Here is a 54,839-nt window from a genome sequence, read left to right as displayed (position 1 = left end):
AGGGCCTCCGATTACAACTGCGCAATGCGCGCGAGTTCCGCCTTGAGGTCGGCAGGGCTGAGTTCGCCGAAGGGCAGGACGAAGAACGCCCTGCAGCGTGTGGCGATGGTCTTCAGTGTGGCGTCGAATGCCGCTTGCACACTGGCGTCGTCACCCTGGACGTCCGACGGGTCTTCCAACCCCCAGTGCGCCTTCACGGCCGGCCCGAAGTACACCGGGCAGGCTTCGCCGGCGGCCTTGTCGCACACCGTAATCACCACATCCGGCGGGCTGCCTTCAAAGGCATCGTTGCCCTTGCTGTACAACCCTTCGGTACTGATCCCGGCCGCTTGCAACGTGCTCAAGCTACGTGGCAACACCTGGCCCTTGGGAAAACTGCCGGAGCTGATCGCTTCGAAGCCTTCCGGCGCCAGGTGGTTGAACATGGCTTCGGACAAGATGCTGCGGCAGCTGTTGGCGGTACACATGAACAGGACTTTCATCGGGGTATCTCCGTTAGAAACTCAGGCGCAAGGCGAGGGCGGCAAGGGTGATCAACAGCACCGGCAGGGTCAGCACGATGCCGACCTTGAAGTAGTAGCCCCAGGTGATGGTGATGCCCTTGCGCGCCAGGATGTGCAGCCACAACAAGGTGGCCAGGCTGCCGATGGGGGTGATTTTTGGGCCCAGGTCACTGCCGATCACGTTGGCGTAGATCATCGCGTCCTTGACCACGCCCACGGCATGGCTGGACTCGATCGACAGCGCGCCGATCAACACCGTCGGCAGGTTGTTCATCGCCGAGGACAGCAACGCCGTCAGCACGCCGGTGCCCATGGCCGCGCCCCACACTCCGTAAGTGGCGAAGGTATCGAGCCAGGTCGCCAGGTAGGTGGTGAGGCCGGCGTTACGCAAGCCGTAGACCACCAGGTACATGCCGAGGGAAAAGATCACGATCTGCCACGGTGCTTCCTTCAGCACTTTGCGCGTGGAGATTTTGTGGCCCTTGGCCGCGATCACCAGCAGGAGCACGGCGCACACGGCGGAAATCGCGCTGATCGGAATGCCCAGCGGTTCCAGGGCAAAGCAGCCGAGCAACAGGATGCCCAGCACCCACCAGCCGGCGCGGAAGGTGGCGCGGTCGTGGATGGCGCTGGCGGGGTCTTCGAGGTCCGCGGGGTCGTAGGTCTGCGGGATATCACGACGGAAGAACCACAGCAGCACAGCCAGCGTGGCCGCGACGCTGACGAAATTCACCGGCACCATCACGGCGGCGTATTCGTTAAAGCCGATCTTGAAGTAATCCGCCGAGACGATATTCACCAGGTTCGACACCACCAGCGGCAGGCTCGCCGTGTCGGCGATAAAGCCCGCGCCCATGACGAACGCCAGGGTCGCCGCAGGGGAAAAGCGCAGGGCCAGCAGCATCGACATGACGATCGGTGTAAGGATCAGTGCCGCGCCGTCGTTGGCGAACAGCGCCGACACCAGCGCCCCCAGCAGCACCATATAGGCAAACAATCGCCGGCCGCGTCCGCGCCCCCAGCGCGCCACATGCAGGGCGGTCCAGGCAAAGAAACCGGCCTCGTCCAGCAACAGGCTGATGACGATCAGCGCGACAAAGGTCCCGGTGGCATTCCAGATGATGTGCCACACCACGGGAATGTCAGCCAGGCTGATCACGCCGCAGGCGAGGGCCAGGATCGCGCCCATCGTGGCGCTCCAGCCGACGCCCAAACCTTTGGGCTGCCAGATGACCAGGACGATGGTGAAGATGAAAATGGCAATAGCGACAAGCATGAATAAAGGCTCCGATGGCTCAGCAGCAGGTGCTGGCCCGTTGTGGTCTGTCGCCCATTGCATCCAGACGCTGCGCGTCGTTGTGCAACCATGGCTGGTTGGCTTGTAGGGTGGTATGCAGCACTTCGGTTACCCACTCGGGCAATGCCGGGTTGATGCGGTAGTAGATCCATTGACCTTGACGACGATCCAGCAGCAACCCGCAACTGCGCAGTTGCGCGAGGTGCCGGGAGATCTTGGGCTGGCTGTCATCCAAGGCATGGATCAGTTCGCACACGCAAAGTTCGCCTTCACGCAGGATCAATAGCGTCAGGCGTGCCCGGGTGGCATCGGCCAGGCATTTGAAGAGGGTGGGTGGGGAGATGAGGTCCGACATGGCCAAGGCCTGTGTATATATGTTTATTCGAATATACGGATTTCCATATGTATCAGTCAAACCCCGTTTCAATTGATATGGATCAAATGCCGTGGAATCCGCCACAAGTGTTTGAAATTAAAATGAAACACGAATGTCCTAAAGTGCCTGCCCATTGCTTATGAAGGAAGAACCCGCGTGACCCGTGCCACTCGCAACCTGCGCAAGACCCTGGATTCCGTCGCGGAAAATAACGAAACCGCGGCGTTCGACCTGATGCGCGCCGTTGAAAAACTCGGTGATGAAGTTCTGCGCCAGCGCCTGCTCAATACCATTCACCGGCTCAACCAGGATGCCTATGAGTTGCGCGAAGCGCGTGATTCGGTGGAGCAGGTGTCGGTCCGGCTCGCCTGAGCAAGATCGTTCAAGACAAGCCCCTTGTTGCGCTGGCATGCTTGTCGACTGTTTGTCGATGAGCCGTTTCCATGCCTACCGCCTTACCTCATTACGCCTTCGCTCGCGGCGCTATCGCCGTCATTCCCCTGTCCCTGGCCTGTGCGCCGTGGGGACTGCTGGCCGGGTCCATGGCCATCGATGCGCAGTTCAGCCCGTTGGAAGCCCAGGGGTTGTCCGCCATCGTGTTTGCCGGTGCGGCGCAACTGGTCGCCATTGGTATGGTCAAGAGCGGCGCCAGCCTGATCTCCATCGTACTGACCACCTTGCTGCTGACCTCCCAGCATTTGCTCTACGGCATGCACCTGCGTCCAATTGTGTCGCCGCTCAAAACCCGCTGGCGCATGAGCCTGGGCTTTCTGCTCACCGACGAATTCTTCGCACTGGTCAGCCACTACGACCGTGAGACCTTCAACCGCTGGTATGCGTTGGGTGTGGGGCTGACGTTCTATATCGCCTGGAACCTGTTCACTCTGGCAGGCATCGTGCTCGGCAAGAGCATCCCCGGTCTTGACCAGCTGGGCCTGGAGTTTTCCATCGCCGCCACCTTTATCGCGCTGATCACGCCGGTGGTGCGTGACGTCCCCACTGTGGTCTGCGTGGCGGTGTCACTGGTGTTTTCGGTGTGGCTCAGTTTCCTGCATTGGGAATCGGCGGTGGTGGTGTCCGGCGTGCTGGGCATGAGCGCGGGTTATGCCTGCAAGCGACTGGGAGTGGGGCAGCAATGATCTACATCATGATCGTGGCGATGGGCCTGGTGGTCTTTTTCAACCGTTACCTGTTTATCGAGCCGCGCCTGCCGGTGCGCCTCAACCGCGGGGCGCGGGAATTTCTCGGGTTTGCAGTGCCGGGAATGCTCACGGCGATTTGCGGGCCGATCATTTTCCTGGCGGATCATCATCTGAACCTGAGCCCAGCCAACCCGTACCTGCTGGCAGGCATCAGTGCGGTGGCGTTGATGTTCTGGACGCGCAATGTGCTGATGACTGTGCTGCTGAGCATGGCGTTGTTCTATCTGTTTCGCTGGCTGCTCTAAAACCCAGGCGAAAAAAAGCCCGCGGGAGGGCGGGCAGAAGGCAGGCTTCTAAAAATGAGCGTGGCCACTATAGGCGGCGCCTGCACCCTTTACCGTGAAACAAAGTTCATGCAGCCGTCAGTCCGGCTCGCGGCAATGGTACAGTCGCGTTTTTTTCCAACGGAGCAATGGCATGCACAAGGTGGTAATTGGCGCACTGGTACTGGCGGCCCTGGCCGGTTGCGCGGGTTCGAAGATGAAAGAAGCGCGCACCGGTGTGCCTTACAAAACCCTGGCTTCGGACAAGGCCACCCTGGTCGTTGCCGAATGCGTGCAGTTCGGCTGGCAGGACGAAAGCGTGTTCGGCGTTGACGCCGGCGGCTTCAAGGAGCCGATCGGGGCGGGTGGTTTTACTGTCTACACCACCGCAGGCGATTACTTTGTCGACGTGCAGAGCGCGGGCACCGGCTCCACCATCAAGTACTACGCCGCAGAAGACAACATGCCGGCCAAGCGTCGTTTGGCCGCACTCGCGACCTGCCTGTAGTCTGTTGCCTAAGTCGTTTTAGGAAATGCCTGGCACGACAGCAACGACGCATTAGCTTATGATGCACCCGCTCGCCCGACATGATGGCTCTTTACCAGTACACGGACGTCGAGGCCTAAACGTCGGGCGAGCATCCCCTTTGTTCAGCGCGGCATGTAGCCCAGGTGCCAGCGGCGGGGAATTTTCAGGGATATCAGCCCCAGCAATCCCGCCAATACCCCACTGACCAGCAACGCCTTCAAGCCCATCTGCTGCTCCAACAGCGCGCCGATCACTGCGCCCACAAACATTCCGGCCCACGGGATCAACTGCACGCGCCAGCCACTGCGGCGCTCGCCGAGCAGCCAGCGCCCCAGCCCACGACCAAAACGCGAAAGCGCCCCCGTGACATAAGTCAGCCCCACGGGCAGGCCGTTTACCTCTTCCACCGCCGCGTTCAGCATGCCCATCGCAATGATCGCTGCCAGCAGCGCCGCCAGGGTATCCGCGAAAGGCAGCCACGCCGCACCGCACAACAAAGCAGCGATACACAACAGCAAGGGCAGGGCATGGCGACGGCTGAGTCGGCTGACCACCACGCCCAACGCATTGCCCAGCACAAATGTTGCGACTAGCAACAACAAGCGCCCGGTCAGGCCCAAGTCACCCGCGCTGATCGCCACCGCCAGGCGCGTAGTGTTGCCGCTCATGAACGAAACAAAGTCGCCGCTCGCCATGAAGCCGATGGCATCGGTCATGCCCGCCAGCACCGACAGGCTGGCCACCAGCATCAGCCCGACACGGCCGCGCCAGCGCTGTCGATGGGCCAGTGCAGCATTGGCGTAGGGCTTGCGGGGCGAAGGCAGCATAGGGCCGGGTTCCTCGATGAGATTATCCGGCCACTACGGTAGGACGCTTTCGGCGCGCATGCAATGACCTCAGGCACGCTCCAGGCACCAACCCGCAGGATGCCAGTCCAGGTAGTGCGTGGGCCGGATCGCCTGTACAAATGCCGCGTCATGGGACACCACCAGCATCGCACCGGTAAACCCTTGCAACGCCTGCTCAAAAGCCATCACCGACTCCAGGTCCAGATGGTTGGTTGGCTCGTCCAACAGCAGCAGTTGCGCCGGCACTTCGCGCCACAGGGCGATGGCCATCGCGGCCTTCAAACGCTCACCGCCACTGAGTTGGCCGACGGGTTGGGTCACGCGCAAGGCATCCAGTTGCAACAAGGCCAGGCGTGTGCGCAGTTCGGCTTCGGCCAGTGGTGTGTCGAGCAGGTTGAGCTGTTCGACGAGGGAGCGTTGGTCGTCGAGCAGCGCAAGATGCTGATCGATATAGGCACTGGGCACCTGCACGCTGCATTCGCCGCTGACCAGTCGCCATTCTCCCGCCAATACCTTGAGCAGCGTGGACTTGCCGCAACCGTTCGGCCCACGTACAGCCACCCGCACCGGGCCGGCAAGGTGGACGTTCAGGTGCGTCGACGGTAGCCACGGCAAGTGCGCGTCAACCAGGGACAGCACCTGGCGACCGTTGGGCACGGCCGACGCGGGCAGTGCCAACAGCGTCGGGGTCTCATCCACGACCCGTTCGTAGGCGTCGCGCACCTGGGCATCCAGTTCATGTTTGTGCTGCCAGTGCGCGCTGCGCACGGTGCTGACGATTTCCGTGGCGGCGCCTTTCCAGCGCGCTTTGGTAAAACGGTCGACATTGGCCGTCTCGGCATGTTTGCGCGAACGGGCCGCGTTGCGTTGCAGGCTGTCGTGGTCCTTTTGCAGGCGCCGCCGTTCACGACTGCGCGCCAGGCGTGCGTGTTCCAGCGCGGCATGGGCAGCCTGTTGTTCAGCGTCGCGCTGGTGCCGATAGGTCGCGTAGTTGCCGCCATACACGTGGACGCCAAGCGGCGACAGTTCAATGATGCGCGCCATGGCATTGAGCAATTGCCGGTCATGACTGACCACCACCAGGCCGCCACGCCATTCGCCAAGCATGCGCAGCAGCCACATTCGGCCATCGCTGTCGAGGTGGTTGGTGGGTTCGTCCAACACCAGCAGTTGGGGCGCGGCCAACAGCGCGCCGATAATCACGACACGCGCCAATTGGCCGCCGCTGAGTTGCTCGGCCGGCGTTTGAGCAGTGAGTGTTTCCAGGCCGGCTGTATCCAGGGCGCCGCGCAGTCGCTCAGCCAGGTCCCAGCGGTCGTCGATCAACGCAAGGTCATCGACCTGTGCAACGCCTAGAGCCATGCGTTCAAGGGCTGACAGGATCGGCAGGGTGCCGGTGAGATCAGCCACGGTGTCTCCGGGCGCCACCTCGACGCTCTGCGGTACGTAGGTGACACGGGACGCACCACTGAGCGTGCCGGAGGAAGGCGAGAGCAACCCGGCAATCAGTTTGGCCAGGATACTTTTGCCACATCCGTTGCGCCCGACAATGCCGGTGGGGGTGTGGTCGATGGACAGGGACACATCATCCAGCAGGGTCTCGCCATTGGCGAACTGGAAGGTTACATGTTGCAGGGAAACAAGCACTGGCAGCCGGTTGACGTCAGTCATCAGCACCTCCAAAAAAATGTCGAACAGGCCAACAAGCGCGCCAGGCGGCTCGTTGCAGGTACATTTTGGAAGGCTTAGTTGTTCACGTCGGCGGTCGTCCCGTGCGTCAGAAGGGAGGCAGAGCCTAACCCGTCTTGGCTTTCTTCGGCAAGTTTTCCGCCAGTTGCTCAAGGAACATCGCCAAGGCCACTTCTTCGGCCTTGAGCCCTTTGCGCAGCCTTGGCTTGGGCAGCTTGGACAGTTCACCCAGGCTGAAATGCTCCAGCACGGCCGGGTGGATGTAGCACTTGCGGCATACCGCCGGGGTATTGCCAAGCTGCTTGGCGACGTCCTTGACCATCGCCACGACATGACGCTTGGCATCGGACTCGGGCTGCCACTCCAATTCCCGCAACACGGCCAGTGCCATGGCGGTGCCGGCCCAGGTGCGGTAGTCCTTGGCGGTGAAGTCTGCACCGGTAAGGCTGTGCAGGTATTCATTCACGTCCTGGGAACTGACGGTGTGCCGCTCACCGTCTTCGTCCAGGTACTGGAACAGGTTCTGCCCCGGCAATTCCAGGCAGCGTTTGACCACCGTGGCCAGGCGCCGGTCCTTGACGCTGATCTGGTGCTCGACGCCGCTTTTGCCGCGGAACTGGAACTGGATCTCGCTGCCCTTTACATCCACGTGTCGGGTGCGCAGGGTGGTCAGCCCGTAGGATTTGTTGTCGCGCGCATATTGGGTGTTGCCGACGCGGATCAGCGTGGCATCCAGCAGCATCACCACCGTGGCCAAGACTTTGTCACGGGTGAAGCCGGGTTCGGCGATTTTCGCTTCAAGCTGTTTACGCAATTTCGGCAGGGCGTTGCCGAACTCCTGCAGGCGCGAGTATTTGTCGCTGTCGCGCACCTCGCGCCAACGCGCGTGATAGCGGTACTGCTTGCGCCCACGTGCGTCGCGACCCGTGGCTTGCAAGTGGCCACGCGGGTCGGCGCAGATCCACACGTCGGTGTAGGCGGGAGGGACCGCCAAGGCGTTAAGGCGCTTGATCTCATCGGCGTCGGTGATGCGCACGCCCTTGGGGTCGAAGTACTGAAACTTGCCGCGCACCGTCTTGCGGCGAATGCCGGGCTGGGTGTCGTCAACGTAATGCAGGTCGCGGGGCAGCGCAGAGTCGGACATGAGGCGGGTTCCTTGGCAACAAATCAGGCCGGTATGTCTGATTGACCGCAGCCGTTTGCGGTCGTGCCAAAAGGTTGTTCACGCCAGCACGGCGACCGCCTTGATCTGCGCCCATAGCGTCTGGCCAGGGTGCAATTGCAGTTGGTCGCGGGAGAAACGCGTGATGCGTGCCAGCAACGGCGTGCCACTGGCGTCCAGGCGCACCAGCACATGCGCACTGTTGTCCGCCGAGATCTCCTGGGTGACCGTCACCGGCAGGCGGTTGAGGATGCTGCTGTGCTCCTCGGCTTGCAGACTGAGGCTGACATCACGCGCCTGTACCTTGATGCGCAGGGCCTTGCCGAGTGCCATCGGAGCATGGGCGACGCGCATGTGCAGGGCACTGGCAGGCAATTGCAGGGTGAGCAACTGGTAGTGTTCGTCGTAGGCGCTCACCGTGCCGTTGATGACCACACCCGCGTCGTCGCCCAGGGCCATGGGCAGGTCGAGCCGCGCCAGGGTTTCGCCGATGGGGCCGCTGGCCAGGGCCTTGCCATCGCTGAGCAACACGATGTGATCGGCCAGGCGTGCCACTTCATCCTGGGCATGGCTGACATACAGCACCGGGATGTCCAGCTCATCGTGCAGGCGTTCGAGGTACGGCAGGATCTCGCCCTTGCGCTTGCTGTCGAGGGCTGCCAGGGGTTCGTCCATCAACAACAAGCTCGGGCTGGTGAGCAGTGCGCGGGCGATGCCGATGCGCTGGCGCTCGCCGCCGGAAAGGTGCTGGGGATGGCGGTCGAGCAGGTGGCCAATGCCCAATAATTCGGTGGCTTGTACCATGTCCACACGGCGCTGTTGGCACGCAATGCGCTTGAGGCCGAACTCCAGGTTGGCCCGCACCGACAGATGCGGGAACAGGCTAGCCTCTTGAAACACATACCCCAGCGCACGTTTATGCGCAGGCACAAACACGCCCTGACGGCTGTCTTGCCAGACTTCATCGTTGATCTGGATAAAACCGTCCTCGGCCCGCTCCAGGCCAGCGATACAGCGCAGGCAGGTGGTCTTGCCGGAGCCGGAATGCCCATACAGCGCGGTCACGCCGCGCCCAGGCAGGTGCAGGTCCACATCGAGGGCGAAGCCCGAATAGGTGAGGTGCAGGCGTACATCAATCATCGACATCAGCTCCAGCCCATCTTGGTTTTACGGCTGGAGTAGAGCGCCAGCAACACCAGGAACGCGAACGCCACCATGGCGCCGGCGAGCCAATGGGCCTGGGCATATTCCATGGCTTCCACATGGTCGTAGATCTGTACGGACACCACCCGGGTTTTGTCCGGGATATTGCCGCCGATCATCAGCACCACGCCGAACTCACCGACGGTGTGCGCAAAACCCAGGATGGAAGCGGTGATAAACCCTGGCCGCGCCAGCGGCAGGATTACGCTGAAAAAGGTATCCCACGGGTTGGCGCGCAAGGTCGCGGCCACTTCCAGCGGGCGTGTGCCGATGGCGGAGAAGGCGTTTTGCAACGGCTGCACCACAAACGGCATGGAATAGATCACCGAGCCAATCACCAGCCCGGCGAAGCTGAAGGTGAGGGTGCCCAGGCCCAGCCATTGGGTGAACTGGCCGAAGTAGCCATTGGGGCCCATGGTCAACAGCAGGTAGAAGCCGATCACCGTGGGCGGCAACACCAACGGCAAGGCGACGACCGCGCCGATGGGGCCGCGCCACCAGGAACGGGTGCGCGATAGCCACAGGGCAATCGGAGTACCGATGACCAGCAGGATGACGGTGGTCAGTGAGGCCAGTTTGATGGTCAACCAGATAGCCGAAAAATCGGCACTCGATAACGGCATTTACTGGGCCAGCTCGTAACCGTAGGACTTGATAACAGCCGCGGCTTTAGGACCTTTCAGGTACTCGACCAAGGCTTTGGCAGCCGCGCTGTCCTTGCCCTTGTTGAGGATCACCGCGTCTTGTTTGATCGGGTCGTGCATCGAGGCTGGGACAACCCACGCCGAACCGCTGGTGACCTTGCCATCCTTGTAGATCTGCGACAAGGCGACAAAGCCCAGCTCGGCGTTGCCGGTGGACACGAACTGGTAGGCCTGGGTGATGTTCTGGCCTTCGACGATCTTGTCCTTGACCTTCTCGGTCAGCCCCTCCTTGGCCAACACCTGGGTGGCGGCGAGGCCGTAAGGCGCGGCTTTGGGGTTGGCGATCGACAGGTGCTTGTAGTCGTTTTTCTTCAGCACTTCGCCTTTGGCGTCGACGTAACCTTCTTTGGCCGACCACAGTGCCAGCGTGCCGACGGCGTAGGTGAAGCGCGACCCCTTGACGGTGTCGCCTTCGGTTTCGAGTTTTTGCGGGGTGGTGTCGTCGGCGCTCAGGAACACCTCGAACGGCGCGCCGTTCTTGATCTGGGTGTAGAACTGGCCGGTGGCACCGTAGGCAGCGACCAGTTTATGGCCGGTGTCTTTTTCGAAGTCGGCGGCAATCGCCTGGATCGGTGCGGTGAAGTTGGCGGACACGGCCACCTGGACTTCATCGGCATGCGCCGAACCAAAGGCCAGGGCAGCGATCAGGATGGCCAGGCGTGAGGCGTGAATCGTCATGAAGCAGCTCCTTTGAGGCTATACGGCTCGTTCTAGGTAGAAGGCTCAACCGCTATGTATGGGAATATATAGCGGTTGGCCATTGCCGGTACAGTGCAAAGTTGCCTTGGGTAAGGGTTCTAGTTGAACTTGGCCAGCGCCTGTTCGGCCAGTTCACGTGTCAGTTCATAGGTGCTGATGTCTTTGCCCAGGCGCAGTGCCTGGCCGGCCCACAGGTTGCTGAAGCCCGCTTCGTCCTTGGCTTTGAGCGGGATCAGTGCGCCCCCGGAGGTCGGGAAGGCGGGCGCAGCAGGGTTGATCGCACCCAGTTCACGCATCACCCGGTTGACGATGCCCCGCGCCGGGCGACCGGTGAACAGGTTGGTCAACGCGGTCTCGCTGGCCTGGGCATGCCGCAGCGCGTAGTGGTGGGACGCAGTGACGTTGGCTTCGGGCGTAAACAAGTAAGCCGTACCGATCTGTACCGCCGAGGCCCCCAAGGCAAAGGCCGCGACAATCCCGCGTGCATCCCCGATCCCACCGGCCGCAACCACCGGTACGCTGACGGCATCGACGACTTGCGGCAGCAGGGCGAACAAGCCGATCTGGGTGTTGAGGTCATCGCTAAGAAACAAGCCGCGATGCCCGCCCGCTTCACTGCCCATGGCGATGATTGCATCGCAGCCGTGCTGTTCCAGCCAGACGGCTTCTTCCACCGTAGTGGCCGAAGACAGCACTTTGGCCCCGGTGGCCTTTACCCGGTCCAGCAGGGATTTTTCCGGCAAGCCAAAGTGAAAGCTGACGACCTCGGGGCGGAATGCTTCGACTACCTGGCACGCTGCTTCGTTGAACGGTTCACGGTTGGACACCGGGGTTGGCGCGTCATAGTCGGCACCCAGTTCGCGGTAGTAGGGTTCCAGCAACGCCTTCCAGCGTCGATCGCGCGCGGCATCCGGCGCGGGCGGTTGGTGGCAGAAGAAATTGACGTTGATCGGGCGTGGGCTGGCCTGGCGGATGGTGGTCAGCGCGTCGCGCAGTTGCTCGATGCTCAGCGCCGCGGCCGGCAATGAGCCCAGCGCGCCCGCCTGGTTGGCGGCAATGACCATGGCGGTGGAGGTGCCGACGGCCATGGGGGCCTGGATGATCGGCACGTCTATGCCCAGCAGGTCGAGAAGGCGGGTGTCTGGCCAGGTGCTCATGGGTTGCTTCTCCAGCGTTAATGAGGCTTTTCGCTGTTTTAACAGGGCCCTTGGCACCCGGCCAGTCTGTTTTATTCACTGGACGAAAGCGTGGTTTCGTGGTGTGCCATCAATGGGTGGCGTTACCGAGAACCGCGTGTATCCGCTCGGCGATATGCGCCGCGTGGGTTTCCAGGGCGAAGTGGCCGGTGTCCAGCAGTTCCACGACAGCGTTGGGGTTGTCGGTTTTATAGGCATGGGCACCCGGCGGGATAAAGAACGGATCATTCTGGCCCCAGATCACCAGTGTCGGGACTTGCCTGGCCTTGAAGAAGGCCTGGAACGCCGGGTACAGCGTCAGGTTGTTGCGGTAGTCGAGAAACAGGTCCAACTGGATCTCATCGTTGCCGGGACGCTGCATGAGCAGTACATCGAGCATATAGGATTCCGGGGCCACCCACTCGGGCTGATGCACGCCGTGCAGGTACTGGTAGCGCGTGCCTTCCAGGCTGATCACGGCGTTGCGGATCACCTCTCGGTTGGCCTGGCTCGGCTCGGCCCAATAGGCGCGGATCGGTGCCCAGGCATCCCCCAGGCCTTCCAGGTAGGCATTGCCATTCTGCGACACCAGCGCGCTGACCCGTTCCGGGTGAGCCACGGCCAGGCGCAGACCCACAGGCGCGCCGTAGTCGAAGACATACAGGGCGTAGCGGCTCAGTTCCAGCGCATCGACAAAATGCCCAATCGTGATTGCCAGGTTATCGAAGCTGTAGTGGTAATCGCGCTCGGCCGGCACTTCGGTAAAACCGAAGCCAGGCAAGTCCGGGGCGATCACTCGAAAACGCGTGGCCAGCAGCGGAATCAGGTCACGGTACATATGCGAAGAGCTGGGGAAGCCGTGCAGCAACAACATGACCGGAGCCGACGGATCGCCAGCCTCGCGGTAAAACAGGCGTACGCCGTCCACATCGACGTGGCGGTAATGAACGATGGGAGCTGGAGTGGTCATGATCAGAGCGCCTCTGTAACTGGATTGGATTGATTTAAGGGTTACTGTTTTCAAAAGCTGCGCTTAAAAAAGTAACCTGTCAAATAATTTATTCAGGTTAGCTTGTTGTCGTGTGTAACTACCCAACAAGCGAAATAGGGGTTACGATGCCAGCGCTCACCAGAGGATTGACCATGACTGTTTCCCCGCCGACTACCGCCCCCTCGGAACCCTACGTCCTCGCCGATGACCCGGTGCTGGATATGCTCAATACCCTGGCGAATATCGACGGGGTGCCGTGTGATTTCTGGCAAGCCGATGCTGACGTAGCCGCCTGGTTGACGCGCGTGGAATGGGTTGAACAGGACAGCATTCCAGGATTTGAACCCGGTGCTTTACTCAGCGCTGCGCGAGAACTGCGTGAAGTAATCCGCGACCTTGTTGCTGCCCGTAAAGCCCAACAACCGGGCAACCCTGCGGCGCTTAACGCCTTCTTACGCAAGGCCGTCAGCCATCCGCAGTTGGTCTGGCCGGCCACTGAGGCGCCCCGGCTCGAGCGTCAACGCAAGCAGCAAACAGCGGAGCAGTTCCTGGCGCCGATCGCCGAGGCTGCCGCCACGTTAGTGGTGGAGGGGGATTTCAATCTGATCCGCCGCTGCGAGCACCCGGAATGCATCTTGTGGTTTTATGATCGGACCAAGGCCCACAAGCGTCGCTGGTGCAGCATGGCGCTGTGTGGCAATCGGCATAAGGTCGCTGAGTTTCGTAAACGCAAACTGAAGCTCTAAGCGAGAGGGCTTTGCAGAACACCCAGAAGCAGTACGTCGAGGCAATCCGTACCTGGCGCTGATCCACATCGGTATCCGTTAGGTCTTCGACGCCTGCTCGCGGGCGAGCAACTGCTGCTTGCGTTCCACACCCCAGCGATAGCCCGACAGCTCGCCATTGCTGCGCACCACGCGGTGGCAGGGGATCGCCACTGCCAGGCTGTTGGCGCCACAGGCCTGGGCCACGGCACGGAAAGACGTCGGCGCGCCGATGCGCTTGGCGATCTGTGCGTAGCTGGCCGTGCTCCCCGGTGGAATATCCCGCAAGGCTTGCCAAACGCGTTCCTGAAACGCCGTGCCGCGCAGGTCCAGCGGCAGGTCCAGGCCAAGCGCCGGCGCTTCGATAAACCCCACGACCTGCGCCACCAATTGTTCGAATCGCTGGTCGGCGCCCACCAGTTCGGCCTTGGGAAACTGATCCTGCAGGTCGCGCACCAACTGATCCGGGTCATCCCCCAGCAGAATCGCGCACACGCCACGGGCGCTTTGTGCCACCAGGATCGCACCCAGGGAGCACTGCCCGACGGCGAACAGGATCGCGTTGTTGGTGCCACCGGCTTTGTAGTCGCTGGGCGTCATGCCGAGCAGTTGATTGGCCGACGCATAAAAGCGGCTGTTGGAATTGAAGCCCGCGTCATACAGCGCATCGGTCACCGAGTGCGAAGCCTTGAGGCTATCGCGCACCTTGCGTGAGCGATGGGCGCTGGCGTAGCCCTTGGGGGTCAGGCCGGTAACGGCTTTGAACACGCGATGAAAATGGAAGGGGCTGAGGTTGGCTTGCAGCGCTAGCGCATTCAGGCTGGGCGGAGTGTCGGCCTGCTCGATATGGCGACAGGCGTCGGCCACCAGTTGCGCATGCTGTGCTGCCAGCTGGGTCTGGTCACCGGCCGCGCGTTTGCTGGCGCGGTAACCCGCAGCTTCGGCCTGCGCCGGGGTGTCGAAAAATTCGATATTTTCCGGGCGCGGCAAGCGCGAGGCGCTGCTGGGGCGACAGTACACGCCGGTGGTCTTCACGCCGTAGACGAACAGCGTATCAGCCTTGGGATCACGGGCGAGGATGGCTGCCCAGCGGGGGTCTAGTTCGGTAGTCATGGTCGGCACTCTTGACGGATCATGGCCAGATTAGTCGTGCCGTGAAGACCTGGCACTCTGAAGCTTGCGGTCAAATCAGCCGGCGGTGCGAAAGGTCAGGTTGATGCGTTGCGGGCCCATGATCGGGTGCACGCCTTCCTTGATCGGCATCACGCCGTGAAAGCGCAGGCGATCCACGCCACCCCAGACCACCACGTCGCCATGGAACAGCGAGACTTTGCGCGTCTTGTCACTGCGCGCATGCCCGCCAAACAGGAAAATCGCCGGCAAGCCGAGGGACACCGACACCACCGGTTCGCTGTAGCGACGCTCGTTCTTGTCCTGGTGCAGGGACATTTTTGCGCCTGGCACATATCGGTTGATCAGGCAGGCGTCGGGCGCAAAGTCGACAAAGCCGGCTTCTGCCGCCGCCACGCTAGCCAATTGGCGCAAGACCTCCGGCATGTTCGGCCACGGCTGCTGGGTGCGCGGGTCGAGTGGCGAGTAGCGGTAGCCGGAGGTGTCGGTGGTCCAGCCCAGGTCGCCGCAGCTGCTTAATGCGGCCGACATGGTAAAGCCACCGGGCGTGACCATCTGCCGAAACGGTGATTGAGCCAGCACTTGGCGCAGTTCCGGCAGAAGGCGCTCAATCCAGGGCAGGGCGTAACCCCTTAATACGTAGGACTGTTCGCTGATTTGCTCGCGCCCTGCAGGTTGCTGCAAGGCATCATCGGCGAACAGGTCGGCGGTGGGGCCAGGCATTGGCTTACAGCGCCTTGCTCACGGTGATGTCGGTGATTTCGTCACTGGCATCGTGAATCTTTGCCAGCGCTTGCTTGGCTTCTTCTACGTCATTGGTCTGCAGTTGGGCGAACTCAAAGCGGCGTTCGCCGTTGAGCTTGTACTTGATCACGTATTTGGTGGTAGCGGTCACGATGATTTCCTATGGGGTGTTCGGGTCAGCTCAGCTTGGAACTGGTACGGCGAACAATGCGGATCTTGTGGGACAGCGCGGGTTTGCGGGTCACGCTGATGGCGCGACGTGTAACCACATCCAGGGTAATGTTCCAGAAGCCGGTGCTCGGTGCGGTGATTTTGGCCGGGAATTTGTCAAAGGCGCCGCCATGGTAGGTGTGGCGGCCACCGTTCTTGAAGCTGCGAAAATTCGCATCGCTCATCAGGCGGATATTACAAGTCTGCGAACATTCGATGACGACAATGTCTCCCTCGTTGAGGTGCTCGCGCTGGTGGATAAATTTCATGAGGGTGTCTCCAGAAGGGCTTTTTCTGAAAAATCAGAACGATACGTAGGTTAAGATGGAGTTTATCAGCCCCAGCGCGTTTATTATCGGCCCGTCTTCAACGACGTCGACAATTTAAAACAGTTATTTACCGAGTTATCAGGGATAAATCCTACGTTGGCGGGAGAAAAATACCATTCCTGCTGTCGTAGGGTCTTTATCGGAGGTTTTGTATGAAGTGGAGTGTGTTGGTTCTGGCCCTGGCGATTGGTGGGTGTGCTTCGGTTGCAGATATCAAGCAGACCCCGCCGACCTTGACGGTCATTTCCGGGAAGAAACCACAGGAATACGCTGCGTGCGTCGTACGAAAGTTGTCCGCAACCCGCCGGCCGCCGCAGATCGAACCGCATAAGGAAGGTGGCGTGCAGGTAATCGTACCGCAAAAATTCTCAGCCGATCCTTCGGCGATTTTCGAAATTGATGAACGTTCCAGTGGTAGCAGCATTAAGCTCTACGAGAGCATGTCCAATGTGCCGATCCGTCCGGGTGACGTGAAGAAGGCTGGCGAAGACTGTATTTCCGGCTGACAAGGCCTGTTTGACCCAACGACTTCGAATCCGATAAAAAGTCTGGCTCCGCATGTGTGGAGCCGGGCTTTTTTGTTGGTGTAAAGTGCGCCGGCTTTGCGATCCGATCAGCAGAAGACGTGCCGGTACGGCAGGGCATTCGTTAAACTCTCACCCAATATGTAAAAATGCCGCGCGAACTCTCGGTTTGTGCGGCATTTGTCTTTTTTGGGAAGTCTTTTATGAAGCGTGAACACGTCAGGGCTCGCCAGGCCGAAGGCCAGATATCGGCCACTCACATCATCCAGAACCCCGCTGACCTGAGCGAATGGATCGTCTTCTTCAAGAAAAGCGGCGGTCGCAGTTTTTTCCTGGTCGACGATCAGGACGAAGTCGAGTCGTTCCCGCGCCTGGATGACCTGGTAGAGACCATCCGAGGGCTGGGCATCAAGTTTGCCGATATTCAGCTGTAGGCGTAACGCTTACTTACAGACCACCACCACACTGCGGCTCTTGAAGTTGCCGACGTCCTGGCCCAGGGTCTTTTCACTTTCCTTGAGCGAAGGCGTGCCTTCGGTGCCGACGATTCGGTAGCCAGTGCCCGCACACGAGGCGTCAGCCTTTTCGTAGCAGCTGGCCCAGGAGTTGGCTTCGCCCGAGCAGTCGATGGTCAGGCCTTGTTCACCGTTTTTCAGGTAGACGTCAGAGGTGGTGGTGCAGCCGGCAATCGCCAGTACCGCAGTCAGTGCCAGAATCTTGTTCATGTGTGTTCATCATAAAGGGTGTTGGAGGGGCGCTGACACTGTCGTGGGGCGTTTCGGCGAGATTATAGCGAACTGCCATCTACGTACAGACAAACACAAAAAAGCCCCGTTCATCGGGGCTTTTTGCACAGCGCGCTGAAGCTTACTTGCCCTTGGGCCGCTTGCTCGACGCATGGCCTGCTTCGTCCACGAACACTTCAGCCACGGCGATAGCCTGGCTTTCTGTCGCGAATGCGCCTGCGACGCTGTCGCCGTGGAAATTGATCAAGTGCCAACCGTCCGCTCGCTTGGTGATCAGGTAGCCGTTCACGCCTTTTGGTTCTGACATCTATCAAGTATCTCGTGGTTTGGTTCAAGGCCCTAATGATAGCGCCAAATGTCGCGGGGCCGCGCAAGTTATTCCAGGTCAGTGTTCTGGGCCCGAAAGCGTGTTAAAAAGCTTGCAGACCTTGGAAATACTGAGGTGCAGGCATTTTTTGCCGTGCCATTGATAAACCGCTGTGCAACTTGAGCGGAACTTACGCCGACATTTTTTCTCTATGATGACATCGCAACGCCAGCAGGACCCATTGTAAGGTGACTGCGGCCTGATTAGACTGCGCCGAATTCCGTACGCACAGCCCTTTGTAAGGACCCATATGATCAAGAAATGCTTGTTCCCAGCAGCCGGTTACGGCACTCGCTTCTTGCCAGCGACCAAGGCCATGCCCAAAGAGATGCTGCCGGTGGTGAACAAGCCACTGATTCAGTACGGCGTCGAAGAGGCACTGGATGCCGGTCTGAACGAAATCTCCATCGTGACCGGTCGCGGTAAGCGCGCGCTGGAAGACCACTTCGACATCAGCTACGAGCTGGAAAACCAGATCAAGGGCACCGACAAGGAAAAATACCTGGTCGGTATCCGCAAACTGCTCGACGAGTGCTCGTTTTCCTACACCCGTCAGACCCAGATGAAAGGCCTCGGCCACGCCATCCTGACCGGTCGCCCACTGATCGGCGACGAGCCGTTCGCCGTGGTCCTGGCGGATGACCTGTGTGTCAACCTGGAAGGCGACGGTGTGCTGACCCAGATGGTCAAGCTCTACCAGAAATACCGCTGCACCATCGTTGCTGTGATGGAAGTGAACCCGACCGAAACCAACAAGTACGGCGTTATTGCCGGTGACGACATTGGTGATGGCCTGATCCGCGTACGTGACATGGTTGAAAAACCGGCACCGGAAGACGCACCTTCGAACCTGGCGATCATCGGTCGTTACATCCTGACCCCGGATATCTTCAAGTTGATCGAAGAAACCGAGCCAGGCAAAGGCGGCGAGATCCAGATCACCGACGCCTTGCTCAAGCAAGCCAAAGACGGTTGCGTCATTGCCTACAAGTTCAAGGGCCAGCGTTTCGACTGCGGCGGCGCTGAAGGCTACATCGAGGCGACCAACTTCTGCTACGAGCATTTCTACAAGACCGGCAAGGCTTACTGATCCACGGTGTAAGCAGCCTGTTCCAAAAAAGCCACCTTCGGGTGGCTTTTTCGTTTTTCAGCCCCATGTAAGTCGGTATGCTGATGTCCTGCCGAGGAGAGTGAAATGGCCTACGATTTTGACCTGTATGTAATTGGCGCCGGTTCTGGCGGTGTTCGTGCGGCGCGTTTTGCCGCAGGCTTTGGTGCCAAGGTGGCCGTTGCGGAAAGCCGCTACCTGGGTGGCACCTGCGTCAACGTTGGTTGCGTGCCGAAAAAGCTGCTGGTGTACGGCGCACATTTTGCCGAAGACTTTGAGCAAGCCAGCGGTTTTGGTTGGTCGCTGGGCGAGGCGAATTTTGATTGGCCCACCCTGATCGCCAACAAGGACCGCGAGATCAACCGTCTCAATGGCATCTACCGCAACCTGCTGGTCAACAGCGGTGTGACCCTGCATGAAGGCCATGCGCGCCTGGTTGATCCGCATCAGGTCGAGATCAATGGCGAGCGTTTCACTGCCAAGCACATCCTGATCGCTACGGGTGGCTGGCCACAGATTCCAGAGATTCCAGGGCGTGAACACGCGATTAGTTCCAATGAAGCATTCTTCCTCAAGGAGCTGCCTAAGCGCGTGCTGGTTGTCGGCGGTGGTTATATTGCCGTCGAGTTCGCCGGGATCTTCCACGGCCTGGGTGCACAGACAACCCTGCTGTATCGCGGCGATCTGTTCCTGCGCGGCTTCGACGGCTCGGTGCGCACGCACCTGAAGGAAGAGCTGACCAAGCGTGGCCTGGACCTGCAATTCAATGCCGACATCGAGCGCATCGACAAGCAAGCCGATGGCAGCCTCAAGGCGACGTTGAAAGACGGCCGCGTGCTGGAAGCCGACTGTGTATTCTATGCCACCGGGCGTCGTCCGATGCTGGATAACTTGGGATTGGAGAACACCGGCGTCAAACTCGACAAGCGCGGCTTCGTTGAGGTGGATGACCAGTACCAGACCGCCGATTCATCCATCCTGGCCATCGGTGATGTGATCGGTCGTGTGCAGCTGACACCGGTTGCCCTGGCTGAAGGCATGGCCGTGGCGCGTCGGCTGTTCAAACCCGAACAGTATCGCCCGGTGGACTACGCGATGATCCCGACGGCGGTGTTCAGCCTGCCGAACATCGGCACCGTGGGGTTGACCGAGGAAGACGCGAAAGAGAAGGGCCACCGGGTGCAGATCTTTGAGAGCCGTTTCCGGCCAATGAAGCTGACGCTGACCGAGTGCCAGGAAAAAACCCTGATGAAGCTGGTGGTCGACGCCGACACCGACAAAGTGCTGGGTTGCCACATGGTGGGGCCGGACGCAGGTGAAATCGTGCAAGGCCTGGCGATCGCGCTCAAGGCGGGCGCGACCAAGCAGCATTTCGATGAAACCATCGGCGTGCACCCCACGGCGGCGGAAGAGTTCGTCACCATGCGCACGCCCGTGGCAGGCTGATCAGCCGTTGGGGCTTGCCTCTGGGGCCGTTGCAACGGCGGCCGCCAGACGCAATGCCTCGATACTGGCCTGGGCCTTGATCAACTGCAGTTCCAGGTTCTTGTTGTTGCGCTGGTGTTCGGTCAGTGCTTCCTGGCGTGACTGGCTTTCCAGCACGGCCACCCGTAGGCGTTCCTGAAGCAAGGTGCGCTCGCTGTCTATCAGACCGACCTGTTCGCTCAGCTTGAGTTGCTGGGCCTGATCCTTGCGGGACTGTTCCTGCAAGGCGGCCAACTCCTTCGCTGTCACCCGATGCTCGATCAACAGGCGCTCATTGTCGCGATGCAGTTGGGTGATCTCATCCTGACGCACCATGGCGCTTTGTTGTGCCTGGCGCAATTCGGCCTGGACCTGCTGCAACTGGCCTTCGTGGCGGCGCTGTTCCTGCTCGCGCTGCTCCTTGATCGCTGTACGGTAGTGCTCCAGGGCCTCCCGGGCGTGCAAGTGCTTTTCTTCCAGCGAACGAATCTGTTCGTCCTTGTCGTTGATCCGTAATTCGTAATCGCTGCATGCCTGGCTCAGCCCGGCGTTACGGGTTTGCTCGGCCTGCAGGCTGGTGCTGGCGGTTTGCAGAGCGGCGCTTTCTTCAGCCAGGGCTGCGGCCTGGATATCAAACTGTTGCTTGAGCTGGCCATGAGCGTCTTCAAGCGCCTCTATCTGGGCGAGCAGGGCGGCTTTTTGCTGTTCGAACTGTGCCAGGGCCAGGTCGATTGGCTCTTGGGCCTTGTCTTTCAAGCGCTGTGCCAGGCGTGCGACCAGTTCGCCGAGCTCATCGTCGATGGGCGCCTCAGTGATGGTGGCGCGGGTTTCGCTGTCGTCCAGCTCCTTCAAATAGCGGTGAATCGTGGTTTTTGAACCGGTGTTGCCCATTTCGATGCGTACAGCGTCGATGCTGGGGTTTTCGCCACGGGCGAGGATCGCCAGGCGTGCCGTTTGAACTACTGCTTTATTGATGCCGCCGCGAGCCATGGGGTCTCCGTCGATTTCGTAGTGTGGTACGTGGTATGTATATACGTACTGTAACACGAATAAAAACCTGTTTAAATTCATCATTTAACAGATGGGATATTGGCGTATTATCCCGTGTCATACGCGTTTAATCCGCGAAAGCACCTGCCAGCAGTACGAATAGGCCTCCCATGAGCGATCTGGACCGTTACCTCAATGCCGCCACCCGCGATAACACCCGGCGTAGCTATCGCGCAGCCATCGAGCACTTCGAAGTGAGTTGGGGCGGGTTCCTGCCCGCGACCAGCGACAGCGTGGCGCGGTACCTGGTTGCTCACGCCGGGGTGCTGGCCGTGAACACCTTGAAGCTGCGGCTCTCGGCGTTGGCGCAGTGGCACACGAGCCAGGGGTTTCCCGACCCGACCAAGGCGCCGGTGGTGCGCAAGGTGCTCAAGGGTATTCGTGCTGTGCACCCGGCCCAGGAGAAGCAGGCCGAGCCTTTGCAGCTCAAGCATCTGGAGCAAGTGGTGACGTCTCTTGAGAGAGAGGCGAAAGAGGCGGCGCAGGCACAGGATCAGGCTCGGCTGCTGCGCGCCAAGCGCGACACGGCTTTGATCCTGTTGGGTTTCTGGCGCGGCTTTCGCAGCGATGAGCTGTGCCGCCTCGAGATCGAACAGGTGGAGGCGACGCCCGGTGCCGGTATCAGCCTGTACCTGCCACGCAGCAAAGGCGACCGCGACAACCTCGGCAAGACCTACCACTCCCCGGCATTGCTGCGCCTGTGCCCGGTACAGGCCTACAGCGAATGGCTCAGCGCCTCGGCGCTGGTGCGCGGCCCGGTGTTTCGTGGCGTTGATCGCTGGGGCAATCTGGGGGAGGAGGGCCTGCACCCCAACAGCGTCATCCCGCTGCTGCGCCAGGCGCTGGAGCGCGCCGGCATACCCGCCGAGCAATACACCAGCCACTCACTGCGTCGCGGCTTTGCCACCTGGGCCCATCGCAGCGGCTGGGATATCAAGTCGTTAATGAGTTACGTCGGCTGGAGCGACATGAAATCTGCCATGCGCTATGTTGAAGCGACGCCCTTTCTGGGCATGACCTTGGCAACCCAGCCGCTGCTTTGAGATTTCTTCTATTAATACAGTCACCTGATAGGGAAAACCAATCGTCAGCATGAGGTTTGCCAATGAGCCATCGGCCGAGAGAGTGGGTAGGATTCACCTCATCAACTTCTTCACCCCTTTTACAAACCTGACGGAGAGTCAACGATGCCTATCATCAACAGCCAAGTAAAACCGTTCAAAGCTACCGCCTACAAAAACGGCAACTTCGTAGATGTGTCCGACGCTGACCTGAAAGGCAAGTGGTCCGTTGTGTTCTTCTACCCAGCCGACTTCACCTTCGTTTGCCCAACCGAGCTGGAAGACCTGGCTGACAACTACGCCGAATTCCAGAAACTGGGCGTCGAAATCTACAGCGTTTCCACCGACACTCACTTTGCCCACGCTGCCTGGCACAACACTTCGCCAGCCATCGGCAAGATCCAGTACACCATGATCGGCGACCCAACCCTGACCATCTCCCGCAACTTCGACGTACTGATCGAAGAAGCTGGCCTGGCTGACCGCGGTACTTTCGTGATCAACCCAGAAGGTCAGATCAAGATCGTTGAACTGAACGACGGCGGTGTTGGCCGTGACGCTTCCGAGCTGCTGCGCAAAATCAAGGCCGCTCAATACGTCGCTGCCCACCCAGGCGAAGTGTGCCCAGCCAAGTGGAAAGAAGGCGAAGCCACCCTGGCTCCGTCCCTGGACCTGGTCGGCAAGATCTAAGTCTGTGAAGTCTCAAGGGCGGAAATCCGCACTTAAGTAAGCTGCATCCGCCCCCAAAAACGCCCGGGCGAGATTCGCTCGGGCGTTTTTTTGTCTGCAATAAACCGAATTAATAGGAAATCGCCCGTATGTTGGACGCCAATCTTAAAGCTCAGTTGAAGTCATACCTGGAACGGGTCACCCAGCCGATCGAGATCGTCGCCTCCCTCGACGACGGTGCGAAATCCCAGGAAATGCTTGCCCTTTTGCAGGACGTTGTCAGCCTCACTACGCTGATTACCCTGAAAACCGATGGCGATGATGCGCGCAAGCCTTCGTTCTCCATCAATCGCCCGGGTGCCGATATAAGCCTGCGTTTTGCCGGCATCCCGATGGGCCATGAATTCACTTCGCTGGTGCTGGCCCTCCTGCAAGTCGGTGGCCACCCGTCGAAGGCCAGTGTCGAAGTGATTGAACAGATTCGCGCCCTCAAAGGCGAGTTCAGCTTCGAGACCTACTTCTCGCTGTCCTGCCAGAACTGCCCGGACGTGGTCCAGGCGCTGAACCTGATGGCCGTGCTCAACCCGAACATCCGCCACGTCGCCATCGACGGCGCGCTGTTCCAGGCTGAAGTCGACGAACGCCAGATCATGGCGGTGCCAAGCGTGTACCTCAATGGTGTGAACTTCGGCCAGGGCCGCATGGGCCTGGAAGAAATCCTCGCCAAGCTCGACACCAGCGGTATCGAAAAAGCCGCCGAGAAAATCAGCGCCAAGGACGCCTTTGATGTCCTCGTCGTCGGCGGTGGCCCAGCCGGTTCGGCGGCGGCGATCTACGCGGCACGTAAAGGTATCCGTACCGGTGTCGCTGCCGAGCGTTTCGGTGGGCAAGTGCTGGACACCATGTCCATTGAGAACTTTATCTCGGTTCAGGAAACCGAAGGCCCGAAACTGGCCAGCGCCCTGGAAGCCCACGTACGCCAGTACGACGTGGACATCATGAACCTGCAGCGCGCCAGCAGCCTGATCCCGGCGAAAAACACCGGTGACCTGCACGAAATTCGCTTCGAAAGCGGTGCGACCCTCAAGTCCAAGACTGTGATCCTGGCTACCGGCGCCCGCTGGAGAGAAATGGGTGTGCCGGGCGAGCAGGAATACAAGGCCAAGGGCGTGTGCTTCTGCCCGCACTGCGACGGTCCGTTGTTCAAAGGCAAGCGTGTCGCGGTGATCGGCGGCGGTAACTCCGGCGTTGAGGCGGCCATCGACCTGGCTGGTATCGTCAGCCACGTTACCTTGCTCGAGTTCGACAGCAAATTGCGCGCCGACGCCGTGTTGCAGCGCAAGCTCTACAGCCTGCCGAACGTTGACGTGATCACCAGCGCGCTGACCAGCGAAGTGAAAGGCGATGGCCAGAAAGTCACTGGCCTGGCGTACAAGGACCGCGACAGTGGCGAGTTCAAGACCCTCGACCTGGAAGGCATCTTTGTGCAGATCGGCTTGCTGCCTAACACCGACTGGCTAAAAGGTACCGTGGAGCTGACACCGCGCGGCGAGATCATTGTCGATGCGCGTGGCGAGACATCACTGCCAGGCGTGTTTGCCGCCGGTGACGTCACGACAGTGCCGTACAAGCAGATCGTGATCGCGGTGGGCGAGGGCGCCAAGGCCTCCCTGAGTGCTTTCGATCACTTGATCCGTACCTCCGCCCCGGCCTAAACCCAGGGCCCCGGAAATGAAAAAGCCCCATGAGTGATCATGGGGCTTTTTTCGTTACAGCGGTGCGGGCTGGATTATCTCGACCCAGTACGCATCCGGGTCCTTGATGAAGGCCAGGCTCTTCATGCGGCCGTCGGTCAGGCGCTTCTGGAAATCACAGCCCAAGGCTTCGAAACGTTCACAGGCTGCGACGACATCCGGCACGGAGATGCAGATGTGGCCAAAGCCACGCGGGTCGGTATTGCCGTTGTGGTAGGCAAAGTCGGCGTCGTTTTCGGTGCCGTGGTTGTGGGTCAGTTCCAGGATGCCTGGGATCGACTTCATCCATTGGGTCCGTTCGGCGGCGTCAGCGGGAATCTGGGATTTGTCCACCAGGGCCAGGAAGTACAGGCTGAATTCAGCTTCTGGGAAATCACGTTTTTCGACCAGCGAAAAGCCCAGGACGCGCGTGTAGAAGTCCAGCGATTTGGTGATGTCCTTGACCCGCAGCATGGTGTGGTTGAACACGAAGTTGGCGGTGGCGGTGTCAGGTTGGGCAGTGACGCCCGGGAAAGTGTTCAGTTCGTGCAGGCTCATGGGCCCTCCAGAAAAAATGGGGCAAACGCGGCTCTAAGATGTGAGCGGTTCCTTGGCTTGCGGCTGGCATCCGTGCAGCCGGACCATGATACGCAAGGCTCGCCCCATGCGCCAAATGAAAAAGCCCACGCAGGCCTTGCGACACAGGGCGACCGGGGGCCAAACTTTAATGCTTGGACCTTGGGTGTTTTTCGTGATGATTGAACTTCGCAAACGGCTGTTGAGTAAGGTGTGTCTGTTGTTGGCCAGCCCCTTGTTGATGGCGGCCGACCCCGAAATCCATTGGCCCAGCGGTTGGCAAGTCGAGGAAGTCGTGCCCGACGACAAGGCGCCGGTAACACCACAGCCGGTGTCTCGGCAGCGGGCGATCAAGAATGATGAAAACGGCGCGACCTTGATGGTTATCGAATTGACCGGCACACCGATTGAAGCGGGGCATAAGGTTAATCTGCAGGGGGTATTGCTGGAGATGCGCAAGTCGATCCAGAAAGATTTTGCCCAGGGCGGTTATCAAAGTGTGTGCAGCAAGATGCACCCTACAACACTGAGCCGTCTTGACGCGCTGGAAACTACTTGCGTGATTACCGAAAACGGGCGCCACGTAATTTCGCAAACATTGGTGGGCGCGGTGGATGCCGATAAGGCTTATGTTTTTTCATACGCAGGCCAGGCTGATGCTTACGAAGCCAGCAAGGACGAAGTCAGTTCAGTGCGCGACAGCCTGAAACTTTAAGTGTGGCGTGCGCGTCGGTTTTGAACATAATGAAACGTTATTTTAGTTCGATTTCGAACCCTTGAATAAAAAAGCCCCGCATAAGCGGGGCTCTTTATTAGTGCGATGCAATCAGCCGCGAAGCCAGGAGTCTACAGTGGCGGCGCCGTACTGTTCTTTCCAGGCCTTGAGGCCGCGATGGTTGCCGCCTTTGGTTTCGATCAGCTCGCCGGTGTGCGGGTTCTGGTAAACCTTGACCACGCGTGCACGGCGCTGTTTTGGTGCGGTAGCGGCAGCGGCGCTGGACTTGCCCGGGTTGGGGTCAAGAATGGAAATGATGTCGCGCAGGCCTTTGCCATAGGTCTTCATCAGGGCTTGAAGCTTTTCTTCGAATTCGATTTCTTTCTTCAGGCCGGCGTCGTTCTTCAGGGATTCCAGCTGGGCAAGCTGCTCTTGAAGGGCTTTTTCTGCTGCGCGAAATTCGGCGAGTCTGGACAAAATCTGTACTCCAATAGTGTATTTGGCTGATATCAACTGCAGACAAAGCTATAAGCCAAGCGCTTTAAGGCGACCCAGAAAAGAAGTCGTCTCGCGAGTTCTGCACAGGCAGGAAAAATTGTAGTAGTTAATGCGCTACGAGTAAATCATGTCTTTTGTCTAAATAACATTCTTTCCACACAGGTAGTGCGTGGCTATTCAATGGCTGGCCAGTGATTTAATAAATTCATCACAGGGTAGAGGCTTTCCGAAGAGGTAGCCCTGGAGAAAATCCACGCCTTGTGCGGCCAGGTATTCACACTGTTCAGCGGTTTCCACACCTTCGGCAACGATGCCCAAGTCGAGCTTGCCGGACAGTTCTATGATGCTGTCCAGAATATGCCGTGATAGTGCGTCGGCACCGATCATGGCGACAAAACTCTGGTCGATCTTCAAATAGTCCACATTGAAGTTACGCAAGTAGCCCAGGCTGGAATGGCCAGTACCAAAGTCATCAATGGCAATCATCACCCCCAGCTGATGCAAGGCGTCGAACAGGCGGCGGGTGATATCCGTAGGCTCGATCAGCTCGCGTTCGGTCAACTCCAGCACCAGGGTCACCTGGCCCACGGCAAAGGCGGCAAGAAACTCCCGGCAGTCATCTACCAACGCCAGATCCTGGCAGTGCCGTGCGGTGATGTTCACGCCGATGTGGAAGCCAGGGCTGAAACGCGCCGCATGCGGCGCCAGTTGCGCAGCGGTCTGGCGCAGCAGCGCCCGGGTCATCGGCACAATAAGGCCGGAATGTTCGGCCAGGGGGATAAACAAGTCGGGGCGCACCAGGCCCTCCTTGGGATGTTGCCAGCGCATCAGTACTTCGCATCCCGCCCACTCGCGGGTGTCACCTCGCACGACTGGCTGGAAATACGGAATAAATTCATTGGCGCCAAGCGCGCGCTGAAGCTCATGGGTCGGTGCCGAAGAGCGCTTCTGCAGCCAATGCGCAAGCACGCCTGCCAGCACGCCAAAGAACAGCACCAGGCTGAACAGCGCCGGGTATCGGGCCTGCATGTAGCGCCACACCTCGCCGGCCGGCATGCCGGCCTCGACACTGTAGTGATAGCGTTCGGAGGCTAGCTGGTGATGGGCCACGGCAAACACCGGCACGGCGGTGTCACGCACCTTGCCGTCGCCGCTTAGCCAGTTCGGACCCACTTGCAATACCAGGTGGGCATAACGGCTGATCAGGCGCAGGGCGTTGGTCAGGTGGTAACCATCAATCGACGCAAAGGCGGCCTTGTCACCGTCCACCAGCCGGTAAACCAGCAGCGCGGTATCGGGCGTTACCGGGTTGCCGTTCATCAACCATAAGCGACCATCCACGTAGTCGTCCGGGTTGACCGGTGATTCGTAGTTGCTGCCAAACAGTGAGCTGCAGTAGATGTTTTTCTGCCAGGACAAGGTGGTCGCACGCACGAACGGCCGCCGCGTGACTTGTTCGCGCAGGGCCAATTGTGCACCGTTATCACAGGGCTGCCCCGCCAGCGGCAGCAAGGCCTGGGCGGCGAGGGCGGTGTTGTCGAGCATCAGGTCGAATTGGCGCACCGCCTCCTGGGCGGTCTGCGCCGTGCTTTGTTCCAGTGTGCGTTCAGCCTGCCAATGCAGAATGACCACCCCGAGCGCGATCGGCAACAACGCGCTGAGCGACGTAATCAAGTAACGAGTGGCGCGTTTACGCGGGCCGTTGACGGTCAGGGGCATGAAGGGCACGGCCTGTTGCAGGGATCAGATTCAGTCGATGATAGTTGGCTGGGACAAAATAAGCTCGCCGAGCCTGCACGGTTACCACTCAAGCCCTTGTGCAATACGGATAAAAGCCAGCGCCGCCGGCGAAGATTGACGCCGATCCAGTACCGCCAGGCCGACCCGACGCGGCACACGGGGCGACAGCGCGCGCTGCACGTACCGCGAATCGGCCGCGGTCGGCAATGAAGCCTGTGCCACCACGCTGACGGCCTCTGCGCGGCTTACGGTTTCCAGGGTACTGAGCAATTGTGAGCAGCGATATCGCACATTCGGCGTCAGCCGCGCCTCGTTGAACAGGCGCACCACCAGCTCAGTGGAGCCCGCCTCTGTCAACGCGAAAGGGTCGCTGCACAGGTCCTTGAGGCTCACCTGTTCCTGGGCTGCCAGCCGGTGATTGACCGGCAGCAGCGCCACCATCTGGTCTTCGAACAACGCAAAGGTGTCGAAGCGCTCCTGGTCCAGCACTACAAAACCAATATCAATCCGGCGTTCATCAAGCCATTGGATCACTTGTCTGTCGGGCCCTTCGTCGACGTGCACTTCGATGCCTGGGTACTCCAGGCGAAACCGGTTGAGGATCTTTGGCAGCAGGTAGGTCGAAGAGGTTGGGCCGAACGAACCGATGCGCAGGGTCCCGCGTTTCATGCCGCGCGCATCCGCCGCTTCCTGTTGCAGGGTATTGGCCAACCCCAGCATTGCCCGGGCGCGTCCCAGCAACTGCTTGCCAATATCACTGAGCTCCACCTGGGCCTGGTGGCGGCGGAACAGTGCCACCCCCAGTTCCTGCTCGAGGCCTTTGATCGCATGGGAGACCGCCGATTGGCTGATCCCGAGGCGGTGGGCGGCGCTGGTAAAGCCTTGCAGTTCGGCAACCAGTGAGAATATTTCCAATTGGGTCAGGGTCATGAGTAATCACTCATTTTACGATGACGCTGTATTACCAGAAGAATGCCAAAGCCCTCAAGCCACTAGAGCCTCTGCCCGTGCATTCTTCGTCGGATCGCATCACTTACATAAAGTTGGCCACTGTCACCATGATCTGGGGCGGCACGTTCGTAGCCGGTCGCTTTTTGAGCGGGGCACTCGACCCGTTGCTGGCGGCCAGCCTGCGGTTTGGGCTGGCGAGCCTGGCCTTGCTGGGGTTCATGGGACTTGCGCGCATACCCTTGTCGCGTCCAAACCTGCGGCAGATGGGGCAGTTGGCGGTGCTGGGTTTTTTCGGCATCTTTTTCTACAACCTGTGTTTCTTCTATGGGTTGCATTACATCAACGCGTCGCGGGCCTCATTGATTGTGGCGTTGAACCCGGCAGTGATCGGCCTGGCGTCCTGGTGGCTGTTCAAGGAGCGCCTGGGAGCCAGCAAAATCATGGGCATTGCAGTGTGCTTGGCGGGCGCAGCCACGGTGATCGTCAGCCGTAACCCACAGGTATTGAACGCACAAGCCAACGCTTGGCGTGGGGACGTGCTGATCTTCGGGTGCGTAGCAGGGTGGGGCGTCTACTCGCTGTTTTCCCGAGGTTTGAACCAGAGCCTTGGCCCGCTGCAGACGGTCACCTGGTCCATACTACTGGGCACCCTGATGCTCTTCCTCACCACGCTGGGCATGGGCCGGTTCAGCCTGGAGGCTATCGGCAGCCTGCATTGGCCCCAGGCACTGAGCCTTATGTACCTGGGCGTACTGGGTTCGGCACTGGCCTATATCGGCTATTACGATGGCATCCGGCGTATCGGCGCGACGCGCTCCGGGGTCTTTATCGCGCTCAACCCGCTCACGGCGGTGATCTGTGGCGCCTTGCTGCTGGGCGAGCAATTGACCCTGCCCATGCTGATTGGCGGGGCGGTGATCCTGCTGGGCATCTACCTGTGCAACAAACCTCTTGCGCCTGCCAGGGCAATGGGGATTTGATAAGACTACGGACAAACACTGTTACGCTGTGTAGAATCGATTTACGCATACAAGAATATGGACTTGTGCTCACGCAAGCCTAAGCCGTCAGAGACTGATGCCCCCATGAAGCTACTCGGCTCCCCCCTCATCTTTGGTGACTTCCTCGCCCGCAGCGTGCGAGGCCTTTCCTGTGCGCCGCCCTCCAACCTCATCCTTGCTCGCAATTAATTCAGTATTTATTACAAGAATGATGAGGTGCCACCATGGCAGATCTATACGAAAACCCAATGGGCCTGATGGGCTTTGAATTTATCGAATTCGCGTCGCCGACCCCGGGCACCCTGGAGCCGATCTTCGAGATCATGGGCTTCACCAAGGTCGCGACCCACCGCTCCAAGAATGTGCACCTGTACCGCCAGGGCGAGATCAACCTGATCCTCAACAACGAACCCAACAGCATCGCCTCCTACTTTGCGGCGGAACATGGCCCGTCGGTGTGCGGCATGGCGTTCCGCGTCAAGGACTCGCAAAAAGCCTACAACCGCGCCCTGGAACTGGGTGCCCAGCCGATCCACATCGAAACCGGCCCGATGGAGCTGAACCTGCCGGCGATCAAAGGCATTGGTGGCGCGCCGCTGTACCTGATCGACCGTTTCGGCGAAGGCAGCTCGATCTACGATATCGACTTCGTGTACCTCGAAGGCGTCGAGCGCAACCCGCAGGGTGCGGGCCTTAAGGTCATCGACCACCTGACCCACAACGTCTATCGCGGCCGCATGGTCTACTGGGCCAACTTCTACGAGAAGCTGTTCAACTTCCGTGAAGCGCGTTACTTCGACATCAAGGGCGAGTACACCGGCCTGACCTCCAAGGCCATGAGTGCACCGGATGGCATGATCCGCATCCCGCTGAACGAAGAATCGTCAAAGGGCGCTGGGCAGATCGAAGAGTTCCTGATGCAGTTCAACGGCGAGGGCATCCAACACGTGGCCTTCCTCACTGACGACCTGGTCAAGACCTGGGATGCGTTGAAGAAGATCGGCATGCGCTTCATGACCGCGCCGCCGGACACCTACTATGAAATGCTCGAAGGCCGCCTGCCGAACCACGGCGAGCCGGTGGATCAGCTGCAGGCACGCGGTATTCTGCTGGACGGCTCGTCTATCGAAGGCGACAAGCGCCTGCTGCTGCAAATCTTCTCGGAAACCCTGATGGGCCCGGTGTTCTTCGAATTCATCCAGCGCAAGGGCGATGATGGGTTTGGTGAGGGCAACTTCAAGGCGTTGTTCGAGTCCATCGAACGTGACCAGGTGCGTCGTGGTGTATTGACCGCCGACTAAACGTAAAAAAGCCCGGCCGAGGGTGACCCCGGCCGGGCTTTTTATCGCCTGCGCATCAGGCTTTGCGTTGGCGGACCAAGTGCTTGAAACCTTCAAACACCAGCACCATCACCGCCAGCCAAATCGGGATATAGGTCAACCATTCGCCGCCCTTGATCCCTTCACCCAGGATCAATGCCACGCCCAGCAACAACACAGGCTCCACATAACTGAGCAAGCCAAACAGACTGAACGCCAGTAAACGGCTGGCGATGATATAGCTCACCAGCGCTGATGCACTGATCAGGCCCAGCATCGGTATCAATGCATACAGTTTCGGGTGCGCATCCATCACCGAAAAGCCTTGCTCGCCACTTTGCACAAACCACCACGCCACCGGCAGCATCAGCGCCATGTCCAGCCAGAGCCCGCCCAGGTGGTCGGTCTTGAGGTATTTGCGCACGATGAAATAAACCGGGTACCCAATGATCACCACCAGCGTTGCCCAGGAGAATCCACCCGCCTGGTACAACTCGTTGAGTACACCGAGGGCGGCAAAAAACACGGCGATCCGTTGCAGATAGGACAGTTGTTCACCCCACACCAGACGCCCGGTCAGCACCATGGTCAGTGGCAACAGGAAGTAACCCACCGACACATCCAGGCTGCGCCCATTCAGTGGCGCCCACATGAACAGCCACAACTGTACGCCGAGCAACGCGGATGAAAGCAACACGCCGGCAATCAGGCGCGGGCTGTCCGCCAGCATGCGCACCAGTTCCCACACACGCCGCCATTCGCCACTGACGATCATGAAGACGGTCATGCACGGCACCGTAAGCAACATGCGCCAGCCGAAAATTTCCAGGCCGCTCAAGGGCGCGAGCAATGATGTGAAGTAATACATCACGGCAAACAACACCGAGGCCAAGACCGATAACACAACACCTTTAGACACACTGTCCTCGCGAAAACCGTTGATACAAAAGATGAGGGGATTATGGAGCTTTTGGCGGGAGAGGGTTGCGCTGTTTTGGGGCGTTTTTCAGGAGAATTTCTCGCAACCTTTTGTAGGAGCGAGCAAGCTCGCTCCTACAAAGTGGAGGGGTTATGCGCGTGGTATGCGACCGGAGACGAAATGCCCCACATCATTGAACCCCGGCGTGGATGAATGCCCCGGCGTCACCAACGAATCGATAAACGCCTCATCTTCGGCGCTGATCTTCACCTCCAGTGCACCCATATAGGCATCCCACTGCGCCTCGGTACGCGGCCCGACAATCGCCGAACTGACCGCCGAGTTGTTCAGTACCCAGGCAATCGCAAACTCGACGATCCCGACGCCACGACCTTGGGTGTACTGCTGGATCTGCTGGGCAATGCGCAACGATTCCACGCGCCATTCGGTTTCCAGGATGCGTTTGTCCTGGCGCGCCGCGCGGCTGCCGGCTTCAGGGGTAACGTCCGGGGCGTATTTACCACTGAGCACGCCGCGGGCCAGTGGGCTGTAAGGCACCACACCCAGGCCGTAGGCGGCTGCCGCGGTGATCTGTTCCACTTCGGCCTGGCGGTTGACGATGTTGTACAACGGCTGGCTGATCACCGGTTTGTCGACGCCCAGGCGCTCGGCCACGCGAATCACCTCGGCGATGCGCCAACCGCGATAGTTGGACAGGCCCCAGTAGCGGATCTTGCCCTGGCGGATCAGGTCGCCAATCGCCGATACCGTTACTTCCAGCGGCGTGTTGTGGTCTTCACGGTGCAGGTAATAGATGTCCAGGTAGTCGGTATCGAGGCGGGTCAGGCTGGCCTCCAGCGCGTTAAAAATGCGCTTGCGGCTCAAGCCGCTGCGGTTGGGCAAACCGTCCACCGGGCCGATGCCGACCTTGGACGCCACCACCCAATCCTGGCGATTGCGCACAATGGCTTCGCCGACTATTTCCTCGGAGCGACCGCCGGTGTAGACGTCCGCCGTGTCGATGAAATTGATGCCCTGGTCCCAGGCCTTGTCGATGATGCGCAGCGAGTCCTCGGTGTTGGTCTGTTCGCCAAACATCATGGTGCCCAGGGTCAAGGCACTCACCTTCAACCCGGACTGGCCCAATGTGCGGTAAATCATGGATAACTCCTCAAGGCGGGAAATGTACCCATGCAATACCAGACTCAGCCGCTCTGGGACAAGCCCTGCGCGCGTTTCTTCATGGGCTCAGTAATGTCTGGCAACGCTGCTGTAAAAAGCGATGCAGCACCTTCACGCGTTCCGACACTTGCAGGCGGTGAGGGCACATCAGGTTGAAGGGCGTGGGTTCGCCTTGCCAATCCGGCAGCAAGGGCACCAGTCGACCGGCCTTGATGTCTTGGGCAATGTCCAGATTGGCCTTATAGGCGATTCCGTGACCGGCCAACGCCCAGCGCCGCACGATTTCACCGTCATCGCTCAGGTAATCGCCCGACACCTCGACCTCCTGCAGCACCGTGCCCTGGCGGAAATACCAGGTGTTGTTGGCCCGGCCCTGGCGCATGTAGCGCAGGGTGTTGTGCTGCGCCAGGTCAGCCGGAGCGAGGGGGGTGCCATGGCGCGCCAGGTAAGCCGGGCTGGCACAAGGGATGCGGTGGTGATCGGGCACCACCGGCAGCGCCACCAGGCTGGAATCCCTTGGCACGCCAAACCGCAGGGCGATGTCGACGGTGTCGCGGAACAGGTCGGCATTGCTGTCGTTGAGCAGCAATTGCAGGCGGATATTCGGGTGTTCGAGCTTGAATTCATCCAGCCAGCCCAGCAACACATTGCGCCCGAAATCCGAGGGCGCCGCCAGTTGCAGCAAGCCGCTGAGGCTCTGGCCCTGTTGCCTGATCGCCTGTTCGCCCTCGGACAGGGCTTCCAGCGCGACGCGCACGCTCTCGAGGTAGCGCCGACCTTCCTCGGTCAGGCGCATGCTGCGGGTGGAGCGTGCCAGCAGGCGAATGCCAAGGCGGGTTTCCAGGCGCTTGAGGGCGATACTGGCGGCAGCAGTGGTATCGGCGCCGCCGTGGCCAAGGCTGCGGCCGCGCGGGGCGCGCAGGTGGTATTGGCCGGGCGGCGCTTGGTGTCTGGCGTGGAAAATGGCCTTCGCAGCGAACCGGTGGATGTCACTGATTCGGGTTCTCTGCAGCGCCTGTTCGAGACCGTGGGGCGCTTTGACCATCTGGTCTACACCTCCGGCCCCAGCGTGCGTGCCAAGCCGCTGGTCGAGACCGACCTGAACGAGGCCCAGGAAAATTTCAATGTGAAGCTCTGGGGCTCGCTGCGGGCGATTCAACTGGCACTGCCATTTTTGGACGAACACGGCAGCATCAGCCTGACCTCTGGGCAACTGGGACGTAAATTGGCGCCGGGCCAGTTCATCAAGACGGGTATCAACGCGGCGACTGAAGCGTTGGGCAAGCAGTTAGCGAAGGAGCTGGCACCGCGTCGGGTCAACGTGATCAGCCCGGGGGTCATCGATACGCCGGCGTATGCAGGCTTGGCGCAAGAACAGCGCCTGGCGATGTTCGCCAAGGCGGGCGGCGCATTGCCGGTCGGGCGCGTGGGTCAGGCGCATGAGGTCGCGGCGGGGTATGTGCTGGCCATGGAGAATGGCTTCATGACTGGTGCCGTGATTGACATCGACGGCGGCGGTTTGCTCTGACGTAATTTTCGGTGCCGGCTGAGGGGTAGGCCTTCAGGGCATAGGTATCTATACAGTTCTGAGTACGGCGCTGGACCTGTGGCGAGGGAGCTTGCTCCCGCCAGCGCTCGTATGGACGACCACAATCTAACTGTCACCCCGCAATCCAAATGTGGGAGCTGGCTTGCCTGCGAAGGCGGCCTGACAGCCGACCACGCTCTAACTGTAGCCCCGCGATCTAAAAATGTGGGAGCTAGCTTGCCTGCGAAGGCGGCCCGACTGCCGACCACAATCTAACTATCACCCCGCAATCCAAATGTGGGAGCTGGCTTGCCTGCGAAGGCGGCCTAACAGCCGACCACAAACTAACTGTCGCCCCGCGATCCAAATGTGGGAGCTGGCTTGCCTGCGAAGGCGGCCTGACAGCCGACCTGGATGCTGGATCTGATCGGGTACATATCCGTTATTTAGGTAAAGGCTTCTATTGGTTCCGCCCTTACGGCGGCTCACTTTTGAAAAGCCCAAAAGTAAGCAAAAGGCTCTTGCCCCAACACTCGGCACCTCGCCTAGGCTCGGTGTGCCCGTAATCCGCCAGGTATTTGGGGGCCGCCGCCACGCGCCATCCATGGCGCGGGGCGGCTAAACCGGCATCCCTGCCGGTTTACCCCCCAAATCCCTGTCGAATTCCGGCCAGCGTGTTTGACGGGGCGCCTAAGATCAAAGGCAACATCAAGATCAAGAGCGACTCGCTTCGCATCGTGGTTACCACGGTTACCACGGTTACCATGGCTACTGTGGCTACCGTGTTTGCCACAGTGCTGTGTAGACGCCTCTACTCATCGCCGGCAAGCCGGCGCCTACAGGACAAGGTTACGCCTTGAGGGTACGGGTCATTCGCAGCGCCAATACGCTACCGGCGACGATCACCGCTGCCAGCAGGTATAGCGCCACATCCGTGGACCCGGTGGCATCCTTCACAAAGCCGACGATGTACGGGCTGAGGAAGCCGGCCATTTGGCCCATGGAGTTGATCAACGCCAGGCCACCTGCTGCCGCGCCGGCACTGAGCATGGCGGTGGGCACCGGCCAGAACATTGGCAGGCCGGTCAGTGCGCCCATGGTGGCGATGGTCAGGCCGAGGATTGCAATCGCCGGGGTGGTGGCGAAGTTCACCGCAATCACCAGGCCGATAGCGCCCATCAACATCGGCACCACCAAGTGCCAGCGACGCTCTTTGCGCAAGTCGGCGGAACGCCCCACCAGCAACATGAACACCGCCGCCAGCAGATAGGGGATCGCACTGAGCCAGCCAATCACCAGGTTATCGCTGAACCCCAGGTTCTTGATGATCGACGGCAGCCAGAAGTTGATCGCGTACACGCCGCTCTGGATGCAGAAGTAGATCAGGCCGAACGCCCAGATCGCCGGGTTCTTGAACACTTCGGCGAGCGAATCGGTGGTGGTTTTCGGCTTGTTGGCCAGGTCGGTCGCCTGGTCGGCTTCCAGGACCGCACGCTCGTGGGGCTTGAGCCACTTGGCATTGGCAAAGCTGTCACTGAGCAGGAAGTAGGCGAGGGCGCCCAGGATCACGGTCGGGATACCTTGCAGCAGGAACATCCACTGCCAACCGGCCAGGCCGCCTTGGCCGGCCGCGAAGTGGTTGAGGATCCAGCCGGAAAACGGGCTGCCCAGCAGGCCGGACACCGGGATGGCCGACATGAACAACGCCATGATCCGCCCACGGCGGAACGTCGGGAACCACTGCGAGAGGTACAGCACCACGCCAGGGAAGAAGCCGGCTTCGGCGGCACCGGTAAACAGGCGCAGGGTGTAGAAATGCGTCGGCGTGGTGACGAACAGCAGGCAGGTGGACAGCGTGCCCCAGACGATCATCATCAACGCAATCCAGCGCCGTGGACCGAACTTGGTCAGCGCCAGGTTGCTCGGCACGCCGCACAGCACGTAGCCGATAAAGAAGATCCCGGCACCAAGGCCGTACACGGTTTCGCTGAATTTGAGTGCATCGAGCATCTGTAACTTGGCAAAGCCAACGTTTACCCGGTCGAGGTAGTTGAACAGATAGCAGATGAAAATGAAGGGGATCAGGCGCAGGGTAATGCGCTTGTAGATGGCGTTTTTATCGTCATCGGTGGCCAGTGTGGCTGCGGCGCTCTGTGACATGGGAGTCTCTCTTTATTATGATTTTTTGCGATGCGAAGGTAACGTTGATCGCCCAAAGAGTCTCGACCACCTGGCACGCCGCTGTCTTTGTGCTTGCGCACAGTGAAGCAGCTATTGCGCTGTGCTGATGAACAACCCATCGCTTTCTAGGAAATTAGCCCCATGTTCGAGCTGGATCATGACTTGGCGCAGAATATCGTCGATCGCACCATGGCGATCCTGCCCTACAACGTCAACGTCATGGACAGCCAGGGCCTGATACTCGGCAGCGGCGAGCCTGAGCGTATCAACACCCGCCATGAAGGCGCGCAACTGGTGCTCGCCAATGGCCGCGTAGTGGAAATCGATGGCCAGACCGCCAAGCACCTCAAGGGCGTGCAGCCAGGCATCAACCTGCCATTGCTGCATGACGGCCGCCTGATCGGCGTGCTTGGCATTACCGGCGAGCCGGAAGGCCTGCGCACCTACGCCGAACTCGTGCGCATGACCGCCGAAATGCTGGTGAGTCACCGCCACCAACAGGCCGAGCAGCAATGGCGACGCCAGCGCTGTGATGACCTGCTGGCCCTGCTGCTGGCCGAAACCGGCGATTCGCCGCGCCTGGTGGACGAGGCTCAGCAACTGGGGCTAAAGCCGCAGATGGCGCGTACGCCGTACCTGTTCGAACTGGGCGCGGGGCAATCGGCGGAAGCCTTGAGCGCTTGGCTGACCTCGCGTTATCCGGACAGCTGGTGCGTCAGCTCGGCGCAATATTCCTTGCTGTGGTGCCGGCCGGCGGCGGTGCAGGTCGACAACCCACGGCTGCTGGAAAAACTGGAAGGCCACGGTTGGAATATCCTGCGCGTTGCCGTCGGTGGCCAGGCGGATGGGCTGGCGGGGCTGCGTCGTTGCTATCGCCGCGTGGGCGATCTGCTTGCTTATGGCCGCGATGTGTTGCCGCAGTCACGGCTGTTGACCCTGAACCGCTATCGCCTGCCAGTGATGCTCTGGCGCCATCGCAACGACGATGCCCTCGACGAGCTGCTCAACCCCCTGCGTAAAGTACTGGCCAAAGACGGCAACGGCCAACTGCTGGCAACGCTGCGCAGTTGGTGCGATCACGACGGGCAAAGCCAGGCCTGCGCCGATGCCCTGGGCATTCACCGCAACAGCCTGCGCTACCGCATGGAGCGCATTGCCGAACTCAGCGGTGTCGACCCATTGACCCTGGATGGGATGCTGGCGTTGTACCTCGGCGTGCAGTTGTTGCCCCAATCTTTGTCGGAATGAACAACAAAGCTCATCCGGACTTGTGCATCGGACCGGCGTCAGCGGCGGTGCCAACTGGCAGCATGGGCGTTATAAAAACCGGAGAAAGCCCATGAAAATCATCATCGCCCCCGACTCGTTCAAGGACAGCCTGAGCGCCGAAGGCGTCGCCCAGGCCATTGCCGCCGGGCTGGCCCAGGTCTGGCCGGATGCACAATTGATCCAGTGCCCGATGGCGGATGGCGGTGAAGGTACGGTGGAGTCGGTGCTTGCGGCGTGCAATGGCCAGTTGCGTCACCAGACGGTGCGCGGCCCGCTCGGTGCAGCGGTCGAAGCGCATTGGGGCTGGTTGGCCGACAGCCACACCGCAATCATCGAAATGGCTGAGGCGAGCGGCCTGCAGTTGGTACCGCCAGGGCAGCGCGATGCGTGCAAGACCAGCACCTATGGCACCGGCGAACTGATCCGCGCGGCTCTGGATGCTGGCGCTGAACGCATCATCCTGGCGATTGGCGGCAGTGCCACCAACGATGGCGGCGCAGGCGCGATGCAAGCGCTCGGCGTACAGCTGTTCGACGCCGAAGGCCAGCCGCTGCCACCTGGCGGCCTGGCCCTGGCGCGCCTGGCCGATATCAACCTTGATCAACTCGACCCACGCCTGAGCCAGGTGCGCTTCGACATCGCCGCGGACGTCAACAACCCGCTGTGCGGCCCCCACGGTGCCTCGCCGATTTTCGGCCCGCAAAAAGGCGCGAGTCCCGAGCAAGTCCAGCAACTGGACGCCGCCCTCGGCCACTTCGCCGATCACTGCGCTAACGTCTTGCCCAAAGATGTACGCGACGAACCCGGCAGCGGCGCCGCCGGCGGCCTGGGCTTCGCCGCCAAGGCTTTCCTGGGCGCGCAGTTCCGTGCCGGCGTTGACGTGGTAGCCGAACTGGTCGGCCTGGACGAAGCCGTCCGTGGCGCCGACCTGGTAATCACCGGCGAAGGCCGCTTCGACGCCCAGACCCTGCGCGGCAAAACCCCGTTCGGCGTGGCGCGTATCGCCCAGCAACACCAGGTGCCCGTCATTGTGATTGCCGGCACATTGGGCGAGGGTTACGAGCAGATGTACGCCCATGCTGTAGACGCGGCTTTCGCGTTGCCATCCGGGCCGATGAGCCTGGAGCAAGCGTGCAGCGAAGCACCGCGTTTGCTCAGCGAACGCGCAGCCGATATTGCGCGGCTGTGGCGCATCGCCAGTAAGCGCTGACGCGCAAGCGCGAACATGGGACAATCCGCGCCTTTTTGACACGGAGAGTCCCGATGCTTCGCCCTGCATTCCTGGCCCTGTTACTCACCAGCGCCGCTGCCCCAACCTTCGCCCAAACGCCCGCTGAAACCGTGCCGCTGCTGCGCGAGATCAAGCAGTGGGTGGTCGGTTGCGACAACCTGCGCAATTGTCATGCGCTCAGCGCACCCAGTGGCGTGGATGAAGAGGACTACAGCTCGCTGACATTGCACCTCTGGCATCAGGCTGGGCCAGAGGGCTATTTGCGTCTGCGCTTTGATCATCGAGGTCAGGACGTCGACCTTTCCACCTTGCTGCTGGACGGTAAGCCCCTTGGTCTGGAATTGACCCGGGATCTGCACGTCGAGCTGGACGACCAGGGCGGTGATCCCGAGGTGCAGTCTTACGGTGTGATCGAGGACGCTGCGGCGCGTCGCTGGTTGCAGCGTCTGCGCAACGGGCAGCGTTTGCAGTTGCCGGGTGATGAGCAGGCGCACGTGTCGCTGAGCGGGCTGAGTGCTTCGCTGCTGTTGATGGACGCGGTACAGGGGCGGGTGGATAACGTGACGGCCCTGGCCCGAACAGGCAAGGGCGCGGCCAGTGACGTGCCGCCGCGTATGTCGACGCCGGTACTGCGCAAGTTTGTTGCACCCCCCGCCCTGACCACCCAAGAGCAGGCGAGCCTGATGGCCGCTGCGTTGCAGGCGGTTAGGCCGGTGGAGGGAGAACCCGAGGCAACGGCTGGGGCGCTGACGGCGCAACAGGCAATAACGGTGGTGCGTTATGACTGTGCAGCCTACAACTGTGAGTACGACGTCAACAGCCGTAAACGGCAGGCGCCCTACGACGAAACCAGCCTTGCCATACAGCCGCTGCCCTTGGATGGCGCCGCGCTGCAGGGCTCAGTGTGGTATGACGAAGCCACCGGCACCCTGAGCTATTTCTATAAGCTGCGTGGGATCGGTGACTGCGGCGGCACAGGGTCCTGGGTATTTGACGGCGAGCGCTTGCGGCTCAGCGAGTTCCGCATGATGCCGCGCTGCACCGGAGTAGCTTCGGGTGATTGGCCGGCGCTGTGGTCGACCCATACAGCCCCCTAGCCATCGGGCGACAACGCCCCCTACACTGGCCGGCCACTTGTCTTTCAAAGGATGAAACACAATGCACGCACCTGAACCCGCTATCGTGATCCAGCGCTTTACCGAGGCCCACCTTGAAGGGGTCGCGGCGCTCTATAACGAACCGGCCGTGTGCCGTCAGGTGCTGCAAATGCCTTTCCAGTCGGTGGAGGCGTGGCGTAACAGGCTGGTCCAGGACAACGAACGGCGGCTACAGCTGGTGGCTGTGCACGGTGGTGAGGTGATCGGCCAGCTGGGCCTGGAACAGTACCTGCGTGTGCGTCAGGCCCACGTCGGTTCGTTCGGTATGGGCGTGGCGACCGCGTGGCAGGGCAAGGGCGTCGGCTCGCGGCTGTTGTCGGCCGCGCTGGACGTGGCCGACAACTGGATGAACCTGCGCCGCGTAGAACTCACGGTATACGCCGACAACGAGGCAGCGCAGGCGCTGTACCGTAAATTCGGCTTCGAGGTCGAAGGCGTATTGCGCGATTACGCCCTGCGCGACGGCCGGTTTGTCGACACCGTGAGCATGGCCCGCCTGCGCAAGTCCGCTTAGTCCTGCAAGGCAAACGCCACCGCAGCCTGCGCATGCAGCTCGGTGGTGTCCAGCAGCGGCAGGTCGCTGTGTTCGGGCTTGATCAGCAGGCTGATTTCCGTGCAACCCAGGATGATCGCCTGGGCCCCGCGTGCGGCCAGGGATTCGATCACCCCTTGGTACACCTTGCGTGACGCATCGCTGATCACGCCGACACACAATTCCTCATAGATGATCCGGTGCACGGCCTGGCGTTCGTCCACCTCGGGCACCAGCACGGTCAGGCCCTGGGCGGCCAGGCGCGATTTGAGGAAATCCTGCTCCATCGTGAACGCGGTGCCGAGCAGGCCAACCGTGAGCGTGCCGGCTTCCACGGCCGCCGCACCGGCTGCATCCGCGATGTGCAGGAACGGAATCGACACCGCCGCTTCTATACGCGGCGCCACAAGGTGCATGGTGTTGGTACACAGCACCACGCACTCGGCGCCCCCCGCCTGCAGGCGGCGCGCGGCATCTTCGAGGATCAGCGCGGTGTCGTCCCAGCGACCGGCATGCTGGGCCTGCTCCACTGGGCCAAAATCCACGCTGTACATCAACAGTTGCGCCGAGCGCAGCGACCCAAGCTGGTCGCGCACGCGCTGGTTGATGATGCGGTAGTACTCGGCGCTGGATTCCCAGCTCATGCCGCCGATAAGGCCGATGGTGCGCATGCGAAACTCCTGACAAGGAAAGTCGCCTCACCTTACGCACCAGCCGTGGATTAGTCATACGCAGTTAGCGGCGAAATGACCGGTGCAGTTCACATGTCCTGGTTGACCCAGCCTGGCCTCGGCGCTTGCGGCGCCACCGCGTTGACCTGCTTGCCAGTCGCCAACTCCACGCGCCGCGCCACTTCCGGGTCATCGGCAAAGGGGATCAGGCTGGCATCCTCCAGGCTCTTGTCGCACTGGCCATGCAGGCAGTACTCCACTGCGCCATACAGGCACACCACCATCAGCAGGCTCCACATCTCAGGCGATCCTGGCGTCAAGCTGGGCCATGTTCAGGTCTGCGACCCGCACCGTACGCCAAGTGTTGTAGGTCATCAGCAGCATCCCGGTGAGAAAGAACACACCCCCGGCAAAGCGCACTACAAACCCGGGGTGGCTGGCCTGCAAGGCCTCGACAAACGAGTAGGTGAGGGTGCCGTCATCGTTGACTGCCCGCCACATCAGGCCCTGGGTAATGCCGTTGACCCACATCGAGGCGATGTACAGCACCGTGCCGATGGTCGCCAGCCAGAAGTGCAGGTTGATCAGCGGCACGCTGTGCATTTGCTCGCGGCCGAATACTTTGGGGATCATGTGGTACAGCGAACCAAAAGTGATCATCGCCACCCAGCCCAGTGCGCCGGCGTGGACGTGGCCGATGGTCCAGTCGGTGTAGTGGGAGAGGGCATTGACCGTCTTGATTGCCATCATCGGGCCCTCGAACGTCGACATGCCGTAGAACGCCAGCGACAACACCAGGAAACGCAGGATCGGGTCAGTGCGCAATTTATGCCAGGCGCCGGACAAGGTCATCATGCCGTTGATCATCCCGCCCCAGCTGGGCGCCAGCAGGATCAGCGACATCGCCATGCCCAGGGACTGCGCCCAGTCCGGCAGCGCGGTGTAGTGCAAATGGTGCGGCCCAGCCCAGATGTACAGGGTGATCAGCGCCCAGAAGTGCACGATGGACAGGCGATAGGAGTACACCGGGCGTCCGACTTGTTTGGGCACGAAGTAGTACATCATCCCCAAAAAGCCTGTGGTCAGGAAAAACCCTACCGCGTTATGCCCGTACCACCACTGCACCATGGCATCTGTCGCGCCGGAATACACCGGGTAGGACTTGAACCAGTCCACCGGAATCGCCAGGTGATTGACCACATGCAGCATGGCGATCACCAGAATGAACGCGCCGAAAAACCAGTTGCCCACGTAGATATGCCGGGTCTTGCGCCGCACCACGGTGGTGAAAAACACGATGGCATACGCCACCCACACTACCGCCATCCACACGGCGCCGGAGAACTCGATCTCGGCGTACTCCTTGGTGGTGGTGTAGCCCAGCGGCAAGCTGATCAACATGATCAGGATGACTGACTGCCAGCCCCAGAAGGTAAATGCAGCCAGGCGGTCGGAAAACAACCGCACCTGGCAAGTGCGCTGTACCGCGTAATAGCTGGCGGCAAACTGTGCGCTGCCGGCAAAACCGAAGATCACCAGGCTGGTGTGCAAGGGCCGCAGGCGGCCAAAGGTGGTCCAGGGCAGGTCCAGGTTCATCTCGGGCCAGACCAGTTGCGAGGCGATCCACACGCCCATGGCCATGCCCACCACGCCCCAGACAATGGTAGCGATCACGAATTGGCGCACGACCTTGTAGTTGTAGGCCTGCCCGGTTGTTGCGGTGCTCATGCTCAGTCCTCCCACGGTTCCAAGTGACGGCACTGTAGGAAGCGTGGGTAAAACAAAACAGGCTCAGAAAAACTTCATTGTTGCGGATCAGTTTATTAGGCCTGAAATCGCTGCTTCTGGCCCATCTGATCCGGTTTATATCTACCCACCTGAATCTTCAATGCACTGCACTGCGCTGCAAGCGCAGAGTCGCCCCATAGAAGCTGCGCCCTGGCGCGCGGCCAACCCTATCGGCATCTTGGGTGTCGATAAAAATGGCAGCGAGTGGTACCAGGTCACCCTCGGCGGTGCCCAGGGCAACCACAGCGCACTGGGCTGTACGCGGGGCAACCGGCATGAGGCGTGCGGGCGTTAATCATACGCAGAGGCAGCGCATCTGCCATGATCAGGCTTCGCAACCTGGCTCACCCAAGGAACTCCGCAATGGACGATGTACAGCAATTGGGCGAGATGCTTCGTCATTACGCCGACAGCGAAGCGCATAAAAAGCAGCAATTCGATGTGCAGTCTGCCCGCTGGGCGCAAAAGCTCGATGAGTTGTTCGGGCAGATCGAGCAATGGCTTGAGCCGGTGAAGACGGTGGGGTTGCTGGAGGTGCGCCGCGAGGCCTATGTCGCCAGTGGCCCGAGCGTGCCGGTGGAAGCGTCGACCTTCAAGACCGAAAAACTGACCGTGCAGATCACCGGCAAACCGGTTGAATTCGTACCGGATGTGATGGGGGCGGGCGGGTTGATCTCCGTGTCGGTCATAGGCTTGACTGCTGCACGGCATGGCAGCGTGTCATTGGTGTTGCCCGCAGACAAAAACGACTGGCTGTGGAAGAAAACAAACGGCCTGAAAGACCCGGACACCTTTGGCTTCGACGCCAACTTCCTCGCCTCGCAGTTGCAGAGCCTGATTCCACGCGAACGTGGCTGATAGTACGCGTTATCGTTGACGATCATCCCCGGCAAGCCGGCGCCTACAGGGTCGGCAGGTCTGTCATACAGACGCTGGAAATAAGGCGAGTTGGCCAGGATTGGCTATACCTACAGCTCCATGTCTCGATGATGATCGCCAGGGAGTTCAATGATGAAACGAAGGCTAATGATCAGTACGCTGTGCGTGGCGTCGATCGCCATGACCGGTTGTGCCAGCAAGGTCACACAACCGGATGAGTACTCCGGCTTTCTCTCGGACTACAGCCAGCTCAGGGAAGCCAAGTCCCCCTCGGGTGCCGAGGTGATGCGCTGGGTCGATCCCAAGCTGGACCTGAGCCGCTACACGGCGGTGTACATCGAGCCGACCCAGTTCTACCCCAAGCCCCAGGCCACCACGAAAATCCCCGACAGTACCCTCAACGGCATCAACACTTACTACAACCAGGCGCTCAAGCGGGAACTGGAAAAATCCCTGCCCCTGGCCAACGGCCCTGGCCCCGGCGTGATCGTGGTGCGTGCGGCGATCACCGCCGTGAGCAGCAAGACCGAAGGCCTCAAGCCCTATGAATTCGTCCCGGTGGCGCTGGTCGCGGCGGCGGTGAGCACTGGCACCGGCATCCGGGATCAGGAAACCACCCTGGGCACCGAGGCGCAGTTTCTCGACGGTTCAAGTGGCAAGGTGATTGCCCAGGTGGTGCGCAAAGGCACCGGCAAGCCACTGGCCAATGACTCGCAGGTGATGAAGGCCGACGACGTGAAAGGCGTGATCGATGGCTGGGCGTCGGACCTGCATCAGTCGTTCCTGAAGCTGAAAAAGCACTAGCGGCTAATACACGTTCCTCGCCGGCCGGTTGTAGAAGCTGAGCAGGATGTCGTAGCGACGGGTGACAAGGGAGTAATCGTCACTCAGTCGCTGCGGCGTGGCGTGGTCCAGCCAGTCCTGGTGCAGGGTGCGCAATGCCTTGAGGTAGTCGTCGGCGGAGGCGCGGGTGGCGTACCAGAGGTGGATGGCCTCTTCCTCGCGCTTGTCGCGCGGCATTTTTACCAGGAAGGCCTGGCTGGCGTCGCTGGCCTGTTGCAGCGTATCGATCAGGCTGAGCAGTTGTTGCGGCGTCAGGCTGGCGTCGCGCACGCCCTTGTCGATCTGGTTCACTGCCTGGCGGGCCGCGATCATATGGTTGAGCAGGTGCCAATGCAGGTCCCGGCCAAACCGTGATTCCAGCAGTGCCAGTTGGGCGGGGCGCACACGGATGTCTTCCTCTTCCAAGAGGTTGCGCAACGCGGCGGATGCCTTCAGGTAGTCTTCGCCCCGCTGGTCCAATTGCCCTTTCAGGCTATTGTTCATGGCTTGCGCTACCATTTGCCGCACGTTCGGCGGCATGCCATTGGTCTGTACTGGCTCGACCATGTCCGCCAGGGATGTGAATGAATTCAGCTTGTCGGCATAGGTCGTGGCGAGCTCAAGCAAATGGCTGCCGGGCTGCTGGCGCTGCAGTTTGAGCGTGTACAGCTGCGAGCAGACGGCCGCCTGGATATGCCTCGGTTCAGGTTCGTCACGGTCGCCGAACTTATCCTGGTTGGGCGTTTCAGGCTGTGGCGATTGCATGCGGTAGTAGGCCAGGCGCGTATTCCGGTCGATACGGTTCACGCAGTCAATAATCGGTGCCAGCGCACTGGCCGTGGCGGTGTAGGGACTGTCGCGCTGGTCCAGCCACAACTGCACGCGTTGCAGCGGCTTGGTGGCGCCGGCAACCCCGAGCAATCCCAGGCCCAGCACCAGGCCGATGGGTAACAACAATTTCGGATTCATTGCTTGGCCTCCTGGCCATACCACTGCGCGTGGGTCGCAGGGGCCTGGCATTCCGGCGCCGAGCGTGGCATGCGGCTGCACAAGCGTTCGGTCCACTGTTGCAGGCCCTGGTTACGGGTGACGAGGTGCTGGTTGTCGAGCAGCACCAAGCCGACGTACAGCCCAACCCCGCAGACGAAGAACAGCACCATGCCCAGCGCGCTCCAGCGGGGATGGCGGGTGGTCCACGGAGTGTGATGATCCATGAACGGTCGCTTGGCCACGCCGATGGCGGCCAAGGCCACCACCAGAGTCAGGCTGGCAAAGAGCCCGAACGCATAACCCAGCGCGGCGGCGAGGATCAGCCCAGGCACCAGGTCGCGTATCGGCAGCAACGGTAAGTGAGTCGGGCTGAGCGCGCGTGGCAGGCGGGCACTGAGCTGCTCATCCAGCACCCGATACTGGTGGGCCAGGGGCCGCCAGACCTGCCAGGCCAACCCGGCGCCGATCACCGCGCCGACTGCCCAAAGGATGCCGTAGCCCAGGGTCGGCACTACTTGGCCAACCAGAGGGTCGGCGTTTACCAGCACGCCCACCAGGCAACTCAGGAACAGTGCGACGATCCACGGCCAGGTGTCCATGGCCGTGTCCCAGCCTTGCCAGAAATACACGGTACCGCCGGGCATGGCTTCGGCTTCGGCCACGTGCTCGGCGTAGATATCGGCACTGAGCGTCTGGCAGGCTTTCCAGTCGTGCTCGTCCAGGCGCTGGGCGAATGCGCGGCGCTGGCCCAGGCTCATGGGTGCCAGCAGCAACCGCGCGGCCCGTTGTTGTGGGCTGAAGGGCGGCTCGCTGGCCATGACACGCTGGCGCGCGATGAAGGCCGGTGCTTGTTGGCGCCGCAACAGCACCGCCCAGTCGCCGGCAGGGCATTCATGATCTGCACCGCCGTGCCAGTTCTGGCCGGTACACACCGCCTCGAAGACGGCGCTCGACCAGTAATGACTGTGCACCAGCAGCCGCGCCAACCATTGGTTGAACCACTCGGCATGCGGGTGATTGTTCACCCAGGGGCACTCCGTGCGTGCCGCGTAGGCGGCCAGGAAGGCGGCTTCGTCTTTTTGCTCCAGGGCCTGGCGCAAGGGTTGCTGCAATGCCGCGCGGTGTTTGCGCTCAAGCTTTTCGATCAACTCGCCGGGCAGTTCCAGGCGCTGCCAGGCCGTCAGCCAGTTGAAGGTTGCAAACGCCCAGCGGGTTTCGTCGGGGCTGAGATCGTTCTCGATATCGCGCAACAACAGGTGGATTTCAAAGTGCAGGGCGCTGCCATTGGCCATTGCCGCCTGATACTGCTCGCCCAGGGTGTTGCCCCGGGTTTCAATGACCACCTCGTCGGCTTCCTGCAACCCCTGGTGCCACTCCAGCGCGGCCTCATAGGCTTCGCGCAGGCGTTGAAACCCTTCGGGGTCTTCATCCGGCCGGGTTTGCTTCAGCAGCGCGGCGTAGGTGCGCTTGATCGTGCGGCTATCGGCATCCGGCGGCAGGCCAAGGACATTCCAGCAAGTCATGTGCGGTGCAACTCCCTAAACAATCGCGCGCACATTACCGGTTTGGCACAGGTTGAGGAAGCTGCGCATCAGGGCGCGTGAGTCGTCGATGCCCGGTCAATCCCTGTCGCGACCGGGCACGCGGTGTTACTTGAGTGGGGTCAGGGGCGGCAGCTTCCATTGACCGTTGCCCACCTCAGGCTTGGGCAGGTAAATGCGCAACACGGCATAAAACGGTCCCGGTGGGGCCGGCAACCAGTTGCTTTGTTCGGCTTTGGGTGGCTCGTGGTGCTGCAGCGCCAGGGTCAGGCCGCCATCGGCGTCGCGCTTGAGGCTGGAGAGCATCCGCGAGTTGATCAGGTAGCGTTTCTTGTGGTTGGGCACCAGCAGCTTGGTCTTGGCGTCATACATGGTCAGTGACCAGAACGCGTCGGCGGCTGGCAACTGGTCCTTGGCGAAATGCACGGTGTAGCTGTGGCGCGCGCCGTTGGCGGGCTTGCCTTCGCTGTCGACGAAGTAGCCGAGATAAGCCGCTTCGTCGGTGGAGTTGCCGAAAATACCCATGTCGGCGCCGGCGTAGCGGTACAGGTAGTTGTTTTTCAGGCGGTCGCGGCTGCCGAACAGCTCACCGCTGGAGACCTGGTGGGTGTCAATCTTGTCCTTCTTGAATGCGGCGAACTCGGCGCGGGCATCCGAGATACCGTCTTCCAGGGCCTTGCGTTGTTCGGCGGTCAATTCCTTGACCTTGAACGGTGCGCCCGGGGCGATCCCGATCTTGGCAAACCGCGCCAGCAGGTCTTTTTCACTGTCCTGCGGTGCGGCAAAGGCCAGCATAAAGTTCAGGTAGCGAAACAGTTGCGGGCCCTCGGTCATGGTTGCCATAGGCTTGGGCCATTCAATCTTCGGCGGCTTGGCGGGGGCGGGTTGCTTCACGTAGCTGCTCAACGGCTGCACTTTGTAGCCGCTCTGGATCTGCTTGACCTTGTTCAGGTCTTTTTCATCAAACAGCTGCGTGCGGTACAGGGCATAGGCGATATTGCTTTCGCTGTACACCACACGGTCGATGTCCACCGGCTGCTGACCCTTCCAGTCGGGACCGGCGATCATGTAGTGGCCGCCGTTGTTGCCGGTGCTCCGGGTGCCCAGGTAGGCGAAGTTCTGGGTATAGAGGTCGATCAACTGCACCGAGTAGTAGCGGTTGTCTTCGATCTTGGGCAAGGTCAGCACCTGGGGCTCGCTGCGCAGGTCCAGCCACACGAAGGAGTAAGGCGTGTCTGAGTTCGGGGTGACGAAGGCGGTGTCCTTGGGCGTGAACACCTGGGCAGTGTTGCCGATGTGATTGAACGGCGCCTTGAAGTTGGCCCCGCCCTTGTCGACGGCTTGGGTGTAGAGCGTCTTGTACATCTCCACCACCGGGTAGCCATACAAATAGGCTTCCTTGGCGATAGCCCGGGCTTCACTGGGGGTTGCGGTGAAATCGGCCCAGGCGCCGGTACTCATGAGAATCGAGAGGCTCGCCAACAGCAGGCGCGTCGGTTTTCCAATCATGTTGTAGCGTCCTTCCAGAGATCTTTTTTAAGGGCGTGGGATTAAACCGCCGAGTAAACCGGTTTATTTGTCGAACGTCACGTTAATCCCTGCGAGCAGCGTGAACTCGGGCGAGCCGTCACCCTGGCTCGCCACTGTCCACTGTAGCTCGACAGAGGCATTGAACAGGTTACTGCCGGCTTTCCAGGCGTTGCCCGCACCAAAACCGATGAGAATCCAGTGAGTGTCGTTCTTCGAATCGAAGGTTCAGGTGCCTGTGGAGCGCAGGTATCAGCCCCTCGGCAGGCTATGCTCGCAAGTGGCCGCCCTGATTGGGCGGCAGCGGGGCTCAGGCGTCGGGCAGCATCGATTTGACTTTGTCGCGCAATTGATCGATGGAGAACGGCTTGGCAATCACCTGCATGCCGGCAGGCACGTCGATTTCCGCGTAGCCACTGGCAAACAGGATGGGCAGGGCGGGGCGCAGTTTGCGCACATGCTCTGCCAGTTCCTTGCCATCCATGCCTGGCAGGCCATTGTCGGTCATCATCAGGTCGATGACCTGCTCGGTGCTATTCACCACTGCCAGCGCTTCTTCTGCGTCGGCAGCCTCCAGCACACTGAATTCCAACTCCTCCAGGACATCGACGATCAGCATGCGCACGATGGCGTCGTCTTCAACAACAAGGATGGTGGAGGTGACTGCGGACATAGTATGGAATTCCCAAAAAAGGCGAGGATTTACACGCGGCCGTTCTGTCAGGCCTCTTCCTTGAGTAAGCGCGCACTCGTGACAAGTTCCCGCTGGCCGTAAAAACAATGCGATAGAAAAGACCAGAGAGAATAGCCTGTTCCTTTGTAGGAATCTGTACAAAACCGTTCTAGAAAAATGGTTTTGCCTGTCACTTTGGGGCAAACTCCCGGTTTTTCCGTATTTGGCCAAGGCATGCCCATGACTCCCGCGTCGTCCGTCGATGAAAAGAGCTTTCGTAACCTCCTAAGCCGAAACGTGGCATTGCCCTTGGGTGTGGGCGTGCTCAGCGCGGTGTTTTTCGTCGTTTTGATCACCTATCTGCTGTCGGTGATCCAGTGGGTGGAGCACACCGACCGGGTCATTAACAACCTCAATGAGTCGTCCAAGCTGACGGTCGACCTGGAGACCGGCATGCGCGGTTTCCTTATTACCGGCGACGAGCATTTCCTTGACCCGTATGAGGTTGCCAAGCCGCGCATCATTGCCGACCTGCGCAACCTGCAAGATTTGGTAGCCGACAATCCGCAGCAGGTGGACCGCCTCAAGCGCCTGGAAGGCTTGCAGGCCGAGTGGAACAAGTACGCCCAGTCGATGATTGACATGCAGCGCACCAGCGGTGACTACCGCAGCGCGGTCAAGGCCGGCCGCGGCAAACGCTTGACCGATGAGATCCGCAAGGAATACGACGATGCGGTGGCGATGGAGCAGCAGTTCCGCATCACCCGTAATGAGGAAGTTACCCGCACGACGGTGATCAGCGTCACCCTGTACTTGGCCTTCGTGCTCGGCTTGAGTGGCTTCCTGGCCTATATCGGTCGCAAGAATTTGCTAGCTTTATCGGAGAGTTACAGCGCAAACCTCGCGTCGCAACAGAAGATTGCGCGACGGCTCGAGCAGCAAGCCTGGCTGCGCAATGGCCAGACCGAACTGGCTGAACAAGTGCTTGGCCAGCTCACCCTTAATATGCTCGGCCGCAATATCCTGCAATTTTTTGCCCAGTACATGGGCTCGGCTGTTGCCGCGCTGTACGTGCGAGAAGAACACGGCGGCCTTAAGCGCGTGGCCACCTATGGCTTCTCCCGCGAGCAGGAACAGCGTGAGCAAGCGATTTACAGTGACGAAGGCATCGTCGGCCAAGCCGCCCAACTGGATCGGCTGATTCGCCTGGATGATGTGCCGGTGGATTACTTCAAGGTCAGCTCCGGCCTGGGCGAAGGCCCGACCCGCAGCGTTCTGGTCATGCCCACCAGCGATGATGACCGTGTCAATGGTGTGATCGAGCTGGGCTTCCTGCGTCCGCTGGAAGAGCGCGACGAAGAGCTGCTGGAACTGATCGCCGGCAATATCGGCACTTCGATCGAAGCCGCCCGCTACCGCCAGCGTCTGCAAGAAGTGCTGGCCGAGACCCAGCAGCTCAACGAAGAGCTGCAAGTTCAGCAGGAAGAGCTCAAGACCGCCAACGAAGAGTTGGAAGAACAGTCGCGCATCCTCAAGGAGTCCCAGGCCCACCTGGAAACCCAGCAGGCCGAGCTGGAGCAGACCAACGAACAATTGGCCGAGCAGACCGAGACCCTGGCCGAGCAACGCGACGCCATGGACCGCAAGAACATTGAGCTGAACCAGGCCCAGCTTGAGCTGGTAGACCGCGCCGAAGAGTTGCAGCGCTCCAGCAAGTACAAGTCCGAATTCCTCGCCAACATGTCTCACGAGCTGCGCACACCGCTGAACAGCTCGCTGATCCTGGCCAAGTTGCTGGCCGAGAACCCCCAGGAAAACCTCAGCGCCGAGCAGGTCAAGTTTGCCGAGTCGATCTATTCCGCTGGCAATGACCTGCTCAACCTGATCAACGACATCCTGGATATTTCCAAGGTCGAGGCCGGCAAGCTCGAAGTGCGTCCGGAAAATTCCAGCGTGGCACGCCTGGTAGACGGCCTGCGCGGGATGTTCGAGCCGCTGGCGGCCGACCGCAAGCTGGGGTTCCGGGTGGACGTGCAGGCTGGCTCACCGACCATGCTGTTCACCGACCGCCAGCGCCTGGAACAGATCCTCAAGAACTTGCTGTCCAACGCGGTCAAATTCACCGAGCAGGGTGAGGTCAGCTTGTCGGTGTCCCGCGCGTCAGGGGAGGGCATTGCCTTCACGGTTCGCGACTCCGGCATCGGCATTGCCCCGGACCAGCAGGAAAGCATTTTCGAAGCCTTCCGCCAGGCCGACGGCACCACCAACCGCCGCTATGGCGGCACCGGCCTGGGCCTGTCGATCTCCCGCGACCTGGCGACCCTGCTGGGTGGCTATATCAGTGTGACCAGCGAGCCAGGCAAGGGCAGTGTCTTCACCCTGGTATTGCCGGAGCAGTATGTAGAACGCGAAGAAGACGCGGCGCCGATCGAGCAGCCCCGCCAAGTGGTGGTGGCGCCCGCACCGGTTCCGGTCGCCGTCAAGGTGTCGCCGCTGCCGGTGGCCGATGCCAGCCAGATCCCACGCTTTGCCGACGACCGCGACAAGGCCCCGTTCACCACGCGCTGCATCCTGGTGGTGGAGGATGAGCCGAACTTTGCGCGTATCCTCTTCGACCTGGCCCACGAGCTGGGCTACAACTGCCTGGTGGCCCATGGCGCCGACGAAGGCTACAGCCTGGCCGAGGAGTACATTCCCGACGCGATCCTGCTGGACATGCGCCTGCCGGACCACTCCGGGCTGACCGTACTGCAACGCCTGAAGGAACACGCCAACACCCGGCATATCCCGGTGCACGTGATTTCCGTGGAAGATCGCGTGGAAGCCGCCATGCACATGGGCGCCATCGGTTATGCCGTAAAGCCAACCACCCGCGAAGAGCTCAAGGACGTGTTCGCGCGCCTGGAAGCCAAGCTGACCCAGAAGGTCAAGCGCGTGCTGCTGGTGGAGGACGATGACCTGCAACGTGACAGCATCGCCCGCCTGATCGGTGACGATGACATCGAGATCACCGACGTCGGTTACGCCCAGGCCGCCCTGGACCTGCTGCGCACCAATATCTACGACTGCATGATCATTGACCTCAAGCTGCCGGACATGCTCGGCAACGAGCTGCTCAAGCGCATGGCCACCGAGGACATTTGCTCGTTCCCGCCGGTGATCGTCTACACCGGTCGCAACCTGACCCGTGATGAAGAGGCCGAACTGCGCAAGTATTCGCGCTCGATCATCATCAAGGGCGCCCGCTCGCCCGAGCGCCTGCTGGACGAAGTCACACTCTTTCTGCACAAAGTCGAATCCCAGCTGTCCCATGATCGCCAAAAGATGCTCAAGACCGCCCGCAGCCGCGATAAAGTCTTCGAGGGGCGCAAGATCCTGCTGGTGGACGACGATGTGCGTAACATCTTCGCCCTGACCAGTGCCCTGGAGCACAAAGGCGCGGTGGTGGTGATCGGGCGTAACGGCCGTGAAGCCATCGACAAACTCAATGAAGTCGACGATATCGACCTGGTGCTGATGGACGTGATGATGCCGGAAATGGACGGGTACGAGGCCACTGCCTTGATCCGCCAGGACCCGCGCTGGAAGAAACTGCCGATCATCGCGGTAACGGCCAAGGCCATGAAGGACGATCAGGAGCGCTGCCTGGCAGCCGGCTCCAACGATTACCTGGCCAAACCGATCGACCTGGATCGTCTGTTCTCACTGATTCGCGTATGGCTACCGAAGATGGAACGCATTTAAGTGGAGCGAAGTTTTTTGGAAAAAAGCAGCGACATTGAGCTGCGCCTGTTGATCGAGGCGATTTACCTCAAGTACAGCTACGACTTCCGGGATTACTCCGGCGCGTCGGTCAAGCGCCGCGTGGCCCACGCCCTGCGCCAGTTTGATTGCGCGACCATTTCCGCCTTGCAGGAGCGCGTGCTGCACGACCCGGCCGCGTTCATGCAGTTGCTGCAGTTCCTGACGATCCCGGTGAGCGAGATGTTTCGCGACCCGTCGCACTTCCTGGCGATCCGCCAGGAGGTGGTGCCGCTGCTCAAGACCTACCCGTCGATCAAGATCTGGATCGCCGGTTGCAGCACGGGCGAGGAGGTGTACTCCATGGCCATCCTGCTGCGCGAAGAGGGGTTGCTGGAGCGAACGATCATCTATGCCACCGACATCAACCCGGCGTCGCTGGACAAAGCCAAGCAGGGCATCTTTTCCCTGGAGAACGTGCGCGCCTACACCGCCAATTATCAGCAGGCTGGTGGGCAACGTTCATTTGCCGACTACTACACGGCGGCATACGATTACGCCATCTTCGATAAGACGCTGCGCGAGAATGTCACCTTTGCCGACCACAGCTTGGCGACCGATAGTGTATTCTCAGAAACTCAGTTAATTTCATGTCGCAACGTATTGATTTACTTCAATAAAAAATTGCAGGATCGTGCATTTGGGTTGTTCCACGAGTCGCTGTGTCATCGCGGCTTCCTGGTGCTGGGCAGCAAGGAGACGTTGGATTTCTCCGCGTTCGGCAAACAGTTCGAACCCTTGGTCAAACAGGAACGGATCTACCGGAAGCTATGAGCCAAGCGTCTGCCAGCCCGGCATTGGTCCGGG

Annotated in this window: 58 protein-coding genes and 1 pseudogene (1 of these 59 only partly in view); 26 read left to right on the top strand and 33 right to left on the bottom strand. The window is 60.5% G+C overall.

All coding sequences use genetic code 11. The features are described 5' to 3' along the window. Positions 1-11: 11 nt before the first annotated feature. Genes KUA23_RS15780 through KUA23_RS15770 form a run of 3 tightly spaced genes read right to left on the bottom strand, consistent with a single transcriptional unit; the run spans position 12 to position 2,155 of the window. A complete protein-coding gene (locus tag KUA23_RS15780; RefSeq protein ID WP_071488222.1) occupies positions 12-482 on the bottom strand; it encodes an arsenate reductase ArsC in 471 nt (156 codons plus the stop codon). 13 nt (positions 483-495) lie between these two features. After that, positions 496-1,779: an arsenic transporter gene (locus KUA23_RS15775; RefSeq protein WP_252992364.1), complete on the bottom strand. Its 1,284-nt coding sequence runs from the start codon at positions 1,777-1,779 to the stop codon at positions 496-498. Between the two features lie 19 nt (positions 1,780-1,798). Then, positions 1,799-2,155, bottom strand: coding sequence for a metalloregulator ArsR/SmtB family transcription factor (locus KUA23_RS15770; protein WP_099492110.1), 357 nt, complete (start codon positions 2,153-2,155; stop codon positions 1,799-1,801). 177 nt (positions 2,156-2,332) lie between these two features. Here KUA23_RS15770 and KUA23_RS15765 point away from each other — a divergent pair, with 177 nt between their 5' ends. The 4 genes from KUA23_RS15765 (at position 2,333) to KUA23_RS15750 (ending at position 4,149) form a co-directional block, all read left to right on the top strand. Further along, positions 2,333-2,548, top strand: a complete 216-nt coding sequence (locus KUA23_RS15765; RefSeq protein WP_005788169.1) for a hypothetical protein — start codon at positions 2,333-2,335, stop codon at positions 2,546-2,548. A 71-nt stretch (positions 2,549-2,619) separates the two neighbouring features. After that, the gene (locus KUA23_RS15760) at positions 2,620-3,315 is read left to right on the top strand and encodes an AzlC family ABC transporter permease (protein ID WP_078048548.1); all 696 of its coding nucleotides are present in this window, start codon (positions 2,620-2,622) and stop codon (positions 3,313-3,315) included. Continuing rightward, the gene (locus KUA23_RS15755; protein ID WP_034105135.1) at positions 3,312-3,623 is read left to right on the top strand and encodes an AzlD domain-containing protein; all 312 of its coding nucleotides are present in this window, start codon (positions 3,312-3,314) and stop codon (positions 3,621-3,623) included. The genes KUA23_RS15760 and KUA23_RS15755 overlap by 4 nt, the downstream gene beginning before the upstream one ends. A gap of 172 nt (positions 3,624-3,795) precedes the next feature. After that, a complete protein-coding gene (locus tag KUA23_RS15750) occupies positions 3,796-4,149 on the top strand; it encodes a hypothetical protein (protein WP_078048547.1) in 354 nt (117 codons plus the stop codon). Between the two features lie 143 nt (positions 4,150-4,292). Here the strand turns inward: KUA23_RS15750 and KUA23_RS15745 are convergent, their stop codons facing one another. From KUA23_RS15745 to KUA23_RS15710, 8 genes are all read right to left on the bottom strand, one after another. Next, complete coding sequence (locus tag KUA23_RS15745; RefSeq protein ID WP_078048546.1) at positions 4,293-4,997, bottom strand: YoaK family protein; 705 nt, start codon at positions 4,995-4,997, stop codon at positions 4,293-4,295. Positions 4,998-5,066: 69 nt separating this feature from the next. Continuing rightward, positions 5,067-6,689: an ABC-F family ATP-binding cassette domain-containing protein gene (locus tag KUA23_RS15740; RefSeq protein ID WP_252992363.1), complete on the bottom strand. Its 1,623-nt coding sequence runs from the start codon at positions 6,687-6,689 to the stop codon at positions 5,067-5,069. Between the two features lie 124 nt (positions 6,690-6,813). After that, a complete protein-coding gene (locus KUA23_RS15735) occupies positions 6,814-7,851 on the bottom strand; it encodes a DNA topoisomerase IB (protein ID WP_252992362.1) in 1,038 nt (345 codons plus the stop codon). Between the two features lie 78 nt (positions 7,852-7,929). Further along, positions 7,930-9,009, bottom strand: coding sequence for a molybdenum ABC transporter ATP-binding protein (modC, locus tag KUA23_RS15730; protein WP_252992361.1), 1,080 nt, complete (start codon positions 9,007-9,009; stop codon positions 7,930-7,932). Between the two features lie 5 nt (positions 9,010-9,014). After that, entirely contained in the window at positions 9,015-9,695 is a 681-nt protein-coding gene (modB, locus tag KUA23_RS15725; RefSeq protein WP_252992360.1) for a molybdate ABC transporter permease subunit, read from the bottom strand. Next, positions 9,696-10,454, bottom strand: coding sequence for a molybdate ABC transporter substrate-binding protein (gene modA / locus KUA23_RS15720; RefSeq protein WP_252992359.1), 759 nt, complete (start codon positions 10,452-10,454; stop codon positions 9,696-9,698). A 119-nt stretch (positions 10,455-10,573) separates the two neighbouring features. Continuing rightward, the gene (locus KUA23_RS15715) at positions 10,574-11,632 is read right to left on the bottom strand and encodes an NAD(P)H-dependent flavin oxidoreductase (RefSeq protein WP_252992358.1); all 1,059 of its coding nucleotides are present in this window, start codon (positions 11,630-11,632) and stop codon (positions 10,574-10,576) included. 109 nt (positions 11,633-11,741) lie between these two features. Further along, positions 11,742-12,620 carry an alpha/beta fold hydrolase gene (locus KUA23_RS15710; RefSeq protein WP_252992357.1) on the bottom strand — a complete coding sequence of 293 codons (879 nt, stop codon included), beginning with the start codon at positions 12,618-12,620 and terminating at the stop codon, positions 11,742-11,744. Positions 12,621-12,793: 173 nt separating this feature from the next. On the opposite strand from KUA23_RS15710, the gene KUA23_RS15705 reads away from it, so the two are divergent. Then, positions 12,794-13,387 (top strand): CGNR zinc finger domain-containing protein, encoded by a 594-nt coding sequence (locus KUA23_RS15705; protein ID WP_252992356.1) that lies wholly within the window; start codon positions 12,794-12,796, stop codon positions 13,385-13,387. Positions 13,388-13,465: 78 nt separating this feature from the next. On the opposite strand, the gene ada is transcribed toward KUA23_RS15705, so the two are convergent. The 4 genes from ada to KUA23_RS15685 form a co-directional block, all read right to left on the bottom strand. Beyond that, complete coding sequence (gene ada / locus KUA23_RS15700; protein ID WP_078048539.1) at positions 13,466-14,518, bottom strand: bifunctional DNA-binding transcriptional regulator/O6-methylguanine-DNA methyltransferase Ada; 1,053 nt, start codon at positions 14,516-14,518, stop codon at positions 13,466-13,468. A 75-nt stretch (positions 14,519-14,593) separates the two neighbouring features. Continuing rightward, a complete protein-coding gene (gene alkB / locus KUA23_RS15695) occupies positions 14,594-15,259 on the bottom strand; it encodes a DNA oxidative demethylase AlkB (RefSeq protein ID WP_252992355.1) in 666 nt (221 codons plus the stop codon). 4 nt (positions 15,260-15,263) lie between these two features. Beyond that, positions 15,264-15,431, bottom strand: a complete 168-nt coding sequence (locus KUA23_RS15690) for a hypothetical protein (RefSeq protein WP_099492102.1) — start codon at positions 15,429-15,431, stop codon at positions 15,264-15,266. Between the two features lie 25 nt (positions 15,432-15,456). Beyond that, positions 15,457-15,759 (bottom strand): DUF1883 domain-containing protein, encoded by a 303-nt coding sequence (locus KUA23_RS15685; protein ID WP_003191319.1) that lies wholly within the window; start codon positions 15,757-15,759, stop codon positions 15,457-15,459. A gap of 212 nt (positions 15,760-15,971) precedes the next feature. On the opposite strand from KUA23_RS15685, the gene KUA23_RS15680 reads away from it, so the two are divergent. Further along, complete coding sequence (locus tag KUA23_RS15680; protein WP_078048537.1) at positions 15,972-16,325, top strand: hypothetical protein; 354 nt, start codon at positions 15,972-15,974, stop codon at positions 16,323-16,325. A 221-nt stretch (positions 16,326-16,546) separates the two neighbouring features. Beyond that, positions 16,547-16,777: a hypothetical protein gene (locus KUA23_RS15675; RefSeq protein ID WP_078048536.1), complete on the top strand. Its 231-nt coding sequence runs from the start codon at positions 16,547-16,549 to the stop codon at positions 16,775-16,777. Between the two features lie 9 nt (positions 16,778-16,786). Here KUA23_RS15675 and KUA23_RS15670 read toward each other — a convergent pair whose 3' ends face one another. Then, positions 16,787-17,068, bottom strand: a complete 282-nt coding sequence (locus tag KUA23_RS15670; protein ID WP_078048535.1) for a hypothetical protein — start codon at positions 17,066-17,068, stop codon at positions 16,787-16,789. Between the two features lie 142 nt (positions 17,069-17,210). Continuing rightward, the gene (locus KUA23_RS15665; protein WP_029294643.1) at positions 17,211-17,396 is read right to left on the bottom strand and encodes a hypothetical protein; all 186 of its coding nucleotides are present in this window, start codon (positions 17,394-17,396) and stop codon (positions 17,211-17,213) included. 310 nt (positions 17,397-17,706) lie between these two features. Here KUA23_RS15665 and galU point away from each other — a divergent pair, with 310 nt between their 5' ends. Continuing rightward, complete coding sequence (gene galU / locus KUA23_RS15660; protein ID WP_003173830.1) at positions 17,707-18,546, top strand: UTP--glucose-1-phosphate uridylyltransferase GalU; 840 nt, start codon at positions 17,707-17,709, stop codon at positions 18,544-18,546. A gap of 105 nt (positions 18,547-18,651) precedes the next feature. Next, entirely contained in the window at positions 18,652-20,010 is a 1,359-nt protein-coding gene (gene gorA, locus KUA23_RS15655; RefSeq protein ID WP_252992354.1) for a glutathione-disulfide reductase, read from the top strand. Here the strand turns inward: gorA and KUA23_RS15650 are convergent, their stop codons facing one another. Continuing rightward, positions 20,011-21,018, bottom strand: coding sequence for a DNA-binding protein (locus tag KUA23_RS15650; RefSeq protein ID WP_078048533.1), 1,008 nt, complete (start codon positions 21,016-21,018; stop codon positions 20,011-20,013). Positions 21,019-21,188: 170 nt separating this feature from the next. Between KUA23_RS15650 and KUA23_RS15645 the strand changes: the two genes are divergently transcribed. From KUA23_RS15645 to ahpF, 3 genes are all read left to right on the top strand, one after another. Continuing rightward, positions 21,189-22,121, top strand: coding sequence for a site-specific integrase (locus tag KUA23_RS15645; RefSeq protein ID WP_252992353.1), 933 nt, complete (start codon positions 21,189-21,191; stop codon positions 22,119-22,121). A 144-nt stretch (positions 22,122-22,265) separates the two neighbouring features. Further along, positions 22,266-22,829, top strand: a complete 564-nt coding sequence (ahpC, locus tag KUA23_RS15640) for an alkyl hydroperoxide reductase subunit C (protein WP_010210361.1) — start codon at positions 22,266-22,268, stop codon at positions 22,827-22,829. 128 nt (positions 22,830-22,957) lie between these two features. Next, complete coding sequence (gene ahpF, locus KUA23_RS15635) at positions 22,958-24,523, top strand: alkyl hydroperoxide reductase subunit F (protein WP_078048531.1); 1,566 nt, start codon at positions 22,958-22,960, stop codon at positions 24,521-24,523. A 54-nt stretch (positions 24,524-24,577) separates the two neighbouring features. Here ahpF and gloA read toward each other — a convergent pair whose 3' ends face one another. Further along, positions 24,578-25,099, bottom strand: coding sequence for a lactoylglutathione lyase (gene gloA, locus KUA23_RS15630; protein ID WP_252992352.1), 522 nt, complete (start codon positions 25,097-25,099; stop codon positions 24,578-24,580). Between the two features lie 196 nt (positions 25,100-25,295). On the opposite strand from gloA, the gene KUA23_RS15625 reads away from it, so the two are divergent. Next, on the top strand, positions 25,296-25,832 hold the full coding sequence (locus tag KUA23_RS15625) for a DUF4946 domain-containing protein (protein ID WP_252994286.1): 537 nt from the start codon (positions 25,296-25,298) through the stop codon (positions 25,830-25,832). Positions 25,833-25,943: 111 nt separating this feature from the next. Here the strand turns inward: KUA23_RS15625 and KUA23_RS15620 are convergent, their stop codons facing one another. The 3 genes from KUA23_RS15620 to KUA23_RS15610 all read right to left on the bottom strand — a co-directional run bounded on the left by KUA23_RS15620 (position 25,944) and on the right by KUA23_RS15610 (position 29,000). Continuing rightward, positions 25,944-26,309, bottom strand: a complete 366-nt coding sequence (locus tag KUA23_RS15620; RefSeq protein WP_049713271.1) for a histone-like nucleoid-structuring protein, MvaT/MvaU family — start codon at positions 26,307-26,309, stop codon at positions 25,944-25,946. 198 nt (positions 26,310-26,507) lie between these two features. Continuing rightward, a complete protein-coding gene (locus tag KUA23_RS15615) occupies positions 26,508-28,049 on the bottom strand; it encodes an EAL domain-containing protein (protein WP_078048529.1) in 1,542 nt (513 codons plus the stop codon). An 81-nt stretch (positions 28,050-28,130) separates the two neighbouring features. Beyond that, positions 28,131-29,000: a LysR family transcriptional regulator gene (locus tag KUA23_RS15610; protein ID WP_078048528.1), complete on the bottom strand. Its 870-nt coding sequence runs from the start codon at positions 28,998-29,000 to the stop codon at positions 28,131-28,133. A gap of 77 nt (positions 29,001-29,077) precedes the next feature. Here KUA23_RS15610 and KUA23_RS15605 point away from each other — a divergent pair, with 77 nt between their 5' ends. Together KUA23_RS15605 and hppD are read left to right on the top strand one after the other, a co-directional pair. Continuing rightward, positions 29,078-30,001 (top strand): DMT family transporter, encoded by a 924-nt coding sequence (locus tag KUA23_RS15605; protein ID WP_100492461.1) that lies wholly within the window; start codon positions 29,078-29,080, stop codon positions 29,999-30,001. Positions 30,002-30,246: 245 nt separating this feature from the next. Further along, on the top strand, positions 30,247-31,323 hold the full coding sequence (gene hppD, locus KUA23_RS15600; RefSeq protein WP_078048526.1) for a 4-hydroxyphenylpyruvate dioxygenase: 1,077 nt from the start codon (positions 30,247-30,249) through the stop codon (positions 31,321-31,323). A gap of 55 nt (positions 31,324-31,378) precedes the next feature. Here hppD and rarD read toward each other — a convergent pair whose 3' ends face one another. From rarD to KUA23_RS15585, 3 genes are all read right to left on the bottom strand, one after another. Beyond that, complete coding sequence (gene rarD, locus KUA23_RS15595) at positions 31,379-32,260, bottom strand: EamA family transporter RarD (RefSeq protein ID WP_252992351.1); 882 nt, start codon at positions 32,258-32,260, stop codon at positions 31,379-31,381. Positions 32,261-32,410: 150 nt separating this feature from the next. Continuing rightward, a complete protein-coding gene (locus tag KUA23_RS15590) occupies positions 32,411-33,421 on the bottom strand; it encodes an aldo/keto reductase (protein ID WP_100490614.1) in 1,011 nt (336 codons plus the stop codon). Positions 33,422-33,500: 79 nt separating this feature from the next. Next, a complete protein-coding gene (locus KUA23_RS15585) occupies positions 33,501-34,364 on the bottom strand; it encodes a LysR family transcriptional regulator (RefSeq protein WP_252994285.1) in 864 nt (287 codons plus the stop codon). On the opposite strand from KUA23_RS15585, the gene KUA23_RS15580 reads away from it, so the two are divergent. Then, the gene (locus tag KUA23_RS15580; protein ID WP_252994284.1) at positions 34,320-34,970 is read left to right on the top strand and encodes an SDR family oxidoreductase; all 651 of its coding nucleotides are present in this window, start codon (positions 34,320-34,322) and stop codon (positions 34,968-34,970) included. The genes KUA23_RS15585 and KUA23_RS15580 overlap by 45 nt on opposite strands. 849 nt (positions 34,971-35,819) lie before the next feature. On the opposite strand, the gene KUA23_RS15575 is transcribed toward KUA23_RS15580, so the two are convergent. Further along, positions 35,820-37,130, bottom strand: coding sequence for an MFS transporter (locus tag KUA23_RS15575; protein WP_078048521.1), 1,311 nt, complete (start codon positions 37,128-37,130; stop codon positions 35,820-35,822). A gap of 162 nt (positions 37,131-37,292) precedes the next feature. On the opposite strand from KUA23_RS15575, the gene KUA23_RS15570 reads away from it, so the two are divergent. The 4 genes from KUA23_RS15570 to KUA23_RS15555 all read left to right on the top strand — a co-directional run bounded on the left by KUA23_RS15570 (position 37,293) and on the right by KUA23_RS15555 (position 41,322). Beyond that, positions 37,293-38,399: a sugar diacid recognition domain-containing protein gene (locus KUA23_RS15570; RefSeq protein ID WP_099492093.1), complete on the top strand. Its 1,107-nt coding sequence runs from the start codon at positions 37,293-37,295 to the stop codon at positions 38,397-38,399. Between the two features lie 91 nt (positions 38,400-38,490). Continuing rightward, entirely contained in the window at positions 38,491-39,630 is a 1,140-nt protein-coding gene (locus tag KUA23_RS15565) for a glycerate kinase (protein WP_252992350.1), read from the top strand. Positions 39,631-39,683: 53 nt separating this feature from the next. Beyond that, complete coding sequence (locus tag KUA23_RS15560) at positions 39,684-40,748, top strand: DUF1176 domain-containing protein (RefSeq protein ID WP_252992349.1); 1,065 nt, start codon at positions 39,684-39,686, stop codon at positions 40,746-40,748. Positions 40,749-40,809: 61 nt separating this feature from the next. Next, a complete protein-coding gene (locus tag KUA23_RS15555; protein ID WP_099492091.1) occupies positions 40,810-41,322 on the top strand; it encodes a GNAT family N-acetyltransferase in 513 nt (170 codons plus the stop codon). Here the strand turns inward: KUA23_RS15555 and KUA23_RS15550 are convergent. The 3 genes from KUA23_RS15550 to ccoN all read right to left on the bottom strand — a co-directional run bounded on the left by KUA23_RS15550 (position 41,319) and on the right by ccoN (position 43,739). Continuing rightward, positions 41,319-42,011, bottom strand: a complete 693-nt coding sequence (locus KUA23_RS15550) for an aspartate/glutamate racemase family protein (protein ID WP_252992348.1) — start codon at positions 42,009-42,011, stop codon at positions 41,319-41,321. The genes KUA23_RS15555 and KUA23_RS15550 overlap by 4 nt on opposite strands. Before the next feature lie 89 nt (positions 42,012-42,100). Further along, positions 42,101-42,310, bottom strand: a complete 210-nt coding sequence (locus KUA23_RS15545; RefSeq protein ID WP_099492090.1) for a CcoQ/FixQ family Cbb3-type cytochrome c oxidase assembly chaperone — start codon at positions 42,308-42,310, stop codon at positions 42,101-42,103. A gap of 1 nt (position 42,311) precedes the next feature. After that, positions 42,312-43,739, bottom strand: a complete 1,428-nt coding sequence (gene ccoN, locus KUA23_RS15540) for a cytochrome-c oxidase, cbb3-type subunit I (RefSeq protein ID WP_252992347.1) — start codon at positions 43,737-43,739, stop codon at positions 42,312-42,314. A gap of 229 nt (positions 43,740-43,968) precedes the next feature. Here ccoN and KUA23_RS15535 point away from each other — a divergent pair. The 3 genes and pseudogenes from KUA23_RS15535 to KUA23_RS15525 form a co-directional block, all read left to right on the top strand. Continuing rightward, positions 43,969-44,055 (top strand): annotated as a pseudogene (locus KUA23_RS15535) (hypothetical protein); the annotation flags it as partial. A gap of 107 nt (positions 44,056-44,162) precedes the next feature. After that, on the top strand, positions 44,163-44,657 hold the full coding sequence (locus tag KUA23_RS15530; protein WP_078048512.1) for a hypothetical protein: 495 nt from the start codon (positions 44,163-44,165) through the stop codon (positions 44,655-44,657). Between the two features lie 153 nt (positions 44,658-44,810). Next, positions 44,811-45,482 carry a DUF3313 domain-containing protein gene (locus KUA23_RS15525; protein ID WP_100490621.1) on the top strand — a complete coding sequence of 224 codons (672 nt, stop codon included), beginning with the start codon at positions 44,811-44,813 and terminating at the stop codon, positions 45,480-45,482. 3 nt (positions 45,483-45,485) lie between these two features. Here the strand turns inward: KUA23_RS15525 and KUA23_RS15520 are convergent, their stop codons facing one another. The 4 genes from KUA23_RS15520 to KUA23_RS15500 all read right to left on the bottom strand — a co-directional run bounded on the left by KUA23_RS15520 (position 45,486) and on the right by KUA23_RS15500 (position 50,231). Continuing rightward, complete coding sequence (locus tag KUA23_RS15520; RefSeq protein ID WP_252992346.1) at positions 45,486-46,469, bottom strand: DUF3829 domain-containing protein; 984 nt, start codon at positions 46,467-46,469, stop codon at positions 45,486-45,488. Further along, on the bottom strand, positions 46,466-48,013 hold the full coding sequence (locus KUA23_RS15515) for a J domain-containing protein (protein ID WP_252992345.1): 1,548 nt from the start codon (positions 48,011-48,013) through the stop codon (positions 46,466-46,468). Before KUA23_RS15515 ends, KUA23_RS15520 begins: the two co-directional genes overlap by 4 nt. A gap of 126 nt (positions 48,014-48,139) precedes the next feature. Next, positions 48,140-49,540 carry a DUF1254 domain-containing protein gene (locus tag KUA23_RS15510; RefSeq protein WP_252992344.1) on the bottom strand — a complete coding sequence of 467 codons (1,401 nt, stop codon included), beginning with the start codon at positions 49,538-49,540 and terminating at the stop codon, positions 48,140-48,142. 328 nt (positions 49,541-49,868) lie between these two features. Beyond that, positions 49,869-50,231, bottom strand: coding sequence for a response regulator (locus KUA23_RS15500; RefSeq protein WP_078048508.1), 363 nt, complete (start codon positions 50,229-50,231; stop codon positions 49,869-49,871). Between the two features lie 240 nt (positions 50,232-50,471). Between KUA23_RS15500 and KUA23_RS15495 the strand changes: the two genes are divergently transcribed. The 3 genes in view from KUA23_RS15495 to KUA23_RS15485 are tightly spaced (each overlapping or abutting the next) and all read left to right on the top strand, a layout consistent with a single transcriptional unit that may run on beyond the window. Continuing rightward, complete coding sequence (locus KUA23_RS15495; protein WP_346356337.1) at positions 50,472-53,975, top strand: response regulator; 3,504 nt, start codon at positions 50,472-50,474, stop codon at positions 53,973-53,975. Continuing rightward, positions 53,976-54,806, top strand: coding sequence for a CheR family methyltransferase (locus KUA23_RS15490; protein ID WP_371857052.1), 831 nt, complete (start codon positions 53,976-53,978; stop codon positions 54,804-54,806). After that, positions 54,803-54,839 carry the 5' portion of a chemotaxis protein CheB gene (locus KUA23_RS15485; RefSeq protein ID WP_078048506.1) on the top strand. 569 nt of this gene lie beyond the right edge of the window, so only the first 37 of its 606 coding nucleotides appear in the window; the start codon lies at positions 54,803-54,805; its stop codon lies off the right edge, out of view. The genes KUA23_RS15490 and KUA23_RS15485 overlap by 4 nt, the downstream gene beginning before the upstream one ends.

Origin of the sequence: Pseudomonas pergaminensis, assembly GCF_024112395.2 — a bacterium.
In the GTDB taxonomy this organism is placed as follows: Bacteria; Pseudomonadota; Gammaproteobacteria; order Pseudomonadales; family Pseudomonadaceae; genus Aquipseudomonas; species Aquipseudomonas pergaminensis.
Note: the sequence above shows the minus strand (reverse complement) of the source record. Positions and strands in the feature narration are given on the sequence as shown.

Excerpts from the sequence above, each read along its gene's own strand:
- KUA23_RS15780 (WP_071488222.1), bottom strand. The coding sequence starts at position 482 with ATGAAAGTCCTGTTCATGTGTACCGCCAACAGCTGCCGCAGCATCTTG.
- KUA23_RS15775 (WP_252992364.1), bottom strand. The coding sequence starts at position 1,779 with ATGCTTGTCGCTATTGCCATTTTCATCTTCACCATCGTCCTGGTCATC.
- KUA23_RS15770 (WP_099492110.1), bottom strand. The coding sequence starts at position 2,155 with ATGTCGGACCTCATCTCCCCACCCACCCTCTTCAAATGCCTGGCCGAT.
- KUA23_RS15760 (WP_078048548.1), top strand. The coding sequence starts at position 2,620 with ATGCCTACCGCCTTACCTCATTACGCCTTCGCTCGCGGCGCTATCGCC.
- KUA23_RS15755 (WP_034105135.1), top strand. The coding sequence starts at position 3,312 with ATGATCTACATCATGATCGTGGCGATGGGCCTGGTGGTCTTTTTCAAC.
- KUA23_RS15750 (WP_078048547.1), top strand. The coding sequence starts at position 3,796 with ATGCACAAGGTGGTAATTGGCGCACTGGTACTGGCGGCCCTGGCCGGT.
- KUA23_RS15745 (WP_078048546.1), bottom strand. The coding sequence starts at position 4,997 with ATGCTGCCTTCGCCCCGCAAGCCCTACGCCAATGCTGCACTGGCCCAT.
- KUA23_RS15740 (WP_252992363.1), bottom strand. The coding sequence starts at position 6,689 with ATGACTGACGTCAACCGGCTGCCAGTGCTTGTTTCCCTGCAACATGTA.
- KUA23_RS15735 (WP_252992362.1), bottom strand. The coding sequence starts at position 7,851 with ATGTCCGACTCTGCGCTGCCCCGCGACCTGCATTACGTTGACGACACC.
- modC (WP_252992361.1), bottom strand. The coding sequence starts at position 9,009 with ATGATTGATGTACGCCTGCACCTCACCTATTCGGGCTTCGCCCTCGAT.
- modB (WP_252992360.1), bottom strand. The coding sequence starts at position 9,695 with ATGCCGTTATCGAGTGCCGATTTTTCGGCTATCTGGTTGACCATCAAA.
- modA (WP_252992359.1), bottom strand. The coding sequence starts at position 10,454 with ATGACGATTCACGCCTCACGCCTGGCCATCCTGATCGCTGCCCTGGCC.
- KUA23_RS15715 (WP_252992358.1), bottom strand. The coding sequence starts at position 11,632 with ATGAGCACCTGGCCAGACACCCGCCTTCTCGACCTGCTGGGCATAGAC.
- KUA23_RS15710 (WP_252992357.1), bottom strand. The coding sequence starts at position 12,620 with ATGACCACTCCAGCTCCCATCGTTCATTACCGCCACGTCGATGTGGAC.
- KUA23_RS15705 (WP_252992356.1), top strand. The coding sequence starts at position 12,794 with ATGACTGTTTCCCCGCCGACTACCGCCCCCTCGGAACCCTACGTCCTC.
- ada (WP_078048539.1), bottom strand. The coding sequence starts at position 14,518 with ATGACTACCGAACTAGACCCCCGCTGGGCAGCCATCCTCGCCCGTGAT.
- alkB (WP_252992355.1), bottom strand. The coding sequence starts at position 15,259 with ATGCCTGGCCCCACCGCCGACCTGTTCGCCGATGATGCCTTGCAGCAA.
- KUA23_RS15685 (WP_003191319.1), bottom strand. The coding sequence starts at position 15,759 with ATGAAATTTATCCACCAGCGCGAGCACCTCAACGAGGGAGACATTGTC.
- KUA23_RS15680 (WP_078048537.1), top strand. The coding sequence starts at position 15,972 with ATGAAGTGGAGTGTGTTGGTTCTGGCCCTGGCGATTGGTGGGTGTGCT.
- KUA23_RS15675 (WP_078048536.1), top strand. The coding sequence starts at position 16,547 with ATGAAGCGTGAACACGTCAGGGCTCGCCAGGCCGAAGGCCAGATATCG.
- KUA23_RS15670 (WP_078048535.1), bottom strand. The coding sequence starts at position 17,068 with ATGAACAAGATTCTGGCACTGACTGCGGTACTGGCGATTGCCGGCTGC.
- KUA23_RS15665 (WP_029294643.1), bottom strand. The coding sequence starts at position 17,396 with ATGTCAGAACCAAAAGGCGTGAACGGCTACCTGATCACCAAGCGAGCG.
- galU (WP_003173830.1), top strand. The coding sequence starts at position 17,707 with ATGATCAAGAAATGCTTGTTCCCAGCAGCCGGTTACGGCACTCGCTTC.
- gorA (WP_252992354.1), top strand. The coding sequence starts at position 18,652 with ATGGCCTACGATTTTGACCTGTATGTAATTGGCGCCGGTTCTGGCGGT.
- KUA23_RS15650 (WP_078048533.1), bottom strand. The coding sequence starts at position 21,018 with ATGGCTCGCGGCGGCATCAATAAAGCAGTAGTTCAAACGGCACGCCTG.
- KUA23_RS15645 (WP_252992353.1), top strand. The coding sequence starts at position 21,189 with ATGAGCGATCTGGACCGTTACCTCAATGCCGCCACCCGCGATAACACC.
- ahpC (WP_010210361.1), top strand. The coding sequence starts at position 22,266 with ATGCCTATCATCAACAGCCAAGTAAAACCGTTCAAAGCTACCGCCTAC.
- ahpF (WP_078048531.1), top strand. The coding sequence starts at position 22,958 with ATGTTGGACGCCAATCTTAAAGCTCAGTTGAAGTCATACCTGGAACGG.
- gloA (WP_252992352.1), bottom strand. The coding sequence starts at position 25,099 with ATGAGCCTGCACGAACTGAACACTTTCCCGGGCGTCACTGCCCAACCT.
- KUA23_RS15625 (WP_252994286.1), top strand. The coding sequence starts at position 25,296 with ATGATTGAACTTCGCAAACGGCTGTTGAGTAAGGTGTGTCTGTTGTTG.
- KUA23_RS15615 (WP_078048529.1), bottom strand. The coding sequence starts at position 28,049 with ATGCCCCTGACCGTCAACGGCCCGCGTAAACGCGCCACTCGTTACTTG.
- KUA23_RS15610 (WP_078048528.1), bottom strand. The coding sequence starts at position 29,000 with ATGACCCTGACCCAATTGGAAATATTCTCACTGGTTGCCGAACTGCAA.
- hppD (WP_078048526.1), top strand. The coding sequence starts at position 30,247 with ATGGCAGATCTATACGAAAACCCAATGGGCCTGATGGGCTTTGAATTT.
- KUA23_RS15590 (WP_100490614.1), bottom strand. The coding sequence starts at position 33,421 with ATGATTTACCGCACATTGGGCCAGTCCGGGTTGAAGGTGAGTGCCTTG.
- KUA23_RS15575 (WP_078048521.1), bottom strand. The coding sequence starts at position 37,130 with ATGTCACAGAGCGCCGCAGCCACACTGGCCACCGATGACGATAAAAAC.
- KUA23_RS15570 (WP_099492093.1), top strand. The coding sequence starts at position 37,293 with ATGTTCGAGCTGGATCATGACTTGGCGCAGAATATCGTCGATCGCACC.
- KUA23_RS15565 (WP_252992350.1), top strand. The coding sequence starts at position 38,491 with ATGAAAATCATCATCGCCCCCGACTCGTTCAAGGACAGCCTGAGCGCC.
- KUA23_RS15560 (WP_252992349.1), top strand. The coding sequence starts at position 39,684 with ATGCTTCGCCCTGCATTCCTGGCCCTGTTACTCACCAGCGCCGCTGCC.
- KUA23_RS15555 (WP_099492091.1), top strand. The coding sequence starts at position 40,810 with ATGCACGCACCTGAACCCGCTATCGTGATCCAGCGCTTTACCGAGGCC.
- KUA23_RS15550 (WP_252992348.1), bottom strand. The coding sequence starts at position 42,011 with ATGCGCACCATCGGCCTTATCGGCGGCATGAGCTGGGAATCCAGCGCC.
- KUA23_RS15545 (WP_099492090.1), bottom strand. The coding sequence starts at position 42,310 with ATGTGGAGCCTGCTGATGGTGGTGTGCCTGTATGGCGCAGTGGAGTAC.
- ccoN (WP_252992347.1), bottom strand. The coding sequence starts at position 43,739 with ATGAGCACCGCAACAACCGGGCAGGCCTACAACTACAAGGTCGTGCGC.
- KUA23_RS15530 (WP_078048512.1), top strand. The coding sequence starts at position 44,163 with ATGGACGATGTACAGCAATTGGGCGAGATGCTTCGTCATTACGCCGAC.
- KUA23_RS15525 (WP_100490621.1), top strand. The coding sequence starts at position 44,811 with ATGAAACGAAGGCTAATGATCAGTACGCTGTGCGTGGCGTCGATCGCC.
- KUA23_RS15520 (WP_252992346.1), bottom strand. The coding sequence starts at position 46,469 with ATGAATCCGAAATTGTTGTTACCCATCGGCCTGGTGCTGGGCCTGGGA.
- KUA23_RS15515 (WP_252992345.1), bottom strand. The coding sequence starts at position 48,013 with ATGACTTGCTGGAATGTCCTTGGCCTGCCGCCGGATGCCGATAGCCGC.
- KUA23_RS15510 (WP_252992344.1), bottom strand. The coding sequence starts at position 49,540 with ATGATTGGAAAACCGACGCGCCTGCTGTTGGCGAGCCTCTCGATTCTC.
- KUA23_RS15500 (WP_078048508.1), bottom strand. The coding sequence starts at position 50,231 with ATGTCCGCAGTCACCTCCACCATCCTTGTTGTTGAAGACGACGCCATC.
- KUA23_RS15495 (WP_346356337.1), top strand. The coding sequence starts at position 50,472 with ATGACTCCCGCGTCGTCCGTCGATGAAAAGAGCTTTCGTAACCTCCTA.